Here is a 54596-nt window from a genome sequence, read left to right on the forward strand (position 1 = left end):
TCTAACTTTAATTGAACAACTTTTTTCTTTACTTCTTCGGGATAATGAACTTTCTTACCCATAAGAAAAACACCTCCAAGTGTAAGTAGTATTAGCACTTTGAAGGTGTTCTATTAAGTCTCATTTTATTAGGTCACTCTATTTTATGGCCCTGCGGCTTTTTTACATTTACTGGTGTACCAGGTCATACAGATTATGGTAATTCACTCCACTCTGGGTTTGGTTGGGTCACAGGCGGGATATTCGCCATTTGTGGTTTCTGCAAGTTTGTAAAGGTAGTAGCATTCTTCTCTTGCCATATGATCAGCCATGAGAGGGGAGAATGTGCCGAGTACGACCTCATTCATTTCCATCTCCTCTAATTCTGTTAAAAATGTACGGAAGATTTTCATTTCCAGTTCCACTTCATTGTTAAACCGTTTCAGAGCAGGGAAGGAGTGCTGGTTGGTTCTTAGATATCCTTTCATCTCCACGGCCTTTATGTAGAACTGATCGAAATGTTGCCGGAACGTATCACTTTTATCTTTAAGCCTTTTTTCCACAGCATCCATTTCATCATGGATGGCACCTGCATGCCCTGAAGCATCCATCAACCACAACATATGGTGGTGCAGCTCATGAAATAATGGAGGGACATCCCCTTTTCCTAAGAAACCGAGCACAAGCAAATATTCTTCTACTTCATTGACCATATGATTAAGGAAAGTTGGGCTCAAATGAATCTTTACTTTTCCAAAAAGGGATCGTTCGATCAGGTTGAGTTTAAACTTATGAAACTTCCGTGCTTTTTCTCCTGCTTGCTTTGAAAAACTCACCATGTCCTCGACATTACCTTCGCGCACGTTCTTTAAAAGGTCATCCCATTCTGTAACATAATTCCGCGCTTGATTTAATGTTTCCTCTTCGGAGGCGTACAAAGAATCCCGAATAAAACGGGCATGATCTCCAAGAATCTGCAACCAGAACAGATGCTCAAAATTCGCTTGTTCAGCATAGTCCTTCACGTTCATCACCCTCTTTTTTCTTAGGTCATCCCTTTCATCCTATTCACACTTTGTTTTCTTCATGAAAAGAGTCAGGATCCTATAACCAGAATTTAAGATGGTTTGGTGAAAAATAAAAAAAGGGGCTTCTCAAATGGAAGATCCTCCTATATACTACTGTACTAGTAGTAATAATACAGTTAATACAGATAGAACACACCGATGGAGGTGGCTGGATGTTTGAGTTGGACGTCAGGAGCCGAAAGCCGATTTACGAGCAGCTCGTAGAAAAGCTGAAGCAACTGATTATCAATGACGTTCTGAAGGAAGACGAAAAACTACCTTCTGTGAGGGAGCTTGCCCAACAGTTGACGATCAACCCGAACACGATTCAGAAAGCCTATCGTGAGTTGGAGACGCAAGGGTATATCTACTCGTTGAAAGGGAAGGGGAGCTTCGTGCATCCTTCTGGAAAAGTCGATAACGAAGAGGAGTTGAAAAAAGTGAGAGAAGAGTTGAAGAAGCTGTTTGCGGAAGCGATTTATTTAGGGATGACTTCAGAAGAGATCGCAGCTCTTCTCCGCGAAGTTGAAGGAGGTCAGCAGGATGATTGAAGTGAATACGGTCAGTAAATCTTTCGATCGAACCAAGATTCTCAGAGACGTTTCTTTTCGAGTGAACAAAGGTTCCATCTACGGTCTTCTTGGTTCCAATGGTGCAGGGAAAACAACGTTAATGAGGATTCTTACGGGTATTCTCAAACAGAATAATGGGCAGGTTCATATTTTGGAGAATGACGTCTTTGAGAATGAATCCGTCAAACAAAGGATGGTCTTCATCCCGGACAGTCTTTACTTTCTGCCCCAATACACCACTCGTCATATGGCAGATTATTACCGGTCCATGTATGACAGTTGGAACGAAGAACGATATGAAAAATTAAAGAAAGTCTTTCAACTGGATGAAACAAAGAAGATCAGTCAGTTTTCCAAAGGGATGCAGCGGCAAGTCGCGTTTTGGCTGGCGATGGCATCGATGCCTGATGTACTGATCCTCGATGAACCATTCGACGGTCTCGATGCTGTCATGAGGCAGAAAGTCCGCAGCTTGATCATTCAGGATGTGGCGGAACGGGAGATGACGGTTTTAATATCCTCCCACAACTTGAGGGAAGTCGAAGACATTTGCGATCATGTCGGAATCCTGCATAAAGGGGAAATTCTCCTTGAACGTGATTTGGATGATCTGAAAGCCGATGTCCATAAGATCCAGGTCGCTTTCCGTGATGATTCTTTTCAGCCGGAAACCATGGATCTCGATATTCTTCATAAAGAAAAACGGGGCAGTGTCTGGCTGCTGATTGTCCGGGGAAATGAAACGGACATTTCAGCTGACCTCCAAAAGTACCGGCCTCTTGTTTATGACAGGCTCCCACTTACTCTGGAAGAAATCTTCATTTATGAAATGGGAGGTGTAGGGTATGCGTTCGAAAACATCCTCGTTTAATAAAGAGATCATCAAGCAGGATTTCCGTAATGTTGGATGGATCAGTATCGTTTACTTTTTAGGGTTGTTCTTTATTGTACCGATGCAGTTATTTATGGAATTCGGGAGAGATGAACCTCGTATCACAGATGACCGTGGGTTATTTGGCGGAATCTTTGCTTATGAACTTCAGTCGTTATTTTTAATTGTGATGCCGGCGCTTATGGCGGTGTTTTTATTCCGTTACCTGCATGTCAAAGGAGCTTCAGATTTCGCTCACAGCTTTCCTATGAAGAGAGGGAAACTGTTTCATCACCATGTTCTCTCAGGCATTATTCTATTAATCCTGCCGATTTTACTTAATTATTTGGTTCTCGTTGTTACGGCTGGAGTAACGGATGTCACAGAGTACTATACGATTGGGAATGCGAGTTATTGGTTATGGTTGTTTACCACAATGAGCCTTCTAATTTTCGCAGCGGGCGTTTTTGTTGGGACTTTAACCGGGATGTCCGCTGTGCAAGGAGTTTTGACTTTTATTCTGCTGTTTTTACCTGTGGGGTTATACGTGTTGATCGCTTTTCATTTGACCTCCTATATTAAAGGGTATTCCGGGGACATGGTGTTAGATCGTTCCCTTCAATATTTTTCACCACTGGTAGACTTGTTGGAGTACCGGAGCTATGGTCCGGAAGAGGTCAGTGTCCCTGTTGAAGCTCTTTCCTTATTCATTTATGGAGGCATGGCCGTTCTCTTTTACTTGATTTCCGTATGGCTCTATAAAAAACGTCCTCTGGAAGCGGCGGGCCGTGCGTTAGCGGTACGCGCCCTGAACCCTGTTTTCAAACTCGGGGTCACATTCTGCTTCGCCTTATTCGGAGGCATGTATTTCAGTGTTGCCCAAAATACGTATAGTTGGATGATCACAGGCTATTTCATTGGTGGAACATTTGGCTTTGCCGCAGCTTCCATGCTGCTTGAAAAAACCTGGAGAATATTCAACAAGAAAAACGTAACAGGTTGGCTGGGTTATGGTGTGGCAGCTGGTGTATTGATTGCGGCTATTCCGCTCCTCTGGCAAAATTACGAATCTTATGTCCCTGAGCAGGATGAAGTGGAAAAGGTCTATATCAGTAGTGGATATTGGGAATATCAACAACTTGCTGATCACGATAGGAAAGTTCCTTACATTACTTCTGAAGCGGCTATCCAATCTGCGATAGATCTGCATGAGAAACTAATCGATGTGAGCAACCCTTTAAAGAAAGGGGAAGATTACTTCTTCTTTGTCTATCAAATGAAGGACGGAAGTGAGATCTATCGCCAATATCGTATAGATGGTGAAAAAGTGAGGGATGAGAAGAAAGCTGTTTATGAAACACAAGAATACAAAAGTATTCAATATCCTGTGCTTGCATTGGATGTTTCTGAGATCAATCAATTGTTGATGCACCCTTATTCAGGCCGTAGTGGAAAGGATTTGTACGATCCGGAGAAAATTTCTGCGTTTATGGAAGTGTTAAAACAGGACCTTGAACAACTTTCATATGACGAAATGGTTACACCCAGAGGATTGGATACAGGGGTTACCTTTACCGTGAATGGAACACGTGAGAATCCATATTATGTTCGTCTTTACCCATCCTATGAAAATACGATGGAGTGGTTGAAGGAAGAGGGCATGTACGAACAAGTGATGACCCAGGCCGAAGACGTACAGCGTGCTGAAGTCTACCGCTGGCCTCAAAGTCTAGACGATCGATATAGCAGACCTCGATTTGTGTTTGAACAATTAAGAGGGGATGATGTTGAACCTCTTGAAGTTACAAATCATGCACAAATTGAAACGCTTCTCGAAGGAGAAGCAAATAAAGAAGAGGGAGCTTATCTTATCGCTTTTTATTTCGATAAAAACGATCCTGAACCTTATGAAGTTTTAAGTTTCGATGAAGGAGACGCTCCGGGCTTTATAAAGGAACACTTGGAATAAAGGGAGAGATACAGGAAGATGGACTTTTGTGAGATGTATGAACAGTATTATCATCGTGTTTATTACACAGCTTTAAAAGTGACGAAGAACCCTTGTTCAGCTGAAGATATCCTTCAAGAAACCTTTATAAAAGCCTACGATAAACTCGATGAAGTCCGTGAAGAAGGAAAGGTGGGGGCTTGGCTCTCCACGATCGCCCACCGAAAAGCCATTGACCTTCTGCGCAAAGAGAAGAAGGCGGTCATTATGCCGATCGAGGAGATGCCGATGCCCCAACCTGTCTATGAAAATGCTGTTTCTGATGTTGAACATATATGTGAATGCCGTCATCTGGAAGAAGACATCAAGAAGCGGATCAGCAGGTTATCCCCTAAGCTTCGCGCGGTGTTCCAATTGAGTTACGATAAACAATTGCAGGAAAAGGAAATCGCCCAAACGCTTCAGATCACACAGGCGGCCGTTAAGTCACGTCTTCACCGGGCGAGACTGGCCATGAAAGGGAAGCTTGGCGAAGAGATGGATCATTATTCTACAGCGTAGTATGATAAGCAGAACCCCGAAAACCGGGGTTCTGCTTTTTTTGCCCCGGAATGTTATATTTTTTTGTATGATGAACAAGTAAGAAGGAGGTGGATGGTATGAAGAAGACGTACTTTTGGTATGTGCTTGTTTTACTGTTCGTATTGACGGGATGTACAAGTGGTCAACAGTCATTACCTTTACCTGAGAGGGATGGAGACTTTCATTTTCAGGCCTTTGTGGAGGAAGTTCCGAAAGAAGGAGAGGCGGATCCTGAATATGAACGGATGTATGATCTGGTAGCCAAAATGCAGGCGAATGAAGCAATTGATCTTACACAGGTGGACGTTCAAGTGAAAAAAGAGGCCCCCATCCAAGCACATGGGGAGGAAATTGTTCGTTTCCCGACCTATCTCGTTTTAGATCGAGAAGGAATTGTGTTGAAGACCACGAAATTGGATGAAATAGAAGAGTTTATAGATCATGCTGGCACAAAAGATTAAATAGAAAGGAGGGAGAATGTGACCATTCTATCTTTTCTCGCTATTTTAGGGGTAGGAATCGGAGCAGGTTTCATTAATGTCATTGCGGGTGGGGGATCGCTTTTAACGCTGCCCATGCTCATTTTCTTCGGTCTGCCTTCCGCTGTAGCTAATGGTACGAACCGAATTGCGTTGATGGCACAGAACATTGTCGCTATCGCGTCTTATCGTAAAGACGGCTACTTTGATGCACGGTTCAGTTTTCTACTAGCCGTACCCGCTCTCATCGGCTCAATCGTGGGCGCACAAATTGCTGTGAATATTCCGGATGATCTATTCAATCGTATCCTATCGATTGTGATGGTTATCGTCTTAGTAATCATGATATGGAAACCTCACAAAAACCTGTCCGCAGCAAACGGCGAGAACTCCCGGATGAAGAAGATTGCATTGGTTCTTATCTTTTTCTTTATAGGGATCTATGGAGGATTCATCCAGGCCGGGGTAGGTTTTGTCATTATAGCAGCGCTGACCTTAGTGACGGGGTTATCTTTAGTGAAGATTAATAGCATCAAAGTATTTGTCGTTGCTGTTTATACACTGTCTGCTTTGGTGGTTTTTGTCGTCAATGGTCAAATCCATTGGGGCTATGGAATTACATTGGCCATCGGTACGAGCCTCGGTGCTTTTTTAGGCAGTAAATTTGCGGTCAGACATGGAGACAAATGGATTCAACGGTTCCTGATTCTCGCTGTTATTGCCATGGCGGTCAGGCTCTTCTTCTTTACATAAAAATGCTGGGCTGAATCTTTTCTATAAAATGACAAGGTTGCTAGAGTTTTTTATAGTAAGAGGGATTCCCACTCCAATTAGCGAATAGTTAAGGATCACTGTTAGGGAGTGGGGTAACGTGCTCAGTAAAGTAGGTCAAATTATGTTGTATGTCCATGACCAGGATGAAGCCGTGAAATTTTGGACAGAGAAGTTAGGGTTCGTGGTGGTTTCTGAAGAAAATAACGGGGATGGAATGAGATGGATGGAGGTTGCTCCCAAGGAGGGAGTGGAGACAACCATTGTCCTCCACGATAAAGAAGTAGTTGCAAGGATGTCTCCGGATCTCAACCTTGATCCACCTTCCTTAATGTTTTTCACAAATCATTTTGAGGAGCTGCATCGTGATTTATTAAATAAAAAAGTGACGGTAGGGGAAATAGTTCACATGCCGACGGGCAGGGTGTTCAACTTTGCGGACAATGAAAATCAGTACTTTGCTGTCATGGAGAAGAAGTAATAGAGACTTTCATTGAATAGAGGAATCAAAAAAGACCAGAGAGTTCTCTGGTCTTTTTTGATTATAGAGCAGGCGTTGGTGTTGGTTCTGCATAGCCATTTTCGTAGGTAGAGTCGATCTTTTCGCGAATCTCTTTTATTGATTTACCATCCTGATAATCAATGATGGATTGTGCAGCAATCTCCATGCAAACCCCGCATTTTGTGCCGTGATCATCCCAGATGATACTGCCATCTTCATTGGTTTTGTTGACAAAGCAGTCATAGTTGTCCCGATGTCCTACACTCTCCCCGCATCCGCAGTAGCAAGGGATGTTCTGAAGCAATTCTTTGCTTTGAGCAGCAGCCATATAGATGTCGTGCATTTCCTGTGGTTTTTCATCCATGAATGATGGAAGTGTCGTTACCGAGGCGGTCTCTTCTCTGATGTCGCCGTTCACATGTTCAATATGGGCTTCCTCTTCGGACTCAGAGGAGCACCCGGATAGGGCGGCACCGATCACAAGTATAAGGATAAGGAATAGTGGTTTTTTCATAAAAAAAGCACCCTCTTCGTTTTGATAGTTTCATCATAAAGAGGGTGGCATGAAGTTTCAATGCTTTTCTATAAAGTTCGTTCATCAGTCACATTTATTTTCCGAAAGAAGATAGAAATTTCACGCGGTCCCCCATTGGAGGGACGTTATCATCGACAAGAGCCACCTCTAAGATGGCAGGGCCATCAGCGTTTAGAATCGCTGATAGATTTTCGTCATTGAGGTCTTCCATTGATTCAATGCGTGCATTCGGCACACCGAGGGAAGCGGCCATCTGGGAGATGTTGACTTCTTGCTGTCCAAAGCGCTCATGGGCGCGTTTGTATTGAAGGGTATGTCCGTGATGGACCATACCGAGTCTAGAGTTATTCATTACGATAAATAAAACAGGGATGTCATATTCTTTTGCTGTCAGAAGTTCCATGCCGTGCATGAAGAAACACCCATCCCCCGTAATGCTTACGGTTGGACGTCCCGGGTCTGCCAATTTCGCTCCCAAGGCACTTCCGATTCCGCTTCCCATCGCTCCAAAGTGGACGTTAATATCGAAGGAATCTTCACTTTTCACACCCATGTAGTGGACGACGTAAGCCATGAATTCACCGATGTCGATGGTATAACGAGTATCGGCGGGAAGCTTCTCCTGCAAGGACCATAACACGTTTTGGGAGTTGTACTCTTCGGTTATACCTGGAACTGCTGGATCGATTGCAGGAAGGGGGGCCCGTTTAACACCTAACCCGTTCAAAGCTGTGATCAAAGAAGAAACTGTTACATCAATGTCTCCGTGAAGCGGCTGGTCGACGGGGTATTTTCTATTGAAAACGGTCGCATCATAATCTACTTGAATAAATGTCCGGTTCTTTGTAATATTCGGGTTCCAATTGTTCGTGGCTGTTTCCCCAAGACTTGATCCAAGCACAAGCACGGTTTCTTCTTTTCCATGATTGATCAGGTCGGAAGCCTCTTCATGTCCGGCAAAACCGAAGATTCCTCGCTTCAAAGGGTGATGATCGGGAATGAATCCTTTGGCTTGGGGGCTGGTGACAATCGGCCAGTTTAAGGTCTCCGCCAGCTCAATTACATCATCCACAGCACCGCGGATCCCTTGCCCTACAAATAAGAAGCCACTTTCACTTGATGCAAGCGTTTTGGCTGTTTCCAAGACAATCTCATCTGTCGGAAGCAATGGCGTTCGTTGAGGGAACGTTGGGATGGCTGGTTCCAGAATATCTGTCAATTGAACATCAATCGGCATGGCGATGTGGACCGGGCCGGGGACACCTGTCATAGCGATCTCCACGGCTTTGTGAATCTCGGGAAGCAGGTCTTCTGCACGGTCGACTCTCTGGCTGTATTTTGTAACAGAATGGTAGAGCGGATCGGCATGTAATTCTTGAGAAGCGTTCAGACCGACCGTGTCTACAGGAACGGCTCCTGTCAAAAATAGCACAGGAAGATGTTCACGCATGGCATTCGCTGCCCCTGTCACAAGGTTTGTTCCTCCCGGGCCGCTGCTTCCAATACAAACACCGAGGGAGTTTGAATATTTTGCATAAGCAGCTGCCATGTAAGACGCGGCTCCTTCATGTTTGGTCACGATCGGTGTGATGGAGGGAGTATCATAAAGTTCATCAAAAAAAGCATTCACAGATCCTGCTGGTATTCCGAAAATATAAGATACCTCTCCAGCAACCAAGTAATCTAACACAGCACGAACAGATTTCATAGCTTTATCCCCTTTGTATGAATGATTTCAAAAAATGATCTTCAAATGTTTCCGCTTGCAGCGGATGACTGTAATAAAACCCCTGAATCCAATGACAACCGTGCTCAGCGAGGAAAGCGGCCTGGTCTGCTTTTTCAACGCCTTCTGCGATCACGTTGAGCTGCAGGCTGTCAGCAAGGGTTATGATGGTTTTTGTAATCGCCGCATTGTTCCGATTTGTCGTGACGTCGTTAATAAAGGATTTGTCTATTTTTAAAGTATCGACAGGAAAATCTTTTAAATAGCCAAGAGAAGAATAGCCCGTACCGAAATCATCAATGGAAATCTGGACACCGAGTTCTTTCAGCTGGCTGATTGTTCTTAATGTGTGCTCCGTATTATGGATAATTAAATTCTCCGTTAGTTCAAGTTCAAGGTGTTTAGCTGGGAGACCGGTTTCTTCTAATATCCCAGCCACCGTAAGCACAAGGTTCTGTTGATTGAATTGTTGAGGAGATAAATTAGCGGATACGATCAATTCTGAATATCCATAAGACACCCATTTTTTCATTTGCCGGCACGCTTCTCGGATGACCCATTCTCCAAGGTTTGTAATGAGGCCCGTTTCCTCTGCGAGAGGAATGAAATGGCCGGGGGGGAGGGTGCCACGTTGTGGATGATTCCACCGGATCAGAGATTCCATACCAATGAGCTTTTCTGTACGTACATCGAATTTTGGCTGGTAATACAGCTCAAATTCATCGTTTTTCTGCAAGGCCTTGAACAGGTCATTCTCAAGCTGGATCTGTTCAAGCGTCCGGCTTTCTATTTCTGGTGAGAACAGCTGATATTGATTACCAGCAAGGTCTTTCGCTTTGTACATCGCGACATCCGCATGCTTAATCAGCGTCTCTGCTGTATCCCCGTTTTCTGGGTAAAGACTGATGCCGATACTGGTTTTGATGGAAATCTCATGGTCCCCGATGACAAAAGAATCCTTAAAGGCTTCGAGGATTTTTTTCGCACATTTGACGGCTCCTTCTTCCCGTTCAATCGTCGGCAGGAGAATAATGAACTCATCCCCGCCCTGTCTTGAGACAGTGGCTCCGTTTGGCACGGCTTTTTGGAGGCGTTCTGCCACATTCAAAAGGACCTTGTCTCCAAAACTATGGCCGAAAGTATCATTGATTTTCTTAAAGCGATCCAAGTCGAGGAAGAGAATGGCGATCGGTTTGTCTGTCAGTTCCGCATATTGAAGCGCCTGGTTGAGTCGGTCGTGGAACAACACACGGTTTGGTACATTGGTTACGCTGTCATAATAGGCGTGGTATTTTATTTTTTCTTCCATTTGTTTTCTTGAAGTTACGTCTTTGAAAGTGACGACATAACCGGTGGTGCGATCGTTCTCAAGCTTGGGGGTGATGACATATTCCACGGGAAAAGTATCCCCGGACTTTTTAAAGAAAAAAAGATCTTTATCTGTATGTCCGGTTTTTTGTTCATAATGCTCCAGGAATGTTTTTTGACCATCGAAGATATAGGAATAAGGAGCACCTATGATTTCTTTCTCATCATCATAACCTAACAATTCGGTTGCCGAAGGATTGGCGAAAGTAATCTGCCCATCCAGGTTGATCCCAAAGATTCCCTCCCCCGCAGAATTAAGGATCAAATCTTTCTCGCGACTCATCTGCGTAAGTTCCGATATGGCTTCTTCCAGCTCATCATTCTTTTGGATCAGTTCAGATGTGCGGTCCTGTATAATCATTTCCTGTTTCTCCATATAGAGCAGGTTGAAAAGAACAGGAGCGGTAGTATCCACGATGGATTCAGCCAATTGGCAGGCAGAGTCAGAGTAGACTTGACCGGATTCTTTCAGGTTTACGATGGCAATCGCACCAAGCACTTCCCCGAGTGAAACGAGAGGAATCATATACAATCCTTTGATTCCGAACTTTTCACAGATTTCCTTGTTCGTCCGGTTATCATGAAAAACGTCAGGAACATGAATGGATGTCTTTTTAGCAATCACCTCTTGAAAAACTGGATCTTCTCTATGATTGAATTGAACACTCTGATGGGTTTCCTTCCAGTCTTCTTCTGTCCACTCGCTTTCTTTACTAAGGCTCGCAGGCTTCAGCTTGTGTTCTGCGACAGGGTCAATGAAGTGGGCACCGATATTTGGATTATCCAGAACTTCTCCTAAATAATAGAAGCATTTGTCCAGGGCTTCTTGTAAAGATGAACATAAGGAAAGGTCACGGGTGACATTGAGCAGGAGTTGTTTTTCGCTGATCAATTTCTCTTTACGCGTGAGGTTGTTTGCATTTCTAATAGCCACAGCGGCCATATTGACGTAAGCCTTTACGGATTCGATTTCCGATTCTGTCAAATTCATCGGTGTCCCGTAATCAAACAAAAATACCAGGCCGTAGAGTTCCTTTTCATAAGAAATCGGGGCGACAAGCAGAGAATTGATTTTAAACGCTTGTATAGCCCGTTGATCGGGACGATCATCCTTCGAAGTATCCGGTATGTAAATGGTTTTTCTTGTTTCGATGACCTCTTTAGCGAGGAGATCATACTCCGGATCCACGATGTGCATATCGAGGGTCATTCCATTGATCAAGGCCGGTTTTCCGACATAGCCTTGATAGGTACCATCCTCCCGGGGGAGATAAATGCCGACAGAATCGCACCGCATGATTTCTTCAGATATGGCTGTGACCACGTGTTCTAATACATCGCGTAAATCATGCTCGGTGTTGATGAGCTGGGTGATTTCAGCGAGACGAGAATATCTAGTTTGTTCTTCAGCCATTGAAAAACCTCCATAGTTGTCATATTTTGATAAAGTTCGACTATTATAGTGAACTTCCTGCATCAGTGGAGTAACTTTTATAAAAAAACAAAGAAAAAGACACAAAAGAGGACTTTCGTGCCTTATTTCTTACAATAAATTCAAAACAGCGCCGGCGCCGACACCGATTAAAACGATAGCCCACGCAGGAACTTTGAAGAAGTGTAAAAGAGCGAAAAGGATGGCAGCGAGAGCGAAGTCTGCTCCTTCCATTATGGAACTTTTCAATACTGGGTCATAAAAAGCAGCAAGAAGAATGCCGACAACACTTGCGTTTACTCCTGTAAGAACACCCTGGAAGGCCGGGCGCTTTCTGAGTTCGTTCAAAAATGGCAGAGCCGCCATTAAAAACAGGAAGGAGGGCAGGAAAATACCCGCGGTTGCCACGAGGGCTCCTGCAATACCTTCAATCATTGTCCCGAGATAACTTGAGAACGTGAACAATGGTCCAGGAACCGCTTGTGCCATTCCATAACCAGCAAGGAATTCATTCGCTGTCAGCCATCCGGTTGGTACGACTTCACGTTCAAGCATCGGCAAGACGACATGGCCGCCGCCAAATACGAGGGAACCGACACGGAAGAACGTATCGAAGAGTTGAATCAGCACGCTCTCCGTGTTTCTTGCAAGAATCGGTAAAAAGGCAAGAAGAGCGACCAGTACGCCAAGAGAGGCGACACCGACCTTTTTCGAAAATGTAACAGGGAATGGCTGAATTTTAGATTCCACCATGCTTGAAAACATTTTCCAACCGAATAATCCAGCAGCGAGAATGATCAACAACTGCATCCACGCGGATGGATAGAGGAGTAAGATCAGTGCGGACACTAACGCTATGGCAATCCGCGGACGGTCAGGGGTCAGTTTCTTCCCAAGGCCAATCAAGGCATGCAAAACGACAGCAGCTGCTACGACCTTCAAGCTGTGAATGAAGTTCGCATCGGCGAGGTCGAACGATTGGTATAATAGAGCAAAAAGTACGAGAACAATAATCGATGGTACCGTAAAACCGATCCATGAGATGATGCCGCCGAGCAATCCACCACGGAGCATACCAATCGCGATTCCGACCTGACTGCTTGCAGGGCCGGGAAGGAATTGACATAGGGCGATGATGTCTGCGTATGTTTTATCATCCAACCATTTTTTTCTGTCGATGTACTCATCTTTGAAGTAAGCCAGGTGGGCAACCGGACCACCGAAAGATGTCAAACCAAGCTTTGTTGATGCTTTGAATATTTCCAAAAGAGAACCTTTTGGTTTACTCATTGTCGAGATTCCTCCAATCTTTTCCTAAAATTTCTTCTGCCAGTTCACGGACTTGTTCTCTTCCTTCAGCAAGCACTTGCCTGCCTTTATCCGTAATGACGTAATATTTTCTAATCTTTCCTTCCACTTTTTCTTCGTATTTCTCAAGCAATGCGTCTTTGTGGAGCTGATTCAGGGTAGGGTAGAGGGTTCCCGGGCTGATTTCATAGCCGTGGGAAGCAAGCTCTTCCATAAGAAACGCTCCATAGATGGGTTCAATGCTTGCGTGATAGAGAATATGGATCTTGATGGATCCTAAGAAAAAGTCCCTGAGCATGTTGAACACCCCCTCTATCGAAATCCGATATCAATGTACGATACCACGGAGGATTATGCAATAAAAAACGCGCAAACTTCATAAAGTTTGCGCGAATCTTTACATTCTATTTACTTAATGTGTCTACCATTTGATCAATGCTCATTTCATGGGCGATGACACCGTCAATGGTCCAGTGACTCGGGTCGTTCATTTCGTATACCTGGCCATTCTGTGCAGCTGGGGTGTTCTGCCATACAGAGCTGTTTTCGAGAATTTCAAATCCAGGCTCGCCTTCGTTTCCGATGAGGAATACGTGTTCAGCATCCAACTCGCCCAGTTTTTCAAGAGCTACAGGGTTCCATTGTTCGCCTTCTTCGGGGAGACTTTGGAGGAAATCAGGTTTAGCGATGCCCATTTCATTGTAGAAAATTTCGGCGCCGTAACGGTTTTCATCAAAAACATAGAACTGCTCGCCCATCGTCCAGACGAATGCGACGGATTCATCGCCGATGTTTTCTTTGATCGTTGACGAGGCTTTTTCTGCTTTTTGGTCAAAATCAGACAGCACTTGTTCTGCTTCGTTCTGTTTGTGCAAAATTTCTCCCATCGTTGTCAGCTGTTGTCTCCAATCAGCTCCCGTCTCTTCATCAAAGACATACGTTTTGGCAATGCTGGCATAGTCCTCATAGCTTCCATTCTGCAATGCAGAAGGGGCACTGAAGATAATGAGATCAGGGTTTTGCTCAATGGTTTGTTCAACGGGTAAATCCCAGCCGACTTTAGGTACGCCTTCAAGTTGTGGCTGCAGGTAATTCAGGACGGTTTCACCGATGGACCACTGGGCGACAGGCTTTTCGCCTAGTGCTACGAGTGAATCTTCCAGATAAGGAGCAAGAATGCGCTCGGGCTTTTCTTTTAGAGTAATTTCGCCCATCGCATGTTTAAGCGTACGTTCGCTTGTTTCCTCGCTGTTTTCTTCGCTGGCTGCTGTATCTTCAGACTCCCCTTCTGTAGAGGATGAATCCTCATTTTCACTGCTGCATCCTGTTGCTAACAAAACGAGAAGCAGTAAACCGGTTATGTAAAGGGTTACTTTTTTCGACATTTATTTGTTCCTCCTCGGAAGTTTATGATAAGATAATGATAATCATTATCAACGGATGTGTCAAACAAAGATAGATACATAGGTAGAGAGGGTCGCTGGCAGTGGAAGAACGAACAAGAGAAGCGAACAAAGAGTGGAATGAAAGAACGAGAAAAGTATGGCGTGCGGCCTTTATTTTTACGGGTGGCATGATTCTATTAGCTGTAGTGATGGCTTTATCCATTTCTGTCGGAGTGACGGACATATCCCTGCGTACGGTTTGGGATTCGCTTTTTTCTTTTGCCCCTGAGTCTACGAACCATGCCGTCATACGAGAGTTGCGCATGCCTCGGGCTTTAGCTGGTGCCCTTGTCGGAGCATTTTTAGCGGTGTCAGGTGCGGTCATGCAGGGACTGACGCGAAATCCACTCGCATCGCCGTCTATTATGGGGGTCACCCATGGAGCTGCGTTTGCCTTAATATTGACGATTGTCTTTTTTCCTGCCGTCAGTAATATTGGAATGACCACTGCTGCGTTTATTGGAGCGGGACTCGGAGTGATTCTTGTATTTGCGGTAGGGTCCTTTTCCAGAGGAGGTCTGACACCGGCAAAGTTAGCACTCGCTGGTGTCGCTATCGGCGGGATGCTGAGTTCACTTTCCTCGGCTATTTCTTTACACTTTCAAGTAGCCAAACAAATGAGCTTCTGGTATGCCGGCGGATTAGCCGCAACGGATTGGATGTCTGTCCAAATCCTGCTGGTTGCGGGGGCGGTAGGATTGAGCCTGGCTGCCTTGATTTCAAAATCCGTGACGATTTTGAGTCTCGGGGATGAGGTTTCCAAAGGTCTTGGTCAAAATACATTCTTAGTCAAAGCTCTCGGCGTCATCGTCGTTTTCCTATTAACGGGAGCAGCTGTTTCTGTTGCCGGAACGGTCGGGTTTATCGGGTTGGTTATCCCTCACGTGGCGCGTTTTTTTGTGGGTTCCGATTATCGGCTGATCATCCCTGTATCTGCGGTGCTCGGAAGCTTGCTGCTTGTTCTGTCAGATATCGGAGCGAGACTTGTCAATGCCCCTTACGAAACACCGGTTGGAGCCATTACAGCATGCATTGGTGTCCCATTTTTCCTTTACCTTGCTCGTGGTGAAGGGAGGGGGAGTTTATGAGGAAGACACGTTTATCTTTTGTGATGGCCGTGCTGTTTCTTTTCCTAGGCTTGATGGTTCTCATCAGTTTGAACATGGGCGTTGTTAAAATTGCTCCTCTGGACGTTCTGAAAACATTCATCGGGCAGGGGACCGACCGCCAGGAGCTGGTGCTCTTTAATTTCAGACTTCCATCCATGGTCCTCGCTTTATTCGTGGGCGCAGGACTGGCCGTTTCCGGGGCGATCTTCCAGGGAGTCACGCAGAACGACCTTGCCGACCCGGGTATTCTTGGAATTAATACAGGCGCAGGATTTGCTGTCATTTTATATATTTTCTTTTTCCAAACGTCGATGGCGATGGTTACCGGTTTTGGTATATACATTTTGCCATTGTTTGCCCTCATTGGTGCGTTCCTGGCAGCTTTCCTTGTGTATGCGCTCGCTTGGAAAAAAGGGGTTAACCCTATACGCCTCATTCTCGTCGGAATCGGTGTGAATGCAGGTTTCAGCGCAGTACTCATCATTTTTCAAGTGAAAATGAACCCCCAGGATTTTAATCAGGCGCTCGTATGGTTAGCAGGGGATTTATGGATGGGCAATTGGAATCTCGTTTTTGTCATTGTACCACCCATCCTATTGATGATTGCCTGGACCATCTATAGATCTCGAACGTTGAACGTTATGAATTTAGGGGATTCGATGTCGATGGGACTCGGTATTCCAGTGGAAAAAGCGCGGCGGACGTTTTTACTTCTTGCTGTCGGTCTGGCCGGTTTATCAGTGGCTGCAGGAGGAGGAATCGCCTTCCTTGGTCTTGTGGCTCCGCATATCGCCCGCCGAATCGTCGGCCCCGGGCATCAACGGATGATTCCCGCCGCTGCATTGATCGGAGCGATATTTTTAGTCGTGGCTGATACGATTGGGAAAAATATCATCGCCCCGGCAGAGATTCCTGTAGGGATTGTCGTGTCGATTGTCAGCACCCCATATTTTGTCTATTTGCTTATGAAAACCCAATAGAAAAAGGAGTTCACGTCCATGGAAGAGATGTATGATGTAACAGTAATTGGTGGAGGAACCACAGGATTATATGCTGCTTTTTATAGTGGAATGAGAGATTTGAAGACAAAAGTCATCGAGTACCAGCCTCAAGTCGGGGGCAAGGTTTCCTTTTTCTATCCGGAGAAGAAAATCTATGACGTCGGCGGGTTCCCGGGTATTACAGGGGAAGATCTCGTCACAAATGTCAAGGAACAGGCGGAAATGATTGAACCTGCCTTTGTGACAGGGGTGAAAGTGACATCTATCGGTAAAAAAGAAGATGGAAATCTGCTCCTCAAGACAGATGACGGCCAAACGCATCATACAAAAACCGTGATTGTCGCATCCGGTCTGGGCACGTTTGAAATGCAGCCGCTTGAAGTGAAAGGCAGCGATCTCTATGACGGGAAACAGATTCACTACACCATTCAAAACCTGGAACAGTATCGAGGGCAGAAAGTTGCGGTCGTCTCGCAAAACCGTGTCGGCATTGACTGGTCACTCGCTCTTGAAGGGGTGGCAGAAGAAGTTCATCTATTGAATCGCGGGGATGAATTTAAAGCGGTCTATGAACAGGATGTTGAAAAGGTAGAAGATTCCTCTGTTCACATCCATAAAAATAAAAAGATTGAAGAGCTGCGAGGAGATGAAGCTCTCAAAGAAGCGATCCTTCAAGACGGTTCCGTGCTTGAGGTCGATCATATCCTCGTCTATGAAGGCTTGCAAATCGATAAGAGTTTATATGACGAGTGGGGATTGGAAACGGACAAAGGAAGAATCCCCGTTTCGACAGATATGTGTGCGAGTCTGGAAGGGGTATTTGTCGCTGGTGATGCGGCCGTCTATCCAGCGAAAACGATGCTTATCGCTTCCGGATTCAATGAAGCGATGGCAGCGGTGAACAGTGCCGCCAAGCATTTGGATCCAAAAGCGAAGTCGCAAGTGTATAGTACAGTGATTTATAAGCATAAATAAGAAAACGCCGAACGCAGCTTATGCTGATGTTCGGCGTTTTTTTGTGAAGGAAGAAGGACCAGATGCTAATAAAAGCTGAAAAGTCGCTAATTAAAGGCCAGAAGCTGCTAATAAAAGCTATACATTCGCTAATAAGTTTCCTAAGAGAATACTGATAAAAGCACCCTGCCGCTGCTTAAACTTGAGAACATTCGAGCAGGGCGTTATGCTCCGCTTCCATCCATCGCTCAACCTCCTGTTTGTAGAAATGCCTGGGGTTCGAGTTTTTCTAAAGCTTGATGGAAATCGTTGAGTAGATCTTCCGGGTTCTCAAGCCCCACGGATAAACGAAGCAGACCATCAGTTATGCCACGCTTTTCACGCTCTTCTTTTGGCATGGAGGCGTGAGACATCCGTGCGGGATAGGATAAAATTGATTCGACTGCCCCGAGGCTAACCGCATAAACCGGGATTTCCACATGTTTTGTGAACTGTCTTACTGCTTCTTCATCACGCAGCCTGAAGGACAATACTGCTCCAGACCCTTGTGCCTGGTACGTTTGAGTCGAGCTTCCCGGATGGAAACGGAATCCGGGGTAGTAGACGTGTTCTACGAGTGGGTGAACGCTTAATTTCTCTGCGATCTTTACAGCAGATGCTGAAGATTGCGTCATTCGGCAATGTAAGGTTTTCAAGCCGCGAAGCACGAGCCAACAATCGTGTGCGCCGAGAATGGAGCCGAATGAATTTTGCAAAAAACCGAGCTGCTCTGCGATGTCTTCATCGTGGGTAGCGGCAAGGCCTGCCACCACATCGCTGTGACCAGCGATGAACTTCGTTGCACTATGCAGGACAAGATCTGCACCAAGTTCAAGTGGGCGCTGCAGAGCGGGAGTCATGAACGTGTTATCGACGAATGTCCAACAATCATTCGCTTTTGCTAATTTTGCGACGGCACGAATATCTGTGATTTCAAGCGTGGGATTGGAAGGTGTTTCTATATACAAAAGTTTGGTGTTTGACTGAATGGCCGTTGCTACTTCATGGAGGTCCGTCATATCCACAAATGTATGATCGATTCCAAATCTTACGAGAACATCGCGGATCATACGAAAAGTTCCCCCATACACATCCTGTGTGATGACGACATGGTCACCTTTCGATAAAAGCATGAAGGCCGTAGAAATCGCAGCCATTCCAGAGGCGAAAGCAAAGCCGTGACTTCCACTCTCCAGTCCCGCAATGGTGTCTTCCAGTGCTTTTCGGGTCGGATTGCCGGATCGGCTGTAATCATAGATTCCGGGATTGTCGAAATCCTGCTGATGGAAGGTAGATGCCTGCTGAATCGGGACACTGACCGCTCCGTTGTGCGGATCGAATTTATAATCGCTGTGCAACAATCGGGTTTGCAAAGAATGATCATTCATCGGATCGGTTCCTCCTTTGGTAATTGGGCAAGGGAATAGTGAAGATCTTGAATCAAGTCATCGATATGTTCGACACCGACAGAGAAACGGAGCAGGCGGTTACAAACCCCGTAACTGATCCGGGTTTCTTCTGGAATATCAGCGTGGGTCTGGGTCGCAGGGTAGGTGATAAAGCTCTCTACACCACCGAGACTTTCGGCAAAACTAATCAAGTTTAAGTTTCTTAGAAAGGGGTCGATCCATTCTTCGGATTGAAGTCTGAATGATAACATCCCGCCTTTTCCAGGGTAGAAGATATCTGTGACATTCGGGTGGTCCTCCAGGAAGGCAAGCACGGATTTCGCATTTGCTTCATGCTGGCGCATCCGAAGGGGGAGCGTCTTCATCCCGCGCATCACAAGCCATGAATCGAAAGGAGAGAGGACAGCTCCAGATGTATTCTGATGAAAAGCGAGCTTCTCGCTTACGACTTTTCCTTTACTTACAAGGATTCCGGCCAGTACGTCATTATGACCCGCCAAATATTTCGTAGCACTATGGATGACGACATCGGCCCCTTCTGCTATCGGCTGCTGTAACACCGGTGTATAAAGGGTGTTATCAACAAGCAGGAGAAGATTGTGGGCTTTCGTGACTGTTGAAATCTGCTTGATGTCAGCCGTATGCATCAGCGGATTTGTCGGTGTTTCCACATAAATGGCTTTCGTTCGTTCATTGATGTAGGTATGGATGCGTTCAAGGTTGCTGCTGTCACAATAATGAAAGCGAAGGTCGTAACGCTCTTCCATGTGTTCAAATAAGCGGAACGTCCCTCCATATAAATCTTCGGAAACGATGATTTCATCGCCTTTTTTAAAAAGGGAGAGGGCGGTTTGAATCGCAGCCATCCCGGAGCTGAACGCAAATCCTGCATCCCCACCTTCGATATCAGTGATGGAAGACTCCAGAGTTTGACGGGTAGGATTGCCGGTTCGCGTGTAATCAAAACCTGTCGACTCTCCTAAACCGGGGTGGCGGAAGGGGGTGGAAAAATATACAGGAGGGTTAATCGCCCCCGTAGGTTCATCCCGCTGGTTCCCGGTCTGAACGAATTTCGTATCCGTATGCGGACACATAACAACACATCCTTTATTAGTTAATGGTTCAATATCCAACGCCTTGATAAAATCTAAAAAGGGAAATAAAAAAAGCCTTCTTGAAGAAGAAGACTTTTGTGGGTACGGTTCTTCTTCTTATCTTTCAAGTTGGATAAAACAACTTGTTGGAGTTAGCACCTTCCTGGTAAAACCAGGGGTTGCTGAGGCTTCGTCGGGCCAATCCCTCTGCCTCTCATGATAAGAGATTCAATTGTAATTTTTTCTAATTGCTGAATACTCTACACTACTCAGAAAGTTTTGACAATATGCTGACAAGAAATTTTTCCGAAAACTTTTTTGGGATGAGAAAAAAGCCTCCTTCTAAAAGAGGAGGCTTAGATGGGTGGGTTTTGCACGCCGGATTCGATATAGCTGCGGACGAGCAGCCATTCGTCACCCTGTTTTTCGAATGTATCAAAAAAGAGGTTGGATGTTGGCAGGAGTTCTCCGTTTAACCGGATGGAAATCCAGAAGGCGGCAAGCTGGATGTTTTCATTAAGCATGGTCACGGAATGGTCGGTGTAAATCCAGTACATATCCTGGTCCTTGAAATGTTCGAAGGCTTGATGCCATCCCTCCATCGACTCTTCATACGAGTAATCCACTCTTTCCCCATGACGGATCTCTCTTGCAACGAGGGCTTGTGATGTCACTTTTTTCAAGTAATCTAAATCTTGTTGGCTTGCTCTTCGTTTGTACTCTTCATAAAAGGTTTGAAAATCCATATGTATTCCTCCTCTACCTCAATGGTTCGACAGAGGAGATGGGAATCCTGTCAATTAATGACAGATTCCTAAGTTGTAGAGAACTGTTTTGACTTGTAGAGCAAGCGTACCGATCCAGAGCAGGTGAGTGATGGCATTCATGCCGTACCATGTTGTCTTTCTCTTCATTTGTCCGCGTTTTTTATAAAGGATGGCCACCAAGGGAATAGTCATGACAGTAAAAATAGCCGTCAAGCCGAGGAGTCCTTTGTAGTCGCGAATCCAGATAAAGTCATTGAAGAGGGGGATGATGATCGTTGGAGTGTAAATGACAGATAGGAAGTAAACTCCGATGGACCAGGAGATGACCATGAACAGCAGGTTAATCAGAAGTGGGTATGTTTTCACGCGTACACCCCTCCATTTTATTAATCCGATTTGTTTACTCGGGTTAATGTTATCCTACGTTCAATAGTCGAAATTGTCAATATATTATCCGTGTTCCTTTTGGTGGGCTTTCTTTTTCTTTAGATAATCCTCATCTTCACGGGCCAGCACCCATTTTTCCTCGAAAATTCTTGCGGATTCTGCTTTCTCGTTGTCAATGTCGCGATCATTCACTTCTCCGTTTTTGTCATATTTTTTCCCTCCTTTATAATTCGCGTATCGCCGCGAGCGTGTGTAGCCCATCTGTAGGAACTTCCGGGCCATATCCATGCCGACGAAGTCATCCGCTTCTTTGTAGTCGAGAAACATCTGATAGATTTTATCCGATGATTCCCGGGCGATTTCCGGTGTCTTGAAGCGCCAGTGAGCCAGGATTTCACTTTTATATGGTTCTACGAGCAATACCCCTTGTTCGCCACGTCCGACGCGGTACTTCTCGGGATTTTTGCGGAAGTCGATATTATCAAAATCGAGATCATAATCAAACGCCATCTTCATACTTCCTTTCTGTGTTCTCGACACCGAACATATTAAGTTCAAGGTCCTGTGAGAGCTTTTTTATCAAGGCACCTCCGGCTGTACTGTTCCCTTTTTCATCAATGGCCGGTCCTACCACGCCGATTCCCATACGTCCAGGGGAGGAACCGATGATGCTTCCAGATACTCCACTTTTACAAGGAAAACCTGCTTCCACTGCATAGTGCCCGGATGAATTATACATCCCTGATGTCATCATGATTGCCTTCACTGTGCGTAAGTGGTGGGAGGGGATCAGCTTTTCACCTGTTTCAAGGTCCAGTCCTCCTTTTGCTAAAAACAGACCCACGCGGGCGAAATCGTGACAGCACATCATGACGGAATTCATTCGGAAATAAAGGTCGAGCGCCTCTTCTACATCCGTAACCAACGTACCGGTACTCTCCATGAAGTAAGCGAGGGAGCGGTTCCGTGCACCGTTCGCCTTTTCGGCCTCATATACTTCCTTGCTCATTTCTAGCTGCTCATTATTCGTTACCTGACGCAGGAAATCCATATAGCGATGGAATCGTTTATCAACGGTTTGTCCTTTAATCAACGCAGCAACAGCTATGGCTCCTGCGTTGATCATTGGATTGAAAGGTTTACTTGTATCATAAGACTCAAGCTGGCTGATGGAATTGAAAAAATCACCCATTGGTTCCATGCCTACTGTTTGGAATACACGCTCTTTTCCGAAATCCTGTAAAGCGAGCATAAGGCCGATAATTTTTGAAGTGCTCTGCATCGGAATATATTTGTCATTATTACCGGCTGAAAAGCACTCTCCGTCTGTTGTGATGATGGTCACACCAAGGTAATCCTTGATGGTTTCGTCGTATTGAGGGAGACTCATGTTGACACTCCCGGATGAAGCGAAGGGGCGGCTGTCTTGAATAGCTTCTTCGAGATAATCCTTCGTCAGTTCCTGCATATCTTTGCTCCTTTTCTATAAGAAGTTCTAAGGGATCCATGGAATATGGTAGTTATGTACCTTTTTTAAAAAGCGGATAAACAAAAAACGGCCCCCCACGAGGTGGGTGCCGTTGTGAGTTATTCCTGTTTCAAGTAGCGGCGGTCTTTGAGGAAGAGGCGCCAGAAAAGGTAGAAAGCTGGGATGAGAATTCCGAATCCGACGGCATAGACAATCAGCATCTGATAGAACGTATCAGGGTTTGTGAACCCGTCTGTGATGGTAATATCCGGATAAATCAAGTAAGGCAGGTGTGCGGCCCCATAGGCATAAATTGCGACGGCATATTGTAAGCCAACCATGATGACAGCGGGGCGTGCCAGTCCCCGACGGCCGTCTTTTTTTCTGATGAAGAGAAAGCCATAACCGATGAGAAAGAATAGTAGAGATAAACCGAACGCCACCCAGTGCTCCTGGATGTTATCAACGATCCATGAAGCCTCATCAGGGAATGTGCCGATCGTCAACATGGCAATCGCGATACTGACAGGTCCAAGCCAAAGGGAATGCTTACGGAAGGTATCGTACGCGTTCCAATCTTCTGCTTCTTTAGCGTAGTCCATCAGGAAAATGGCGGAGATGAAAAGCTCGGTCGATAATCCGAACAAGATGTGCATATACAAGGTCGGGTGGGTGAGCAATTCTCCGTACTCCAGGCGGGGGTAGCCACTTTCAAAACTTACAAACCCCCCTAAAGTAATCGGTAGAATACTTACGAGAAGTGCCGGAATGATCAATCCGGTAAAACCGGAAGTCAGCCGGAGCAGGTCTTTGTATCGATCAGCGTGATGCTGAAAAACCATGAACGTCGTGCGGATCGTCAAGAGCAGCACCCCGAGTCCGACCGGGACGAGCAGAACATTACTGAGCAAGGTTGTAGCGAACGGGAAAAAAGTGACGACAGATACCACGAAAATGACGAGAAAGACGTTGGTCACTTCCCATGTGGGAGAAAGAAAACGGTTGGCGATTTGGGAGGCACTTTTTTCTTCATTTTTTCCATAAATCATGCCCCAGAATCCGGCGCCGAAGTCGAGAGACCCGAGGATGGAGTAGACGAAAAGCAAGCTCCACAAAATCGTAATCGCTAATGTTGATGCTTCCATAGGTTGTACGTCCTTTCTGGGATGATGTTTTCTTACGCTTCCCGCGCATCCAAATCTTTACGGACCGGGTTCCGTTTGAAGTAATAGCGCATCACGAATCCAGTGACAAACAGCAAAGTAATATAGAGGGTCATGAAAAGGTAGAAAAGGAAACCGACGCTGTTGGATTTAGTTGCCGCCTCATCTGTACGCAGCACTTCATTGATGGTCCATGGCTGCCGACCGATACAGCTGAAGCACCAGCCCGCTTCAATGGCAAGCATCGCGAGCGGACCACTGACAACGAGCATAGCCAGGATCCAGCTTGGAAACTCTTTTTTCAGGACGTGTTTCCAGAACAAAGCAAGGAACGCAATTAAAATGAGGACCGTACCAATCCCGACCATGACATTGAAGAGGATGTGGACATAAAGCGGCGGCCATAATTCTTCGGGCCATTCATTGAGTCCCATCACTTCTGTATCCAAACGATCACCAGCAAGGAAACTGAGTGCGTAAGGGATTTCGACTGCGTATTTCACTCGTTGATCTTCCAGAGAAGTATAACCACCGACGGATAACGGAGCGTAGCGTTGAGTTTCGAAAAGTCCCTCCGCAGCTGCCAATTTACGTGGATTGTATTCATGAAGCATCTGTGCTGTTTCATGCCCGTTGACTGCTGTTGCAAGAGACATGAGCGCGCCGAAGTAAAGAGCGATGGTCAATGCTTTTTTATGGTAGGCACGCTCAGCTTTCGTGATTTTGCTTCTCATGAGTCGGAGCGCGGCAATAGAAGCAACGAGAAAGGCAACGGTCATATAAGCAGACAAAGTCACGTGGATGGCGGTGACACCGAAACTTGGATTGAAAAAGGCGGCCCACGTATTAACATCTGTGATCTCACCATCTGGTGTAATGTTAAAACCTGCCGGTGTGTTCATCCACGCATGGACATCGGTGATTAAGATGGCCGATGCGGTTGCTCCAAGTGCGACAGATATAATGCTGACAAGTCTCAATGTCGGCGGCAGACGGTCGGCCGCATATAAATAGATCGACATGAACACAGCTTCAATAAGAAATGCGAAAATCTCCATTTGGAACGGGAGCGCGATGACTTGTCCAACGATCTCCATGAAGTCTGGGAATAATAGGGAGATCATGACGCCGACAATGGTTCCTGAAGCAATCGATACAGCCAATAAAATAGCGAAACCTTTCGTCCATCGTTTCGCCATCAACGCATAATCCGGGTCTTTTTTTATAAAGTGGAGGACTTCCGCGATGATGATCATGACGGGAAGTCCAACACCGATCGTTGCATAAATAATGTGAAACCCAAGCGACGTTCCGAACAAAGCCCGGGCCATTACGACGATATCCATTGATCTCCACCTCACATACAAATTCAATACCTCGCTTATTTTTCCAATGTGATGGTGGATTATTCGTCAGGAGGAATGTTTTTCTACGATTACCATATACTCATCGATCGCGAAAGATTTCACATGATCGTTTTCTTCTGTGATGGAAAAGTGGCTCTTTGCTTCTGCGGGTGCTTGTTTAAAAAATTCTTCAACGGCTTTTTGGTCTGTTTCATCGTCTAATGTACGTCGTACCCAGTCTTGGAAAGGCATGATCTTCTTTCTCGTGAGGTATTGTTTGACGTTCAAACGGTGGTTGCGGAAAAGCTTTTCCCAATCACTGATTTTGAGAGCGCGGACGTGGCTGTAATCACGTTTTTTCTCGAATCGATTATAAAACTCATCCAATTGATCATCTTCAGGTGCCACGTTATCAATCATTAAAAATTTACCGTTGTCTTTTAAGACGCGGGCCACCTCCTCAATAAAACGATTGGGGGAAGGGAAGTGATGAGGAGCAATACGGCAAGTGACAAGATCAAAACTGTCGTCAAGAAAAGGGAGTTGCTCCGCATCAGCGACTACGTATTCAATGTTTGATTGAGAATTCAAGTGATAGGCGGTGTTTTGCAGCATGTCTTTTGTGAGGTCTGTGGCGAAAACCGTTCCGCAATGGCTACTCAGGGCTTTGGCGACATGGCCTCCTCCTGTAGCGATATCCAGTGCTTTGTGAGAATCATCGGGTTTCAGCCACTCTACGATAGCATCGAGATCCGATTGTTTTTTATGGGTCGTACTGTCGACATACGCCTGCTTGTTTTTCGAAAATACTTCCTGAACATGACGTTTTACTTCATCTGACATAAGTAATCCCTTCTTTCTATTATTCCGCTTCCGGTTAAATGTTGTTTGTGCTCCGCCCCTTAACCAAGGAAGGTTCTCGAAACCACTACTAAAAAATCATTTGTATGGTTATGAGAAGTAAATAATTTAAACTCTACCCGATTGACGTTTAGCAAATACAAATGCTTGATACACCACACTATATGCCCGTTTAGGGAGAAGAATTGGAACCTTATTTATGAATACAGGTGTTTGAATCATTCACTTCCCTCAATCATTGAAGCTCCCCCTTCTAAAAGTGGTTTCGAGACACTTAAAAGGTAAAGGGGCGGAGGGAAACGGTGAGACTCCTATGGGACGTGTGGGACAGGTGAGACCCCGGAAGGCATAGCCTGAGGAGGCTCACCGCCCGCCCCATGGAAAGCGAACTGTTTCCCGGAGCTCCTACACTCTAACAAACATCTCGAAACTGAGTCTTCCAGAATAGGGAGCTTATCTTCAATATTTAACAGGCGTTATTTTTATTGTAAGCAAAACGGGTGATTTGCGATAATATGGAATTTTTATAGAAAGCGATAAGATAAAGTGAATACGTATAAGGTTTTGAAAAATGGGCGAGGATGAGGGTAAGAAAGCTTTGACATACAAAAGATTACATTGTAGGATATGGAGAAGATACGTATAGTTTCGTTGACGGGAAGAGTAGGCTTTTATTTCTGTCTCAAGAGAGTCGCTGGCTGGTGTGAAGCGATGACAGGTAATAGCTGAAGATCATCTCTGAGAAGTTCTGCTGAAATGATACAGAGTAAGTGGAACCGGTGGGCGGCCGTTATCCGTTTTGTGAACCGAGAGCCGTGCACGTGGTGTGCGGAATATGGGTGGTACCGCGGAATCAAATCCGTCCCTGTTTTTACAGCAGGGGCGGATTTTTTATTTTGTCCCTGACGTCACTAGGAAGTTCGTAATCATTTTTCTATACAAAAAATCAAAGGGTAAGAGGTGGAAGAAATGCGCAGTGTCAATACGAAAGAAGCGGCTTTAGACCGCGAAAATCGTGTCAAAGATTACTGGAATAAAGAAAATGTCTTCCGTCGCTCCATGAACGAGCGCGAAGGTGCAGAAACATTTGTTTTTTATGAAGGACCGCCGACAGCCAACGGCCTTCCTCACGCCGGTCACGTGCTTGGCCGCGTCATCAAGGACTTTGTCGGACGTTACAAAACGATGCAGGGCTATCAAGTACTCCGTAAGGGCGGCTGGGATACCCACGGTCTGCCGGTAGAGCTTGAAGTTGAGAAACAGCTTGGCATCTCCGGAAAACAGCAGATCGAAGAGTACGGTGTCGAGAAGTTCATCGAGAAATGTAAGGAAAGTGTCTTCAACTACGAAAAAGAGTGGCGTGAGTTTACGGAATCCATCGGTTACTGGCTCGATATGGATGATCCGTATGTCACTCTACAGGATCGTTATATTGAAAGTGTCTGGTATATCCTGAGTGACCTTCACAAGCGTAACCTGCTTTCTAAAGGTCACCGTGTTACCCCTTACTGCCCGAGCTGTCAGACGACATTGAGCTCCCACGAAGTGGCACAGGGCTATGAAGATGTGAAAGACCTATCCGCAACCGCGAAGTTCAAAGTGAAGGGTTCTGAAAATGAATTCTTCCTGGGATGGACGACAACGCCATGGACATTGCCAGCCAACGTAACGCTTGCTGTTCACTCGGACCTTGACTATATCAAGGCGAAAAAAGATGGAGAAGTGTACATCGTTGCGGAAGCTCTTGCTGAGAAGAACCTCGGAGAAGAGTACGAAGTCGTTTCCAAGCATAAAGGGAGCGAATTCAAGGATGTTGAATACCAGCCGCCGTTCCCATTCGTTAAGCCTGAACGTGGTCACTTCGTAGTCGAAGCAGACTTCGTAAACGCAGAAAGCGGAACAGGTGTCGTACACATCGCACCCGCTTATGGTGAAGATGACTACAACCTGGTGAAGGAAAACAACTTGTCCTTCTTCAATGTCGTTGATGGCCAAGGTCGTTACACAGAGGATATCCCTCCATTTGAAGGCCGATTCGTCAAAGACTGTGACGTCGACATCGTGAAATACCTGGCAAATGAAGGACTTCTTTTCCATAAAGAAAAATACGAGCACAGCTACCCACATTGCTGGCGTTGTGATTCTCCATTGCTTTATTACGCAATCGAGAGCTGGTTCATCAAGACCACAGAACTGAAAGATCAGTTCATCAAAAACAACCAGGAAGTGACTTGGCATCCGAACCACATCAAAGATGGCCGCTTCGGTAACTTCCTTGAAAACATGGTCGACTGGAACATCGGTCGTAACCGTTTCTGGGGAACACCACTGCCAATCTGGATGTGTGATTCTTGTGACCACCAGTACGCACCTCACAGCAAAGCGGATCTACAAGAAAAAGCGATTGGCGATATTGGTGATGTCGAGCTTCACAAGCCTTATGTCGACCGCGTCCAGGTAACCTGTGAAAAATGTAATGGAACGATGAACCGTGTACCAGAAGTCATCGACGTATGGTTCGACTCTGGTTCTATGCCATTTGCCCAGCAGCACTACCCGTTTGAAAACAAAGATCAGTTCGAGAAGCAGTTCCCTGCAGATGTCATCTGTGAAGGAATCGACCAGACACGTGGATGGTTCTACAGCCTGCTTGCTGTTTCCACATTGTTTACGGGTAAAGCTCCATACAAGCGTGTCCTTTCTACAGGTCACATCCTTGATGAAGAAGGGCGCAAGATGTCCAAGAGTAAAGGGAACGCTCTGAACCCGACAGATCTTGTTACGAAATTCGGTGCTGACGCTTTCCGTTGGGCACTTCTTGCTGACAGTGCACCATGGAACAACAAGCGTTTCTCTGAACGTGTCGTCATCGAAGCGAAATCGAAAGTCATCGACACGCTCGTGAACACGCACGGTTTCTACACGTTGTATGCCAATATCGATGGCTATACGTTCGATAAGAATGAAGAGGGCGAAAAGACACTGCTTGACCGCTGGGTGCTTTCCCGCCTCAACAGTGTGACGGGTGTCGTAGAAGAAGCGTTGAACGACTATGACTTCACAAAAGCTGCGAAAGCTCTTGAGAAGTATGTGGATGAAGTGAGTAACTGGTACATCCGTCGTTCCCGTGACCGTTTCTGGGAAGAGGGCATGACAGAGTCCAAGAAAGCGGCTTACCACACGCTTCACGAAGTGTTGGCTCAGCTGAGTCAGCTGATGGCTCCTTACACACCGTTCCTTGCTGAGGACATCTATCAAAACTTGACGGGTGAAAGTGTGCACTTGGCGGCCTTCCCGAAAGTAGACGATACGGTTGTCAACACACAGCTTGAAAAAGATATGGATGCTGTCCTGCAAGTGGTTGAGCTTGCTCGTGGAGTCCGTAATACAGAGTCCATCAAAACGAAGCAGCCTCTATCTGAACTTGTCGTCATTCCGGTCAACCAGGATCAAGGAAAAGCGCTCGAAGAATACAGCAATATCATCCGTGATGAGATCAACGTGAAGGATGTGGTTGTGAAGCAGTCTTCTGATGATCTTGTCCGTTATGAAGTGAAGCTGAATTTCCGTGCGGCAGGACCTGTTCTAGGGAAAAATGTTGGTGTCGTGAAAGGCTACCTTGAAAAACTTTCAGATGAAGAAGCAGCGAAAATCGTCCAGGACGAGAAAGTCGTTGTGCCGACAGGAGATGGGGAAGTCGAAGTGACGATGGATCTGTTGAACGTTGAACGCGTCGCGGATGCTGGACTTTCTATGGGATCCAACCAGGACTTCCACGTTGTGCTCGATACGAACATCACAGAAGAGCTGCGTCTTGAAGGCCTCGCACGTGAAGTGATCCGTGTCATCCAGGATGAGCGGAAACAGCAGGATCTTCCAATCGATCTTCGCGTCGACATCGCCCTTGATGGAGATGCAGACGTGAAAGAAGCCATCCAGCAAAATGAACAGCTGATCCGTGAAAATGTTCTTGTGAATGATTTGACGGTCGGTGAAAAAGAAGCGATGAAAGAGTACACAGTCGGTGATCACCAGCTGAAACTGGCGCTTCAAAAGTAATAGTTGTAAAAGCTGGAGCATACGGTGCTCCAGCTTTTTTATTTTCAACAAGAGGATTTAGGTCCATAGTATCGAAGTAAACAACGAATACAATCATTCAGGGGGTAGAACCATGTTCAAGAAAATGGCCAGTGATGCATTAGGATTGAGTGACATTGGAAAGATCATAAGAAAAGAAGACTTTGATAAAGCACAGTCCGATGATTTTGTATTGACGGAAGACGGGGAGAAAATCCATTTTTTGATCAAGTCAAAAAGTGATGAATACTGCTTTACGAACCGGGCGCTTATCCACCTCGATGGTGACAAAGCGACAAGCAGCAAACGGAACATCAAACGCTATGACTATTACCAGCATCCGATCCGCCATGTATCTGTGGAGACGGCAGGGACGATCGACCTGGGTTTAGAAATCAAGTTTTACATCGGTGATGAATACATGAGCATCGACATCGCCAAGGATGAAGGAGAAGCGATTGCGGACTTGTATAAATCTCTTGTGTCCATCTCTCAAATTCAGGAGGAAAATCAGCGCCAGGCGGCTTTTGCAAAAGACAGCATTGGAATGGCGCAGGACCTTATCCATGACAACCGGTTCCATGAAAATGACATTTCAAAAGAGTTCGGTGAAGCGGCTACTTTTGCGTATGATTGGTTTATACAAAAGTACAAAGAGAATACCCGTAAAGACTTTGACGATGTGTTTGAGAAATATATTCAGAATTAGAGAAAACCCGGATCATGTTTCATCACATGGTCCGGGTTTTCTTTAATTTGCAGCTTCTCTAAATGATTTTTCGGTACCCACAAAGCTTAGCAGAGTAGAGAGATCTTTCCCTTCTTCAGATTGGCAGTTGCTCACATACACCATTGGCCCGCGACGAGTCACGTATTCACAATCGAATGTGCCGGCAGGAGACGACGGATAGGCACCATAATTGTTGACGAAACGGATGGCCTCTCCATCGTAGGAGAAGGAGTTCTGGTAATGGGAACCGTCTGGACTGAAGATGGAGACGTCAAGATCGTCTTCCGCTCCTTGTTCCACATTTTTAATGAAAGTGGCCATTTCTTTCACATTTTCGACTTCCAGGGCTCCGTTTTTTATTTGATCAAATTGTTCTGATTGATGTTCAACAATCACATGTCCATCTTCTTTCGCATCTTCAACCGTGTAGGGTTCTTCTGTGTCAGCTTCCGAACAAGCAGCTAAAAAGAATAAGCACGACAACCAAAATATTTTCCTCATATAATCCTCCCACTATGTTTTCTGTTCCTTATATTTCCATTATTAAGCAAGTGTGGAAGGATGTACACACCTAATAAAGAAAAGCCGCCTCAGTTCTGAGTGCGGCTTTTGGCTTATTCTTGTTCTTTCAATTCATATAATGGAACCTTTTGAACGATGTTCGGCTGATCCGTCGGGTGAATGCGCGCCATTTCATTACGTTCAATAACCTCTTCGATGTAAATTTCACGGTCTTCGTGCATGACCGGAATCATGTCTTCAGATTTGAAGATTTCTTTTGCGCGTTCTTTGTTCATCTCAACAACCCCTCCTTTTAAACGTAATATTCGCAAGAAAGGGCTGCGGTATTCCCCGTAAAAAACGTTAAGTCACTTTCGGTGGGAGTTAGGGCACTTTGGGTGCGCGTTAAGTCACTTTCGAGAAAGTTAGGGCACTTACCCTCAGCGTTGGGTCACTTTCAATGAGAGTTAGGGCACTTTCGTCCTCCATTCACGCCCGCACCAACATCCGGTCCAATGCTTTTCGTGCCTCAGAGGCAACAGAAGACTCGACTCGTATCAAGTTCTGCGGCTGACCTTCCGCTATCGATTCAAGGGACCAGGCCAGATGTGGAAGGTCGATCCGGTTCATCGTGAGACATGGGCACATCCTCGGGTTCAATGAAATGATGTGCTGCTCCGGATGTTCCTGGATGATGCGATTGACGAGGTTCATTTCGGTTCCGATGGCCCATTCACTTCCAGGTGGAGCGTTTTCAATCGCCTGGATGATGGCGTTAGTAGATCCTGAGAGATCAGAAAGCTCTACAACTTCACGGCTGCACTCCGGGTGGACGATGATTTTCATATTAGGATGATCGGCACGGACCTGTTCAACATTAGAAACTCTGAAATTTTCATGAACAGAGCAGTGTCCTTTCCATAGAATTACTTTGACAGCTTCTAGAGGACCGTCATAGATCAGTTCTTCTACAATCGGATCCCAGACAGCCATTTGATCAAGCGGGATACCGAGGTCGTAAGCTGTGTTTCTTCCTAAATGCTGATCGGGAAGGAAAAGTATCCGTTCTTTCTGGGAAAACGCCCACTTCAACATATCCGCCGCATTTGAAGAGGTGACGGTGGCTCCACCATTTTTTCCTACGAAAGCTTTAATGGCTGCCGTTGAATTCACATAGGTCAGAGGCAGGATGGTATCATCGAAAAGTTCCATGAGACGATCCCATGACTTTTCCGTCTGTTGGATGTTCGCCATATCTGCCATTGAACATCCTGCACGCATATCGGGAAGGTAGACGTGCTGATCCTCACGCGTTAAAATGTCTGCGGTTTCAGCCATGAAATGAACGCCGCAAAAAACGATCGCTTCCGCTTTATGTTGGGACGCGGATAACTGAGCAAGTTTTAAAGAATCTCCACGTGCATCAGCAAATTGAATCACTTCATCTTTTTGGTAATGGTGGCCAGGTAAGAAAAGCTTCTCTCCCATTTCTTTCTTTACCTGGAGGACTCTCTTTTCCAGGTCCTTCGTTTCCATTGTCTTGTACCGCTCAGGCAGCGTATTCTGTTCAATCGTTTCAAAAAGGTTCATCGTATTTCCTCCTTTGTTGTAGCTACACGGGCGCTGATATCAAGGGCTTTGGCGGAATGGGTCAATAACCCGAGGGAAATATAGTCAATCTCAAGACCACGGTAATCAGGTAAGGTTTCGAGCGTGATTCCTCCCGAGGCCTCCGTTGTGATCGAAGCAGGGACCAGGGTGGAGAGGTGTTTGATTTCTGCGGGCGTCCGGTTATCGAACATAATGATATCGGCACCTGCTTCGACAGCCTCCACGACCTGGTTTTCCGTTTCTGTTTCCACTTCAATTTTGACGGTATGACCGACCGCTGCTTTCGCGCGGGCGATAGCTTCTCGAACCGAACCGAAGAATGCAATATGGTTATCCTTCAGCATTACGGCATCATAAAGTCCATAACGATGGTTGGATCCGCCGCCTGTCCGGACGGCATACTTTTCAAGAGAACGTAATCCAGGAGTGGTTTTCCGTGTGTCACAAATTCTAATGTTTCTATCATTTAAAGCTTCTACAGCCTTGTTTGTCAGCGTGGCAATTCCACTCATCCTTTGTATGAGGTTGAGGATGACACGTTCCCCTTTTAAAAGTTCTCCCACAGGACCATCGATGGTAGCAATCGTGTCTCCTGGACGCACCCAATCTCCATCATGAATAGAGAGGTCGACTGAAATGGCAGCGTCCAGCAGCTGGTAGCCATCGATAATGATGTCTGCTCCGCAGAATATCCCTTCTGCTTTGGATGTAAAGGTCAGGCTGCCATGGTGACTTTTCGGAAATAAAAAGTCGGTACTGTAGTCATGCTCCCCGATATCCTCCGTGAAAAAAGCTTCTAACTGTTGTTTACGTCTCCATGGATTCATGGACTTCCCTCATTTCTAATGTTCTTTGTCTGATGATTTGTTTGTTTTGCCATTCCAACTGCTCTTCAGGAAAATCGCTGCGATAATGACTGCCTCGGCTTTCCTCACGCTCTAGAGCTGAAGAGGTGATCAGCCAGCATGTTTGCAGCATGAACATTCTCGTCATTTGCTCGAATGTGAGCATACTTATGTCATAGGTCCTCCAATCGGAAGGGCGAACGAACGATTCCAACCACTGAAGATGGTTACTCAACTTTTGTCCATCCCTCATGATGCCGACGTTTTCCATCATCCGCTCCTGGATTTCAGTTTTAGATGGGAGTTTGAAAGGGAAGGGGGGTCTTTTTTCGGTGGTTTCCTTAGTTTGAAGGAAAGGGTCCGAGTTTTTTTGCAAATGTTTAGCCAGTCTTTTTCCATAGACGAGTCCTTCAAGAAGGGAGTTGCTTGCAAGCCGGTTAGCTCCGTGCACCCCTGTGCAAGCAACTTCTCCAATAGCGTATAAACCTTTGACCGTTGACCTTCCCACCATATCCGTTTTCACGCCACCCATAGAAAAATGACACCCGGGCGCAACTGGAATCTGTCCTCTATGTAGATCCACACCGTATTGGCGGCACAAATTTGTGATATGGGGAAACCTTTTTTGAAACCCTTCCATGCCGCTTATATCCAAATAGACGTCATCCCCGTTTTTCCTTTTTTGATAAATCGTTTGAGAAACCACATGCCTTGGGGCGAGATCTCTCAGAGGATGGACGTTTTCCATGATCGGTGTCCCATTTTTATCAACAAGGACCGCTCCCTCTCCGCGCACCGCTTCCGAAATCAAGCCGACTGGTTTTTCCTGGATGTATAAAAGGGTAGGGTGGAACTGGATAAATTCCATGTCGGCAAGTTCCGCGCCTGCCTGATAGGCGAGTGCCATTCCATCCCCGGTGACAGAAGAAGCGTTGGATGTGGAAGCATACAATTGGCCGCAACCTCCAGTCGCAAGGACGGTGTGGGGCGCGTGGAATTCATGAATGCCGGAAGCATCTTTGCTTTTTACTCCAAAACAGCATCCTTCCTCATTTGTCAAAAACTCAAATACATAATGATTCTCAAAAATTTCTACATGTTGGGGTAGGGATTGGATCAAGTAATCCATAAGGACTTTTCCTGTTTGATCTCCACCCCCGTGGATAATACGGTTCTGGGTGTGGGCGCCTTCTTTTCCAAGGGCCAAGGTGCCTTGTTCTTCATAATCAAAGGCGCATCCATCCGTTTCCAGTTCTCTGATGATTTGCGGAGCTTCTTCCGTCATCATGAGGGTCGCTTGATGATTATTCATCGATTGTCCAGCAATGACTGAATCTATGAAGTGGTAAAAGGGATGATCACTGTCACCGATAGCTGCAGCAATTCCACCTTGCGCTAAACGAGAATTTCCCTGACCGAGCGAGGACTTTGTGATAATAATCACATTTTTGTCCGCAGCAAGTTGTCGGGCGAGTTGTAAGGCCGCTACGCCACTACCGATGATGATGATATCTGCGGTCCGAATCATGAGATTAACCTCCGTAAGTTTACATGTGTATTTACACTTATATTTACACACTGTTAAACTATTGACAAGAGATTTGGATCAAAAAGGAGAGAGAAATGTGGAGGGATACTTTGATTATGCGGCAACATGCCCTATGGATGAGGATGCGATAGAGGCATACGTGCATGCAACTCGTCATTATTTTGCCAACACGAAAAGTTTACATGATTCCGGTACAAAAGCTCATGCATTGTTGGATCAATGCCGAAATACAATAGCGGATCTACTGGGGATTGAACGGGAAGGGGTTTATTTTACAAGCGGTGGCACGGAAAGCAATGAACTTGCGTTGGATGCTCTTTTGAAAGCGGGAAAAGGGAGACATATCATTACCACGGAGGCGGAGCATTCTTCTGTACGAAATCTTATTCAAAGATACGAGGAAGAGGGTTATAAGGTAACGAGGGTGCCGTTGAATGAAGTGGGCATTGTTCAAGTGGAAGATGTAGCAAGGGCTATCCAGAAGGATACGGTCCTCATGGCGATCCAGCATGTGAATGCCGATATTGGAACGGTGCAGCCGATTCGGGAGCTTTCTGATCTTTGTCGAGCGCACGGCATTCTTTTCCATAGTGATTGTGTCCAGTCCTTTGGGAAAATGGCGTTAGAGGAAGTGGCTCCTTATGTCGATAGTCTCTCGGTCAGTTCCCATAAACTATACGGGCCGAAGGGGGTAGGAGCGGTTTATATTCGTCCGTCTCTTTCTTTCCACCCGAAAACTCCAGGTGGTACCCATGAAGGGGGCGTCAGAGCGGGTACTGTTAACACACCAGGCATTGCTGGATTTACGGTAGCGGCTGAAAAAATGGTGAAAGAAAGATCTAGGATCGAGTCGAAAATTCTGCAATTGAAAAAAACATTTCTGGAAGCAGGAGAGTGGAGGCTGGTCGGAGACACAGCAGATAGTTCCGTGCCGATTATTGGTCTGCTCCTGCCTGAAATAGAGGGACAATGGGCCATGCTTGAAGGGAATCGTCGTGATTTTCATTTTTCAACAGGTAGTGCATGCCATGCGGGCAGCCAAGGGCCTCCAGGTACATTACTGGCGATGGGCTGTGATGCTGAAGAGGCCAAGTCTTTCATTCGTCTCTCTTTCAGTCATGAACAGACAAATGAACAGGTAGAGAAACTTGCCCTCTTTTTGAATGAGCTACACAAACCAACCGTGGCTAAGTAAATGGATTTCAGGACCTGCATCTGTTCTTTGCCCCATGGACGAAGGACTTCCTTCTGAATCATAGTTTGTCCTTATCACTCATAGGATGATGGGTGAGGGGAGGAGCCTGAATTGGGGTTGTTTCATGAGTTCAAACAGTTCACCGTCCGTGGAAGTGCCGTTGATATGGGTGTCGGGATGGTTTTAGGTGCCGCTTTCAGTGGATTTATTGATTCACTAGTGACTGATATTTTACTTCCGCCTGTTGGTGTTTTGTATACAAAAATGAATTTTGAAAATATGTTCCTGAGCCTTGATGGATCGGTTTATCCTTCGCTTACGGCTGCTAAAGAAGCGGGGGCTGCTACCATCAATTATGGTCTGTTTGTTACGGCTTCCGTCCGTTTTATCATCATCCTGTTTGCGGTTTTTCTTGTCGTACGCCAAATCAATCGTTGGAAAAAACCTCATCAGCACCCTTTGCATGGGATGACAAAAAAAGAGTGCCCCTATTGCTGTATGCCAATTCCTACTCAGGCAGTCATCTGCCCGAATTGCTCATCTTCACTTGAAGCCCACCCTTCTCCGCGTCAGCAAGTGAAGACGAAATGGCGAATCAAATGAAAAAGGCGAATCCTGAAGAGGATCCGCCTTTTATTTTTCATGTATTATTCTGAACTGTCTTCGCTCTCTGTGTCACTTTGTTCCTGCTCTTCCATTTGTTCATCTTCCATTTCGCCGTCTTCTTCTCCACCACAAGCAGCAAGGGTCAAAACAGATACTAAACCTAACGCCAACATCCATTTCTTCAACATGTAAAAAATCCCCTTTCCAAAGTGAGTTACGTATAAAAGATACCCGTCCTTTGTTAAGGGAAAGTGAATCCAGTGTTATTTTATGGTAATGAAATCAATGGTCATTGTTATCATTGATGGCATGATTGTCTTGACTATTGCCATCTACTTATTGTTTTAAAAAGAAGGTTGAAACTTGAGGAGATCGTCTTCGTATAAAAGGTAGAGGTGATTCTGTGAAGAAAGTTATCGTCTTCATTTTTACGTTGGTTTTAAGCTATAGGCTTGTTTCCTGGGGGACTGGTTTAGTTTTAACTGTTCTTCATGATCCAGATCCATGGATGGTCAATAACGTAGAGGAACCATCAATTTTTGTAAGGATTCTGCCTGCGGTTACTTTAATTCTGCCTTTGCTTATAGCTGTTTTCATAACAAATAAGTTTAGTGAAGCGAGGGGGATAAAGGAATGAAAATCAGTTCATTGCAAGAGAGAAAGGACTTGGTCAGGCTTGCGACTAACGTTTTTTGGGAGCAGTGGGGGAGTGAAAATAACTTCAAGCTGTATGAAGACTGCATTCGTCAATCACTGAAAGATGAGGATGAACTGCCTTTGTTTTATATTCTATTGGATGAAGAAGAAATCATCGGCACGTATGCTCTGCTCAGAAATGATATGAACAGTCGCCAGGATCTTTGCCCATGGTTTGCCTGTCTTTATGTTAAGCCTGATCATCGAGGGAAAAATATCGGGGAACAGCTTCTCCGTCATGCGAGTGAAGAAGCCGGGAGGTTAGGTTACGATACTCTGCATTTAGCTACAGACCTCGAGGGATATTATGAAAAATATGGATGGGGACAAGAAGGGTTAGCTTATGACATAGCTGGAGAATCCATTAAAGTTTATACAAAAGCGACATAAGTATATCCAAATTTTTCTCCTCGTGAATCTATAGGAATCGGGCATCCTACGTTTATGAATACGTAGGAGGAATTGCATTGGAAAACAAAGTAAGCCGTTGGTGTCTAGTCAGTATGGCTTCCATTCCCCTTGTGATGACGCTCGGAAATTCAATGCTGATTCCAGTATTGCCGATTTTCGAGAAAAAGGTTGGCATCACATCTTTTCAATCAAGCACAATCATCACCAGCTATTCTGTAGCGGCAATCATTCTTATCCCTGTCGCCGGGTACTTATCCGATCGTTTCGGCAGAAAATTAATAATTTTGCCGAGTCTTGTCCTGGCTTTTATTGGTGGGCTGATCTCCGGTTTTTCTTCATGGAAGTTAGAAGATCCGTTTCTCTGGATTACGATTGGACGTATCCTGCAGGGGATTGGCGCAGCCGGAGCGACTCCAATTATTCTGCCACTCGTCGGAGATTTATATAAAGACGATGATGAAAAAGCGAGCTCTTGCCTTGGCATCATTGAAACATCGAATACGTTCGGAAAAGTACTCAGTCCGATCCTGGGTTCTATTTTTGCTGTGTTTTTATGGTTTTTGCCGTTCTTTTCGATTTCCTTTTTCAGTTTGATTTCCATTGTTCTCGTTTTCTTTTTTATTAAAGTTCCTAAAGGGAAAAAGGAAAAACCACAGCCGTTCAAGCAATTTCTGAAAAAAACGAAAGAGATCTTCAAACAGGAAGGGAAATGGCTGTACCCGGTTTTCCTATTGGGGGCATACGCCATGCTCATCTTGTTTGCGGTTCTGTTCTTCATGTCCGATATCTTAGAGAAGACTCATAACATCGAAGGGGTGAAAAAAGGATTCGTACTCGCGATTCCGCTTTTCACGTTATGTGTATCCGCCTTTGTGACCGGAAAGAAAATCAAAGGAGACACCACCGTCATGAAATGGGTGCTCGTCATTGCATTGATTATGGTATCGGCAAGTGTGATTTTTGTGGGGTATGTGAATGAGAAGTTGTTTCTGCTTTTAGTTGTGACCAGCATATTAGGTACGGCGATTGGCGGGATGCTCCCCACTCTTGATGCGCTCATAACAGAAGGGATTGAAAAAGAAGAGCGTGGAACGATTACGTCTTTTTACAGCTCCTCAAGATTCATTGGGGTAGCAGCAGGTCCGCCGTTGATGTCGCTGCTTATGAAAGAATATTTGAATATTAGTTATATCGCGAGCGGAGCTTTGGGTGGTCTTCTTTTATTAATTGTTCTCGTATTGATAAAGCCGGAAAAAAGTGGGGATCAAACCAAGACTGCATGAAAAAGTGCCTTTCCAATTGGAAAGGCACTTTTTGTTAACAGTATTGGTTATAGGCATTCGTGAGATTTTCTACAATTTCTTCTACTTCATAATCCTCAATCTCTTCGCGAGGGATGAAGTGGAGCACCTGTCCATCTTTCAAAAGAGCCATGGAAGGGGAGGACGGCTCGTAGCCTTCCAAATAGTCACGCATACGTGAGGTTGCTTCGCGGTCCTGACCGGCGAAGACGGTGACAATGTTATCCGGGCGTTTTTCATTTTTGAGCGATTCGCGTGCGGAAGGACGTGCCAATCCAGCAGCACATCCACAGACAGAGTTAATGACTACAAGGGACGTTCCTTTTGTTTCGCTGATGAACGTGTCCACTTCCTCCGGGGTCGTCAATTCTGTGAAACCGGCGTTCGTCAATTCATCACGCATCGGCTGGGAGATTTCTTTCATATATGCTTCATATGGGTTCATAATTGTAGCCTCCTATTGTTGTTTTTTCTTAGTCGCTTGAGTCATTTGATGCCACACGGATCCTTTAGCTTCTTCGCCGCCTTCAATTCTTTCGATGGCCATATTGATCTGCAGACGAACTTCGAATTCCGGATCATCAGCGGCTTCCTTCAAGGCAGGAAGGGCGGATTCATCGCCAAGCTCATACAAGTACATCGCTGCTCGCCAGCGGACGAGTTTGTTGGAATCGGAAAGAGACTCCATCATTTTCGGCATCGCTTCTTTGAAGCCGAGATCCGAAATGCAATCCCCGGCTGTGCGACGTACGGTGACCGTTTTGTCATTGAGCGCCTTATAGAGATAGGGAAGTGTTTCGAGTTCTTCAATCATTCCAAGATACGCCGTTGCCAGACGTCGGATTGAAGCCTTCTCATCATCCAGCGCTTTATCAAGCAGGCGGTAATCGTCTGCGGTCGGATCCATTCGGTCTAAAGCCGCATAGCGAACTTTCCAATCCTCATGATCCAGTGTTTCCAAGCTGATTTTCGCCTTTTCTTCCTTCGGTTCAACATCAACCGATTCTTGGTCAAACGCTTGTTTAACAAGATATTCCAGTCGTTCGTCGTCATAACTTGCCGAAAGTTCTTCTTTTACCTGTTCCCCAATTTCAGCCACGTCACCATAGCGCGGGTTCTGTTCCGCCCATTTACGCTCCATGATCATGTTCGGAGAAGCGGGAGCTGCTTTCATAGCTGCCTCCATGAAACGTTCAGGAAGCCCTACACGTATTTCTTCTTCGCCTTCCTCAAGCTTCACTTGCATCGGCAGGCCGCGGAACATCTGAACGAATACACGGACTTCCCCGAAATGTTCATCCGGTTCTTCCTGCTTTTGTGAAGGTGCTTCTTCCGTTGACTCCGATCCAAAAACCTTCCTTACTTCAGGAAGAATCGCTTCCCAGGAGACGCGTGCATTTCTTTCTAAAGCGATGAAATCTGTCACGTGGTAAAGGCCTTTGACACCTTCAATCTCAAAAAGGTGCTGGACAAAATCAGGTGCCTTATTTAGTTCATCATCTTTTTTATAATTGTGAGTTTCGCCGTCCGGCAAAGTCTCGTTCAAGTTGATTTTCATTGAATTTGGACTAGGTGTCGGTTCAATGGATACGATTTTCACTGAGTATAACCCCCTAACGGTCTAATCATACTTCCATCCGGTTCCGAGGGATCCCCCTCATTCCATGCTTTCATTTTATCAAAGATTCCCAAGCTCATCCATGCATCCGCCCCCTTCTGCAACTAAAGCTCCCTTTAGTGGAAGACTCAGTTTCGAGATGTTTGTGTGATTCTAGGGGCTCCGGGAAATGGTTCGCTTTCCGCGCAGCCCCCATCCACACAAAGAACATCTCGAAACTGAGTCTTCAACAATCCTGCCATATACTCGAACATTGTAAAATTTTTCATGAATTGTGAAACCAGATTGATTCTGTGACGTACATTAGATGTGTTGAATAAAAGGAGGGGGAAGAATGTCGGAGCCTGTCATGCAGTTGAAGAATGTTAAAAAGACAATTGGCAATAAAACAATTATCAAAGGCTTGGATTTTGAAATCTACGGCGGTGAAGTGTTTGGTTTTCTGGGACCTAACGGAGCCGGTAAAACAACAACTATACGGATGATGGTCGGGTTGATGACGATGACGGACGGGGATGTGATCATCCAGGGGGAAAGTGTGCAGAACAACTTCAAAGGAGCGATCCGTCACGTTGGTGGAATCGTAGAGAATCCGGAAATGTACCCGTTCATGAGTGGGTGGAAAAATCTCGTTCACTATGCCCGTATGATGCCTGGTGTTACAGAGGAGCGGATCAAGGAAGTTGTGAAACTTGTTGGATTGGAAAAGCGGATGAAGGAAAAAGTAGGAAAATATTCCCTTGGGATGCGTCAGCGTCTTGGAATTGCTCAGGCCCTTTTACATAAACCTTCCGTACTCATCCTTGACGAACCTACAAATGGATTGGATCCTTCGGGCATTAGGGAAATCCGTGCGTATATCCGAAGACTGGCAGAAGAAGAAGGGGTTGCAGTCATTGTCTCGAGTCACATTCTTTCAGAAATGGAGATGATGTGTGATCGGATCGGCATCATCAAAAATGGAGAGCTGATTTCCATTCAAACCGTTCAGGATGCTCTCCAGCAAACAGATGAAAAAGAAGTATCCATTGAAGCAACACCTGTAGATCAAACGATGATTGCTCTTCAAGAGATGACAGGCAAGGAAGTGAGCCGAAAGGAAGAACTTCTGACCTTCACCGTAAAAAAAGAAAAAATTCCAACCGTTGTTGCAAATCTCGTGCAAAAAGGAATCCAGATATACAGTGTGAACGTCAACCGCTCTACGCTTGAGGATAAATTCTTGGATTTGATTGGAGAGGGATCCATTGAGTAACTTTTTTCAACTCATTAAAAATGAACAGATGAAGCTCTATCATCAAAAAGCGACGTGGATCATGGCTATTCTTTTGGTGGTTTTAATTGTGGGGATAGGGACTCTTCTCAAAATCGATGATGCGATTACGGGTGGAGAAGGACCGACCGGAGACAATTGGAAACAGGAACTGGAGCAGCAGAATGAGCAATTGATCTCTGCAGGGGAACAACCCCCGGAAATTCAGTACCCGGCTTATACGAATGTGGAGATGAACCAATACCGGATAGAAAATGACTTGAAACCGACACCCTATAATGCGTGGGATTTCGTTCGAGATAACCGGGATCTTGTTGCGTTGGTTAGTCTATTCACAATTATTGTAGCGGCAGGAATTACAGCCAATGAGTTTCGCTGGGGGACAATTAAACTTTTATTGATCCGCCCGATTTCAAGAGCGAAGATTCTTTTAGCAAAATATGTGTCCGTAGTCATCTATGCTTTGGGTATGCTTTTTATCTTATATCTGTTGTCCTTTTTAGTAGGATCTTTATTGTTTGGAATGGGCAGCATTTCTCAGACGTATGTATATACTCAAGCGGGTGAGATTAAAGATGCCGGCATCTTTTCATTTACTGTTTCACAATACTTATTTAGTTTTGTAGAATTAATTATGATGGCTACGTTCGCGTTTATGATCGCTTCTGTTTTCAGGAATACATCCCTTGCGATCGGCTTGGCGATTTTCCTCATGATGGCTGGGAGTTCCATTGTGCTTTTCTTCATGGACAAAGAGTGGGCGAAATATATCCTGTTTGCCAATACGGATTTGAGTCAATATATGGCCGGGACACCATTCGTATCCGGGACTTCCCTTGGGTTTTCCATCGCCGTTTTAGCGGTATATTATGTAGTATTCATGGTTTTATCATGGGGGTTCTTTACGAAACGTGACGTAGCTGGATCATAAAAAAGGAGGAGAAGGAATTGAAACGTACGGTAGAAATCGTTCTTACTATCATAGGAATTGTTCTTTTTGGACTTCCCGTTCTGTTGAGTGGGATATTGTTAAACTCTGCGGATAATCCGCAAATACAACAAGAAATTGAAAACTTCATGAATTCCCCGGAAGTCCAGATGGAAGGGGAAATGAGTTCCACAGATATGACGCAGATGTTTGAAATGATGGGGTCATTCGCGATGTTTGTGTTGATCGCTTCTTTGATTGCGATTGGGTTAGGGATTCTCGCCGCCGTATTCCTTAAAGGGAATAAGAAGCCGAAAGCAGCAGGAATCATTTTGATCATTTCCGCAATTATCTTTACGTTTGCTACGGTCTTTATGGGATTGTTCGGAGGTGTAGCCTATTTGATCGCTGGAATTGTTGCGCTCGTCCGGAAACCGAAAAAGACAGCAACAGACGAAGCAATCAGTTATTAGATAGGAAAAAGCGTGGCTCTATAGCCGCGCTTTTTGTTTGTCATCCATTAAAAATGTAGACCCGTCATATAGGAGGAGAGAAAAACCGTTGTAACGAAAAGTTCATAAAATAGAGAGCTTGAAAATGTAGGAATTCGTCGATTTTTGTTGAATGAATAAGGAGAGAAGAAACGAATGTATTGAAGGAGCTTAATGAATGGAACCATTCCACTTTTTCCAAAGACGTATGTTGGTGAATTATATATGGGGATCGGCGGTAGCTGTTTGCGGTGTTGGAAGCTTGTTTATTTTCTACACGCTTCAGCTTGAAATGAAAGAAATGATGTATTTAATCCTTGTCATGCTGGTGTCTGTCGGGGTCATGTTAACGGCCGAGATTATGATGTACAAGCGCCATGTCCGCCCTATTCAGCAACTGTTCGCAAAAGGTTCACCTGCCCCCGAGCAGGTGAAGAGTGCGTTGCTTAGGGCGCATCAATTTCCTCAGTTGACGGTGAAACGGATTCTAGGCCCACACTTACTAGGGCTTTCGATTCCTGCTTCCCTTTTAGCCTGGGGGGCAATCGAACGTGGACTTGTAGACCTTCCGCTTTATTACATAGGTTACGCATGGATGGGGGCAGTCTTAATTGCTGTCATGCATGCTTTGATAGAATTCTTTATGACAGACCGGGCAGTACAATTGTTGCTGCCTTCGATTTATGAAAGAGGCGCCCTTATGGATTATAAAAGGGAAACATCCATCAGTATTAAGACCAAGTTGTTTTTGAGTTCCATGTTTACTGCAGTTTTCCCTGTCGTTCTTTTCTTACTGGCATCTCAAGTCCGCCTGTCTGAAGGGGACGGGGTGAATGGGTATTGGAACTGGGCTTCTATCATCGCTCTTGTGGTTATGGGGATCGGGGCGCTCGCTGCCCTCTTGCTCTATAGAAGCATCCAGGAGCCGATGGAGCATTTGAGCGAACGCTTTCTAGATGTGCGGCGAGGTGAGATGAATTCGATGGATAACTTGTATATCGATGAATTTGCCGAGTTGGTCTCAGGATTCAATCACATGGTTACCGGTATAAAAGAAAGAGACGAAGAAAACGAACGCCTGCTCGAGAGCTTTTTCACCGTATTTGCTGCAACGCTCGACGCACGTGATCCTTATACTGCCGGTCATTCGAAGCGGGTAGCTGAATACTCGGACTTGATCGCGCGGAGGGCTGGTTTTGATGAGAGACAATTGGACTTGTTGAAAAAGTCAGCGCTGCTTCATGATATCGGGAAAATCGGAATTCGTGATGATGTGTTGCTGAAGGAAGGGCGTTTGAGCGAGGGGGAATTCGCGAAAATTAAGGAGCACCCGGTCATCGGCGCTCAAATTCTCTTGCAAGTTCAGCTGCCGGAATCCCTCACTCCTGTTTTGGCAGGAGTGCGTCATCATCATGAGCGGTATGATGGGAAGGGATATCCGGATGGACTTGCAGGGGATGAGATTCCCTTATTTGGCCGTCTGATGGCCGTAGCGGATGCGTTTGACGCGATGACATCTGACAGGCCTTATCGGCAGGGAATGCCGGTCTCACAAGCGTTAGCGATCATAGAAGAAGGAAAAGGGACACAATGGGATCCGTATTTTGCTGAATTGCTTTTAGTTGAAATGAGACAGGATTTACGTAAAAAAGCGCTCGGCTGAGGATGAGCGCTTTTTTTATCTTATTATTCAAAGATATTATGGAGTTAGTCCAGGTAGCGATTCATTGCATCGACATCCGCACTCTGGCGATCATAGACGCTTCCTTCCTGGGGGCGCAGACCGCTGCCACCGCAAACTTTACAAGTATAGCGCCACTCTTCATCATCCATCAGCAGACCTTCTCCATCGCAAGCGAGGCAGAATTCATCTCTAGCCATCGTCATTCCTCTTTTCCTTGTTTTTCTTACCATTTCTCAAACGCTTCAGGTTATACAGACAGGGGAGATTATTTTTTAAGGGAATCGGGAATGTGAGAATCATTGGAGGGATGACTGTGGCAAACGAGGAAGAACAACAGAAAGCAGACGTAAAAGAAAACAATGATTCAAATCAGCAAATAGATCGGCCAGGTCGGCAATTTTATATTCCGTCCCAAATCGTAGATGAATTTGGTGAAAAGGGAAGGGATCACTTAAACAAGCCTTTCCCTGCTCAGTTTCTACTCGCGCTGACGGCAGGGTCTTTTATGACGTTCGGAGCCGTCTTTTCCATACTTCTTGCCGTCGGGGTTGAAACGAAAGGAATCTATCACCTTTTATCCGGTCTGGGATTCGCGGCAGGATATTCGATGGTCTTCATGTCAGGGGCCGTCCTTTTTACGGAAATCAATGTTCTTTTACCCTCCTACTTGTTTAACAAAGCAGGTTTGATGAAAACGAATATTTATAAATTCTGGATGTCTACTTATATCGGGAACATCATTGGAGCCTTTCTTGTGGCTGTACTGATCCAATCGTCCGGCTCATTCGCCAGTACCTTCTATCCTGAACTGGAGATGTATTTGGATCATAAAATGAAGTTTATGGACCATGGAGTCAAAGGATGGTTTCAAGTTCTGATTTCCGGTGTGCTTGCCAACTGGCTTATCGGAATGGCGGCATTCCTGACGACCTCTGCTCGGGATTTAACAGGTAAAATCCTTGGAACAACGTTACCTGTCGTCCTTTTTGTAGCGGGTAATTTTCAGCACAGTGCTGCGAATATGGGGTATTTCAGTATGGGGTTCTTGGCTTCTGATAAATACACATGGTATGAATATATCTTCTTCAACCTTGTACCTGCCAGTATCGGAAATCTGATTGGAGGAGCCATATTGGTATCTCTTTTGTTCTCTTATGCTTACAAAGAGGACATTCAAACCTCCCTGGGAAGAAATAAGAATAAGAAGGGGGCTAAACGATGAAACAAATTATAGCTATGGGTGGAGGGGGCTTCTCAATGGAGCCAGAAAACCCGCTGTTGGATGATTATGTGTTGAATCAAGTGGAAAAAGAAAGACCGAAAATCTGTTTTGTCCCTACGGCAAGCGGGGATGCGGATAGTTACATCGAACGTTTCTATGAAGCGTTCAAAGAGAAGGCTGAAGCAACTCATTTGTCCTTGTTCAAGCCACCCACGAGAGATTTACGGAAATTCGTACTCGACCAGGACATCATTTACGTTGGTGGAGGATCGACGAAGAACTTACTCGTCCTTTGGCGTGAATGGGGGTTAGATGAAATCATGAAAGAAGCGTGGGAACAGGGAGTCGTCCTTGCGGGTATCAGTGCAGGGGCCATTTGCTGGTTTGATGAAGGAGTGACAGATTCCTACGGTGACCAGCTGGAACCACTTGAATGCCTTGGATTTCTCCCAGGCAGCTGCTGCCCTCATTATGATGGGGAGGACGAGCGGAAACCGGCCTACACATCCTTTATTAAAGATGGATCGATTCGTCCGGGCTATGCGCTGGATGATGGAGCGGCCGTCCATTTCGTGAACACAGAACCTGTGCAAAACGTGAGCTCACGCCCAGGGGCAAAAGGTTATTATGTAAGAGTGGAAGGTCAGGAAGTGGAAGAGAATGAACTGGAAATGAAATACTTAGGCTGACGAAACACCCCCATGCTGAATGATCAGCAAGGGGGTGTTTTTTTGTGATTATAAATGGAAGAAAAAGGTGTACCAGGTCATCCATATTATGGATGACCTGGTACAGTTATATTAGCCGCTACTCAAACAATAGGATTTCCGGATCTTTTTTATAGGTGTGGACTAACATGGCGTGCAATTGACCGCGATGGTGGTACATATGGGCGACTGTTTGGATCAGCCATTCAAAACGTGTATTCGTCACTCCCCACCAGGACGTGGTTTCTGTGTGTAGATGCTCTTCGGTGTAGTTTTCGAATTGTGTTTTAAGTTGAGCGAAGTTTTCAAATAGACGTTCTAAGATGTCATCTTTTGTTTTCATTGATACCGTTTCATAGAAGTGCTCCATCTCTGCTTTTGAAGCCCCTTCTGCGATGTGCCCATCAGCCGCAGGGATTGCTGCAATATGTTCGAGCAATTCCCCAATGGAGTACTTTCCCTCTGTGGGTCTTAGGGTCAAATCTTTTTCGGATAACTGACCGACCATTTCGGAAATGGATGCTATAACGATTTCTAATTGATGAAAAGCGCTCTGACAGTACATATTCATAGGAACACAACCTTATTAAAATTGTTATTCCTCCTCTTATTCTCCGACCTTCGACTAAATCCCTTTTCGAAGCGGAAAACTACATGAAACGACGAAAATCGCCCTAAGTGTTTTTTGCTTTCTGCATAGAAAGACCTACATATGATTTTTTAAAAAAGAAGTTGACTCTGACGTTACGTCATAGCTTATCGTTAAATGTGAGGTGATCACCAGATGTTTAAAGTGAAAGAAATGGCGGAGATGACAGGGGTCAGTGTGCGCACACTGCACCATTATGATCACATCGATTTGTTATCACCGAGCCATGTAAGTGAAAAAGGCTACCGTTTATATAGTGAAAAAGAGTTGGCGCGTCTTCAGCAGATTCTATTCTTTAAAGAGATGGATTTCTCTTTGAAAAGGATTAAGGAGATTCTTGAGGATCCTTATTTTGATGAAGCTGTTGCATTGCAGCGCCACCGTGAAATTTTAAGAGAAAAGAAAAAACGGTTGGAGCGGTTAATCCAGTCGGTGGATCAGACACTCCAATCGTTGGAAGGAGAAGATCATATGGGAAATGAAGACCGTTTCCGTCCGTTTGATAAGAGTGAGATTGAAGCCCATCAGAAAAAATATGAGAAAGAAGTGGAGGAGCGTTGGGGAGACACGGACGCATACCAGCAATCCAAACAGAAAGCATCTCAATATACAAAGGAAGATTGGGAGAAGATTCAGCAAGAAGGAGATGAAATTGACCGCGAGCTTGTAAAGTTAATGGATCGTGACCCTTCTGATCCTGATGTTCAGCATTTGATTGATAGAAAACGTCAGCACATCACTGATTACTTTTACAAGTGCAGTTTGGATATTTTCAGAGGGTTGGGTGATATGTACGTCAACGATCCCCGCTTTACCAAAAACATCGACAAATGGAAAGAAGGTTATGCCGAATTCCTAAGTAAAGCCATGCACGCTTACTGCGACCAGAAGAAAGAGATATAACCGCTAAAGGGGTGGGAATAATTGCAGGACCAGGTCATACAATTATTCCCAACAAATCAAGAACCGATAGACGCAGCTAAAATGATAGCGCCTATCGGTTTTATTTCTGAGTTTTTTTCAATCGATCGGTTCCTTTTTCTTCCGTACCAGGTCATACATATTTTTACATATTAACGGGGTTGGCAAATGAGCCCGTTGTGTACTTTGATGTAACCGTGTCTGAGGATGTCAAATCCTGCTTCATACATATAGAGTCCCATTTGTTCGACAGTCATGAGTTCCCGGTAGGTATGGTTCATCACATCGGCCATGACATGATAGTAAAGACGGGAGCGGAACTGGTTGCGGGGAGTGGTCATAATCGCATAGCCGCCTTCTTTTAGAAAGCGCCGGTGCCAGTCAGCGACTTCCGGCTTGTATTCGTCAGGAAAGTGTTCCAGCAGACCTACGGAAAGGACGATATCGAATTCTTTACCGAAATCAAGGTTGCGTATATCGTTAACGACATATTCGATGTTCAGGTCATCTTTATATATGACTTTCCACTGTCCTGTTTTAGGATTTTCCCCTAAGAAAGGATAATGCTCAGGGAATTCGCCAAACCGTGTGGTCTTGCAAAACTCATCATAATCGACCATGACTATTTCTGCTCCTGGATACATGGCCCCAAGCTGCATGGCTTCGTAACCTTCCGCCGCTCCTAGGAAGAGAATACGAGGGCGCTCGACATGCAATCCTTCAAAAAGAGCCCTTTTGCCACGAGGGTCCCAAATTCCATCCTGAATTCTATGGACATAATTCCATAACTGCAGTTGAACAAGATCACCAATCGCTTGTTTTATTTGTACAGGCTTAAATGAAGTGAGGCTTCGCAAGAAATGTTTTTTGCTTTGGTTTTTTTCCTGAGGTACATCTTTTATGAACCACTCATGAAAAGATTTGTTGAAATAGGTCCATGAAGTGTGCGGATCCATCACTTGATCATTCTTTTTCTCCCATTCCGTCCGTTCTTTGGAGTAATTTGTGACTTCAAAAGGTTTACCTACATCCTTCCATGACAATAGAGACCAATCAGATACCGTGTTTACGCGTAAGAACTTATTGTACTCTTTCTCTGAATAACGTCTAAGATCAACACGGTATTGCGGGTGGGAAAACGTTTCGTCCATATGCTTTTCGCTATAAGGTTTAGTTATCCTTGAATGTTTGACCGCCGCTTCTCCTAACATGGACCAATCACCTCTCCGTAACATTTAGTACAACTATAACCGCTAATGTAAACGTTTACAATACCAACCATTCTGCAACAGCCCAATAATTGTATGACCAGGTCTTACAGTATCTGGTGTACCAGGTCATACAAATATTCCCTAATATAGAACGTGAGTTTAGATTCGGCTTGTACGTATAAACGCAATGAGACACATCTGGCTTTAATGTAGGTACATTTATCCATTACAACCGGATTATTACACTGAAGTAAAGATGATGTAATGTTTGAAAAGTTATTGTTGTGTTCCTGTTATTGGCATATGAGCTGTGCGTGTTACAGTAGGAATTGTGATTTTGAGACAGCGCTTAGCCGAGGGCTGAGCGAGAGCTGTTTACCAAGGAGGAAATTTAACATGATGAAAAAAACAATTGTTTCTTTGGCGGCGGTCGCATCGGTTTCGGCAGTAACAGCAACAGCAGTGAGTGCAGATGAAATTAAAGTAGAAAAAGGAGATACTCTTTGGGGCATTGCTCAAAACAATGGAGTATCTGTGAATGATATAAAAGAAGAGAACGGTTTGAACTCTAATCTGATTTTCCCTAATCAAGTACTTTCTATTAACGAAGGACAAAACGCAGAAGCTCAATCCCAAACTTCCAGCAGCGTTCACACGGTTCAATCCGGAGACACTCTTTACAGCATTGGACAAGCAAATAACGTAAGCGTGCAAGAGCTGCAAGCTTGGAACAATCTTAACTCCAGTCTTATCTATCCGGGAGAAAAACTAACTCTTGATGGAGCAGCAGTTGCAGAGCAGTCCACATCTGACCAAGGCTCAAGCAATGAAACAGCAGAAGCAGAGCAGACATCCAGCCAACCAGCAGATGATGGTGTGGTTAAAACATTGAACATGGAAGCTACCGCATATACTGCATTCTGTGAAGGTTGCTCCGGAACAACCTCAACTGGAATTGACTTGAGAGCAAATCCAGATCAAAAAGTTATTGCCGTAGATCCGAACGTGATTCCACTAGGTTCTGAAGTTTATGTAGAAGGTTATGGTAAAGCAATCGCCGGCGATATCGGCGGTGCAATCCAAGGTAACCGTATCGATGTATTCATGGCAGATCGTTCTGATGCCCTTGACTTTGGACGTAAAAGTGTAGAAGTAAAAGTATATGAATAATATAGATGGAGACGATCCTGTTAAGGGTCGTCTCTTTTTGTTTTTCCGCTGGTATGCGTTTTAAAACGCCCTCTATAAAAATGGACATTTATTTAAAATTTTCTCTTTCATACGGGCTACCCGACGTTGTAAAATATAAAAAATAACATTTTTCCACATAAATAGGTTTGAAAATCAACCCTCGCGGATATTGTTCAGCAATGATGATTCCTTAAATAAGCGATCCAGTTAGAAAAAAACGTATAAAACATAAATTTTTCTTGCGTTTACGAAGTTTTACTAATAATATCAAGGGGAATCGAATTATATACTAAGAAAAGAAGGGAGGACACCACGATGACTCTGCTATACTCAAAAGCCCGTGAGCTGTTCGATCAGGATTATAAAAACAGCCCGGAAGCACAAGTTCAATCAAAGGGTAAAGGCGTAAAGCGTACACGGAGTGGAAAGGTTCTATTCTCTTTCCGTAAGCAGACCAACAAGCGGAAATAGCATTAGAAGTCGTGGAGGTAGCTATGAGAAGTAACAAAAAAAGAATCAACATGGTCGACTATTTTAAACGAGTTGTCCCGTGGATCAGCGTTTCAATGACAAGATATGTCATGAAGCGCTGATTTTTTATATTCAGGATGGTTTACATATATGAAGGTTGGGTTATCGTATTCGCTAAGGAGGCGAAAGTATGAATATTTTCTCAAGCGAAGCTTTAAAAGGGGAACACATTCTTGTTACTGGTGCGACAGGTGGGATTGGGTATGAAACGGCTAAGGAAGTCGTTCGTTCCGGAGGTCATGTGACCATTACTGGACGGAACGAGGAGAAGCTTGCCACGTTAAAAAAAGAATGTGCTACGATAAATGATGAAATGAAAGTTTATATAAGTACCGCTGATTTGAACAATGAAGCAGATCGGATAAAAGTAGTACGGGAAGCGAGAGAGGCGGTCGGTACGGTAACAGGGCTTGTTAATTCGGCTGGCGTCATTGGTGGAGGACCGCTTGAAGATCTAAAAGAGGAAGACTTACGTAAGGTGATGGAGCTTAACTATTTCTCTACTGTCCTTTTTACACAGGAAGTCTATAAAGGTATGAAAGCAAACGGACGTGGAAGTATTGTCAATTTGTCTTCCCTTTCAGGTTTGCGAGGTACGCATTCCGGCACTGCTTACAGTGCTTCAAAATTTGCCATTACAGGGTTCACGCAGTCTTTCGCTCATGAAGCTATAGAACATGGAGTTCGCGTCAACGCCGTATGTCCTGGCTATGTAGATACAGCGATGGGGCAGGAAGCCATCCGTTCAAAAGGGGAACGGGAAGGAAGAAGTTATGAAGAACAAAGGAAAGCGGCTGAACACGGGATTCCTTCTGGAAAGTTGAGTGAACCGGCTGAAGTGGCCCGGTCCATTGTCTATTTGTTATCGGAGGCATCGACAAATATTGTCGGCGAATCTTTGAAAATATCCGGAGGAAGCGTTATGCGATAAGAAAATAAGGAGGTGGGCCCTTTGCCAGGAGAACGATACTCAAGACAACAGCTCTTCCAACCAATAGGAGAAAAAGGGCAGCGCCGTCTGAAAGAATCGCACGTGCTCATGATCGGGGCTGGTGCGCTGGGGACAAGCAGTTCAGAGCAGCTTGTAAGAGCAGGGATAGGAAAATTAACCGTTATTGACCGGGATTATGTGGAATTCAGTAACCTGCAGAGACAGCAGTTATTCACAGAAAAAGATGCAGAAAGCCGTATGCCTAAAGCGGTGGCTGCTAAAGAACGATTGGAAAAAGTGAATAGTGAGGTCCGTATTCATGCAGTAGTAGATGATGTTCAAGTAGAAGAACTTGAAAGCTATTCACAAGGTATCAATTTGATTATCGATGGAACGGATAATTTCGAAACACGTATGCTCATTAACGATTTCACACAAAAACACAAAATCCCCTGGATTTATGGGGGGTGCGTAGGAAGCCACGGGATGACCTATACCATCATCCCCGGTATGAACCCTTGTTTGTCATGTTTGATGAGAAGCATCCCGCTCGGTGCGGCTACATGTGATACGGTTGGAGTGATTAGCCCGGCGGTTCAAATGGTCGCTGCCCATCAGGTGGCAGAAGCTTTGAAAGTGCTGGTAGGGGATTTTCTTTCCATACGTAAAGAACTGGTTACCTTCGATCTTTGGAATAACGACTATACTTCTATTAAAACCGCCCGTGTCAGAACGGAAGGCTGTCCCTCTTGTGGAGAGGAACCAACCTATCCTTATCTATTAGGAAACCACACAACGAAGGTTGCTGTTCTATGCGGGAGAGACACCGTGCAGATACGTCCGGGTAACAAGGGGCAAAGAGATCTGGAGGAGTTGAAAAAGCGACTGCCCGACGGAGAGACTCAGGAGAATCCTTTTTTGTTATCCTATAAAAATTCACAATACCGCATGGTTTTTTTCCGGGATGGCCGTGTATTGATTCACGGTACAAAAGATATTAAGGAAGCAAAAGCGTTGTATCATAAAATCGTTGGTGGTTGATATGGTTTGTCCAGGAAAAGAAAAGGGAATATATAAATCAACAACTAATAAGGAGAGTGCAACATGGGACGACTACTAAAACGAGTGTTCAAATATGGACCTGTGGTATATCCGATCATTAAAAAAATTATGAGGAAACGAAAAGGACGTTATTAAAAGCGAGCAGGGACCTGCTCGCTTTTATTTTTTTCTTCTATATAATAAGGAAGAAAAAAATAAAGTATATTCTATTGATCTAGAAAACTAAAAAAACATTAAAAAACCTATTGCGTCATCCAAAATGCCATGGTATATTATTACTTGTCGCGTTAAGAGAGCGGCAAGCCGCAACGGCTTAACAAAATAAATCATGAAAAAGTTGTTGACGAAAACAACTACACATGATATATTAATTAAGTCGCTGTTTTGAAGCGGCAAACAAAACATTTGATCTTTGAAAACTGAACGAACCAACCAGTACGTCAAAACATTTCTTCTTTATAGAAGAGATTTG

The 54596-nt window shown here is 45.1% G+C and carries 55 protein-coding genes, 1 riboswitch and 1 other annotated feature; of the genes, 28 read left to right on the forward strand and 27 right to left on the reverse strand.

The window, feature by feature from the left end; translation table 11 throughout:
* Positions 1–203: 203 nt before the first annotated feature.
* On the reverse strand, positions 204–1004 hold the full coding sequence (locus VKA52_RS02080) for a DUF2935 domain-containing protein (RefSeq protein ID WP_326314044.1): 801 nt from the start codon (positions 1002–1004) through the stop codon (positions 204–206).
* A 215-nt stretch (positions 1005–1219) separates the two neighbouring features.
* Here VKA52_RS02080 and VKA52_RS02085 point away from each other — a divergent pair, with 215 nt between their 5' ends.
* The 7 genes from VKA52_RS02085 (at position 1220) to VKA52_RS02115 (ending at position 6750) form a co-directional block, all read left to right on the forward strand.
* Positions 1220–1597: a GntR family transcriptional regulator gene (locus VKA52_RS02085; protein ID WP_160916129.1), complete on the forward strand. Its 378-nt coding sequence runs from the start codon at positions 1220–1222 to the stop codon at positions 1595–1597.
* Complete coding sequence (locus VKA52_RS02090) at positions 1590–2489, forward strand: ABC transporter ATP-binding protein (protein WP_326314001.1); 900 nt, start codon at positions 1590–1592, stop codon at positions 2487–2489. The genes VKA52_RS02085 and VKA52_RS02090 overlap by 8 nt, the downstream gene beginning before the upstream one ends.
* A complete protein-coding gene (locus tag VKA52_RS02095) occupies positions 2464–4458 on the forward strand; it encodes a DUF6449 domain-containing protein (RefSeq protein WP_326314002.1) in 1995 nt (664 codons plus the stop codon). The genes VKA52_RS02090 and VKA52_RS02095 overlap by 26 nt, the downstream gene beginning before the upstream one ends.
* Before the next feature lie 33 nt (positions 4459–4491).
* Complete coding sequence (locus VKA52_RS02100) at positions 4492–4998, forward strand: RNA polymerase sigma factor (protein ID WP_326314003.1); 507 nt, start codon at positions 4492–4494, stop codon at positions 4996–4998.
* A gap of 98 nt (positions 4999–5096) precedes the next feature.
* Positions 5097–5480, forward strand: coding sequence for a hypothetical protein (locus VKA52_RS02105; RefSeq protein WP_326314004.1), 384 nt, complete (start codon positions 5097–5099; stop codon positions 5478–5480).
* Positions 5481–5498: 18 nt separating this feature from the next.
* Complete coding sequence (locus VKA52_RS02110) at positions 5499–6251, forward strand: sulfite exporter TauE/SafE family protein (RefSeq protein WP_326314005.1); 753 nt, start codon at positions 5499–5501, stop codon at positions 6249–6251.
* 118 nt (positions 6252–6369) lie between these two features.
* The gene (locus VKA52_RS02115; RefSeq protein WP_326314006.1) at positions 6370–6750 is read left to right on the forward strand and encodes a VOC family protein; all 381 of its coding nucleotides are present in this window, start codon (positions 6370–6372) and stop codon (positions 6748–6750) included.
* Positions 6751–6811: 61 nt separating this feature from the next.
* Here VKA52_RS02115 and VKA52_RS02120 read toward each other — a convergent pair whose 3' ends face one another.
* The 6 genes from VKA52_RS02120 to VKA52_RS02145 all read right to left on the reverse strand — a co-directional run bounded on the left by VKA52_RS02120 (position 6812) and on the right by VKA52_RS02145 (position 14525).
* Complete coding sequence (locus tag VKA52_RS02120; protein WP_326314007.1) at positions 6812–7285, reverse strand: PCYCGC motif-containing (lipo)protein; 474 nt, start codon at positions 7283–7285, stop codon at positions 6812–6814.
* Positions 7286–7379: 94 nt separating this feature from the next.
* On the reverse strand, positions 7380–9014 hold the full coding sequence (locus tag VKA52_RS02125) for a thiamine pyrophosphate-binding protein (RefSeq protein WP_326314008.1): 1635 nt from the start codon (positions 9012–9014) through the stop codon (positions 7380–7382).
* Positions 9015–9018: 4 nt separating this feature from the next.
* Positions 9019–11814 (reverse strand): EAL domain-containing protein, encoded by a 2796-nt coding sequence (locus VKA52_RS02130; protein ID WP_160916145.1) that lies wholly within the window; start codon positions 11812–11814, stop codon positions 9019–9021.
* A 129-nt stretch (positions 11815–11943) separates the two neighbouring features.
* Complete coding sequence (gene chrA, locus VKA52_RS02135) at positions 11944–13122, reverse strand: chromate efflux transporter (protein WP_326314009.1); 1179 nt, start codon at positions 13120–13122, stop codon at positions 11944–11946.
* A complete protein-coding gene (locus tag VKA52_RS02140) occupies positions 13115–13438 on the reverse strand; it encodes a PadR family transcriptional regulator (protein WP_326314010.1) in 324 nt (107 codons plus the stop codon). Before VKA52_RS02140 ends, chrA begins: the two co-directional genes overlap by 8 nt.
* A gap of 106 nt (positions 13439–13544) precedes the next feature.
* On the reverse strand, positions 13545–14525 hold the full coding sequence (locus VKA52_RS02145; RefSeq protein WP_326314011.1) for an ABC transporter substrate-binding protein: 981 nt from the start codon (positions 14523–14525) through the stop codon (positions 13545–13547).
* A 188-nt stretch (positions 14526–14713) separates the two neighbouring features.
* On the opposite strand from VKA52_RS02145, the gene VKA52_RS02150 reads away from it, so the two are divergent.
* Genes VKA52_RS02150 through VKA52_RS02160 form a run of 3 tightly spaced genes read left to right on the forward strand, consistent with a single transcriptional unit; the run spans position 14714 to position 17670 of the window.
* Positions 14714–15673: a FecCD family ABC transporter permease gene (locus VKA52_RS02150; RefSeq protein WP_326314045.1), complete on the forward strand. Its 960-nt coding sequence runs from the start codon at positions 14714–14716 to the stop codon at positions 15671–15673.
* Positions 15670–16674: a FecCD family ABC transporter permease gene (locus VKA52_RS02155; protein WP_326314013.1), complete on the forward strand. Its 1005-nt coding sequence runs from the start codon at positions 15670–15672 to the stop codon at positions 16672–16674. The genes VKA52_RS02150 and VKA52_RS02155 overlap by 4 nt, the downstream gene beginning before the upstream one ends.
* Before the next feature lie 18 nt (positions 16675–16692).
* A complete protein-coding gene (locus VKA52_RS02160; RefSeq protein WP_326314014.1) occupies positions 16693–17670 on the forward strand; it encodes an NAD(P)/FAD-dependent oxidoreductase in 978 nt (325 codons plus the stop codon).
* A gap of 227 nt (positions 17671–17897) precedes the next feature.
* Here VKA52_RS02160 and metC read toward each other — a convergent pair whose 3' ends face one another.
* From metC to VKA52_RS02205, 9 genes are all read right to left on the reverse strand, one after another.
* Complete coding sequence (gene metC / locus VKA52_RS02165; protein WP_326314015.1) at positions 17898–19076, reverse strand: cystathionine beta-lyase; 1179 nt, start codon at positions 19074–19076, stop codon at positions 17898–17900.
* Positions 19073–20191 carry a methionine biosynthesis PLP-dependent protein gene (locus tag VKA52_RS02170; RefSeq protein ID WP_326314016.1) on the reverse strand — a complete coding sequence of 373 codons (1119 nt, stop codon included), beginning with the start codon at positions 20189–20191 and terminating at the stop codon, positions 19073–19075. Before VKA52_RS02170 ends, metC begins: the two co-directional genes overlap by 4 nt.
* A gap of 114 nt (positions 20192–20305) precedes the next feature.
* A riboswitch (SAM riboswitch) is annotated at positions 20306–20417 on the reverse strand.
* 130 nt (positions 20418–20547) lie between these two features.
* Positions 20548–20937, reverse strand: coding sequence for a flavoprotein (locus VKA52_RS02175; protein WP_326314017.1), 390 nt, complete (start codon positions 20935–20937; stop codon positions 20548–20550).
* Between the two features lie 54 nt (positions 20938–20991).
* On the reverse strand, positions 20992–21324 hold the full coding sequence (locus VKA52_RS02180; RefSeq protein ID WP_160916162.1) for a hypothetical protein: 333 nt from the start codon (positions 21322–21324) through the stop codon (positions 20992–20994).
* An 84-nt stretch (positions 21325–21408) separates the two neighbouring features.
* Positions 21409–21855 carry a DUF4385 domain-containing protein gene (locus VKA52_RS02185; RefSeq protein ID WP_160916164.1) on the reverse strand — a complete coding sequence of 149 codons (447 nt, stop codon included), beginning with the start codon at positions 21853–21855 and terminating at the stop codon, positions 21409–21411.
* A complete protein-coding gene (glsA, locus tag VKA52_RS02190; protein ID WP_326314018.1) occupies positions 21845–22813 on the reverse strand; it encodes a glutaminase A in 969 nt (322 codons plus the stop codon). The genes VKA52_RS02185 and glsA overlap by 11 nt, the downstream gene beginning before the upstream one ends.
* Before the next feature lie 119 nt (positions 22814–22932).
* Positions 22933–23958, reverse strand: a complete 1026-nt coding sequence (locus VKA52_RS02195) for a cytochrome d ubiquinol oxidase subunit II (protein ID WP_326314020.1) — start codon at positions 23956–23958, stop codon at positions 22933–22935.
* Positions 23959–23990: 32 nt separating this feature from the next.
* Positions 23991–25322 carry a cytochrome ubiquinol oxidase subunit I gene (locus VKA52_RS02200; protein ID WP_326314021.1) on the reverse strand — a complete coding sequence of 444 codons (1332 nt, stop codon included), beginning with the start codon at positions 25320–25322 and terminating at the stop codon, positions 23991–23993.
* Between the two features lie 66 nt (positions 25323–25388).
* Positions 25389–26165, reverse strand: a complete 777-nt coding sequence (locus tag VKA52_RS02205; protein WP_326314022.1) for a class I SAM-dependent methyltransferase — start codon at positions 26163–26165, stop codon at positions 25389–25391.
* 660 nt (positions 26166–26825) lie between these two features.
* Positions 26826–27053 (forward strand) — a binding site (T-box leader).
* 99 nt (positions 27054–27152) lie between these two features.
* Here VKA52_RS02205 and ileS point away from each other — a divergent pair.
* Both ileS and VKA52_RS02215 read left to right on the forward strand, forming a co-directional pair.
* On the forward strand, positions 27153–30242 hold the full coding sequence (ileS, locus tag VKA52_RS02210) for an isoleucine--tRNA ligase (protein WP_326314023.1): 3090 nt from the start codon (positions 27153–27155) through the stop codon (positions 30240–30242).
* Between the two features lie 112 nt (positions 30243–30354).
* Positions 30355–30969, forward strand: a complete 615-nt coding sequence (locus VKA52_RS02215; RefSeq protein ID WP_326314024.1) for a PH domain-containing protein — start codon at positions 30355–30357, stop codon at positions 30967–30969.
* Positions 30970–31011: 42 nt separating this feature from the next.
* Here the strand turns inward: VKA52_RS02215 and VKA52_RS02220 are convergent, their stop codons facing one another.
* The 5 genes from VKA52_RS02220 to nadB form a co-directional block, all read right to left on the reverse strand.
* Positions 31012–31491, reverse strand: coding sequence for a hypothetical protein (locus VKA52_RS02220; protein ID WP_326314025.1), 480 nt, complete (start codon positions 31489–31491; stop codon positions 31012–31014).
* 113 nt (positions 31492–31604) lie between these two features.
* Complete coding sequence (locus tag VKA52_RS02225) at positions 31605–31787, reverse strand: H-type small acid-soluble spore protein (protein ID WP_115824538.1); 183 nt, start codon at positions 31785–31787, stop codon at positions 31605–31607.
* 193 nt (positions 31788–31980) lie between these two features.
* Entirely contained in the window at positions 31981–33081 is a 1101-nt protein-coding gene (gene nadA, locus VKA52_RS02230) for a quinolinate synthase NadA (protein ID WP_326314027.1), read from the reverse strand.
* Entirely contained in the window at positions 33078–33929 is an 852-nt protein-coding gene (gene nadC, locus VKA52_RS02235) for a carboxylating nicotinate-nucleotide diphosphorylase (protein ID WP_326314028.1), read from the reverse strand. The genes nadA and nadC overlap by 4 nt, the downstream gene beginning before the upstream one ends.
* Entirely contained in the window at positions 33910–35475 is a 1566-nt protein-coding gene (gene nadB, locus VKA52_RS02240; protein ID WP_326314029.1) for an L-aspartate oxidase, read from the reverse strand. Before nadB ends, nadC begins: the two co-directional genes overlap by 20 nt.
* Before the next feature lie 97 nt (positions 35476–35572).
* Here nadB and VKA52_RS02245 point away from each other — a divergent pair, with 97 nt between their 5' ends.
* Together VKA52_RS02245 and mscL are read left to right on the forward strand one after the other, a co-directional pair.
* Positions 35573–36691 (forward strand): IscS subfamily cysteine desulfurase, encoded by a 1119-nt coding sequence (locus VKA52_RS02245; protein WP_326314030.1) that lies wholly within the window; start codon positions 35573–35575, stop codon positions 36689–36691.
* Between the two features lie 111 nt (positions 36692–36802).
* Positions 36803–37294, forward strand: a complete 492-nt coding sequence (mscL, locus tag VKA52_RS02250; RefSeq protein ID WP_160916186.1) for a large conductance mechanosensitive channel protein MscL — start codon at positions 36803–36805, stop codon at positions 37292–37294.
* A 44-nt stretch (positions 37295–37338) separates the two neighbouring features.
* Here mscL and VKA52_RS02255 read toward each other — a convergent pair whose 3' ends face one another.
* Positions 37339–37485 (reverse strand): hypothetical protein, encoded by a 147-nt coding sequence (locus tag VKA52_RS02255; RefSeq protein ID WP_202412554.1) that lies wholly within the window; start codon positions 37483–37485, stop codon positions 37339–37341.
* Between the two features lie 215 nt (positions 37486–37700).
* On the opposite strand from VKA52_RS02255, the gene VKA52_RS02260 reads away from it, so the two are divergent.
* The 3 genes from VKA52_RS02260 to VKA52_RS02270 all read left to right on the forward strand — a co-directional run bounded on the left by VKA52_RS02260 (position 37701) and on the right by VKA52_RS02270 (position 39687).
* Entirely contained in the window at positions 37701–37934 is a 234-nt protein-coding gene (locus VKA52_RS02260) for a hypothetical protein (RefSeq protein ID WP_326314031.1), read from the forward strand.
* Positions 37931–38383 carry a GNAT family N-acetyltransferase gene (locus VKA52_RS02265; RefSeq protein WP_326314032.1) on the forward strand — a complete coding sequence of 151 codons (453 nt, stop codon included), beginning with the start codon at positions 37931–37933 and terminating at the stop codon, positions 38381–38383. The genes VKA52_RS02260 and VKA52_RS02265 overlap by 4 nt, the downstream gene beginning before the upstream one ends.
* A 113-nt stretch (positions 38384–38496) precedes the next feature.
* Positions 38497–39687, forward strand: a complete 1191-nt coding sequence (locus VKA52_RS02270; protein WP_326314046.1) for an MFS transporter — start codon at positions 38497–38499, stop codon at positions 39685–39687.
* 34 nt (positions 39688–39721) lie between these two features.
* On the opposite strand, the gene VKA52_RS02275 is transcribed toward VKA52_RS02270, so the two are convergent.
* Positions 39722–40150, reverse strand: coding sequence for a BrxA/BrxB family bacilliredoxin (locus tag VKA52_RS02275; protein ID WP_160916192.1), 429 nt, complete (start codon positions 40148–40150; stop codon positions 39722–39724).
* Between the two features lie 12 nt (positions 40151–40162).
* Positions 40163–41305 carry a conserved virulence factor C family protein gene (locus tag VKA52_RS02280; protein WP_326314033.1) on the reverse strand — a complete coding sequence of 381 codons (1143 nt, stop codon included), beginning with the start codon at positions 41303–41305 and terminating at the stop codon, positions 40163–40165.
* A 352-nt stretch (positions 41306–41657) separates the two neighbouring features.
* Here VKA52_RS02280 and VKA52_RS02285 point away from each other — a divergent pair, with 352 nt between their 5' ends.
* From VKA52_RS02285 to VKA52_RS02300, 4 genes are all read left to right on the forward strand, one after another.
* Positions 41658–42578, forward strand: coding sequence for an ABC transporter ATP-binding protein (locus tag VKA52_RS02285; RefSeq protein ID WP_326314034.1), 921 nt, complete (start codon positions 41658–41660; stop codon positions 42576–42578).
* On the forward strand, positions 42571–43527 hold the full coding sequence (locus VKA52_RS02290; RefSeq protein WP_326314035.1) for an ABC transporter permease: 957 nt from the start codon (positions 42571–42573) through the stop codon (positions 43525–43527). The genes VKA52_RS02285 and VKA52_RS02290 overlap by 8 nt, the downstream gene beginning before the upstream one ends.
* Positions 43528–43544: 17 nt before the next feature.
* Positions 43545–43997, forward strand: coding sequence for a DUF4064 domain-containing protein (locus VKA52_RS02295; protein ID WP_160917045.1), 453 nt, complete (start codon positions 43545–43547; stop codon positions 43995–43997).
* A 196-nt stretch (positions 43998–44193) separates the two neighbouring features.
* The gene (locus VKA52_RS02300; protein WP_326314036.1) at positions 44194–45678 is read left to right on the forward strand and encodes an HD domain-containing phosphohydrolase; all 1485 of its coding nucleotides are present in this window, start codon (positions 44194–44196) and stop codon (positions 45676–45678) included.
* Positions 45679–45722: 44 nt separating this feature from the next.
* Here the strand turns inward: VKA52_RS02300 and VKA52_RS02305 are convergent, their stop codons facing one another.
* A complete protein-coding gene (locus VKA52_RS02305) occupies positions 45723–45929 on the reverse strand; it encodes a hypothetical protein (RefSeq protein ID WP_326314037.1) in 207 nt (68 codons plus the stop codon).
* Positions 45930–45988: 59 nt separating this feature from the next.
* Here VKA52_RS02305 and VKA52_RS02310 point away from each other — a divergent pair, with 59 nt between their 5' ends.
* Positions 45989–46921 (forward strand): formate/nitrite transporter family protein, encoded by a 933-nt coding sequence (locus VKA52_RS02310; RefSeq protein ID WP_326314038.1) that lies wholly within the window; start codon positions 45989–45991, stop codon positions 46919–46921.
* Positions 46918–47610: a peptidase E gene (locus VKA52_RS02315; RefSeq protein ID WP_160917042.1), complete on the forward strand. Its 693-nt coding sequence runs from the start codon at positions 46918–46920 to the stop codon at positions 47608–47610. The genes VKA52_RS02310 and VKA52_RS02315 overlap by 4 nt, the downstream gene beginning before the upstream one ends.
* A gap of 118 nt (positions 47611–47728) precedes the next feature.
* Here the strand turns inward: VKA52_RS02315 and VKA52_RS02320 are convergent, their stop codons facing one another.
* Entirely contained in the window at positions 47729–48199 is a 471-nt protein-coding gene (locus tag VKA52_RS02320) for a DinB family protein (RefSeq protein WP_160917018.1), read from the reverse strand.
* Positions 48200–48412: 213 nt separating this feature from the next.
* On the opposite strand from VKA52_RS02320, the gene VKA52_RS02325 reads away from it, so the two are divergent.
* Entirely contained in the window at positions 48413–49180 is a 768-nt protein-coding gene (locus VKA52_RS02325; RefSeq protein WP_326314039.1) for a MerR family transcriptional regulator, read from the forward strand.
* A gap of 170 nt (positions 49181–49350) precedes the next feature.
* Here the strand turns inward: VKA52_RS02325 and VKA52_RS02330 are convergent, their stop codons facing one another.
* Complete coding sequence (locus VKA52_RS02330) at positions 49351–50409, reverse strand: class I SAM-dependent methyltransferase (RefSeq protein ID WP_326314040.1); 1059 nt, start codon at positions 50407–50409, stop codon at positions 49351–49353.
* 399 nt (positions 50410–50808) lie between these two features.
* Here VKA52_RS02330 and VKA52_RS02335 point away from each other — a divergent pair, with 399 nt between their 5' ends.
* The 4 genes from VKA52_RS02335 to VKA52_RS02350 all read left to right on the forward strand — a co-directional run bounded on the left by VKA52_RS02335 (position 50809) and on the right by VKA52_RS02350 (position 54103).
* The gene (locus tag VKA52_RS02335; protein ID WP_442788815.1) at positions 50809–51579 is read left to right on the forward strand and encodes a LysM peptidoglycan-binding domain-containing protein; all 771 of its coding nucleotides are present in this window, start codon (positions 50809–50811) and stop codon (positions 51577–51579) included.
* A 336-nt stretch (positions 51580–51915) separates the two neighbouring features.
* Positions 51916–52071: a hypothetical protein gene (locus VKA52_RS02340; RefSeq protein ID WP_167356080.1), complete on the forward strand. Its 156-nt coding sequence runs from the start codon at positions 51916–51918 to the stop codon at positions 52069–52071.
* A 190-nt stretch (positions 52072–52261) separates the two neighbouring features.
* Positions 52262–53062, forward strand: coding sequence for an SDR family NAD(P)-dependent oxidoreductase (locus tag VKA52_RS02345; protein ID WP_326314042.1), 801 nt, complete (start codon positions 52262–52264; stop codon positions 53060–53062).
* Between the two features lie 21 nt (positions 53063–53083).
* On the forward strand, positions 53084–54103 hold the full coding sequence (locus tag VKA52_RS02350) for a MoeB/ThiF family adenylyltransferase (protein ID WP_326314043.1): 1020 nt from the start codon (positions 53084–53086) through the stop codon (positions 54101–54103).
* The last annotated feature ends 493 nt before the right edge of the window (positions 54104–54596 follow it).

The sequence above is a fragment of the Halobacillus sp. HZG1 genome, assembly GCF_035818575.1.
GTDB classification, from domain to species: Bacteria; Bacillota; Bacilli; order Bacillales; family Halobacillaceae; genus Halobacillus; species Halobacillus litoralis.

Bases quoted from the DNA above. Each gene is read 5' to 3' on its own strand.
- VKA52_RS02085 (WP_160916129.1), top strand. From the start codon at position 1,220: ATGTTTGAGTTGGACGTCAGGAGCCGAAAGCCGATTTACGAGCAGCTC.
- VKA52_RS02090 (WP_326314001.1), top strand. From the start codon at position 1,590: ATGATTGAAGTGAATACGGTCAGTAAATCTTTCGATCGAACCAAGATT.
- VKA52_RS02095 (WP_326314002.1), top strand. From the start codon at position 2,464: ATGCGTTCGAAAACATCCTCGTTTAATAAAGAGATCATCAAGCAGGAT.
- VKA52_RS02100 (WP_326314003.1), top strand. From the start codon at position 4,492: ATGTATGAACAGTATTATCATCGTGTTTATTACACAGCTTTAAAAGTG.
- VKA52_RS02105 (WP_326314004.1), top strand. From the start codon at position 5,097: ATGAAGAAGACGTACTTTTGGTATGTGCTTGTTTTACTGTTCGTATTG.
- VKA52_RS02120 (WP_326314007.1), bottom strand. From the start codon at position 7,285: ATGAAAAAACCACTATTCCTTATCCTTATACTTGTGATCGGTGCCGCC.
- VKA52_RS02125 (WP_326314008.1), bottom strand. From the start codon at position 9,014: ATGAAATCTGTTCGTGCTGTGTTAGATTACTTGGTTGCTGGAGAGGTA.
- VKA52_RS02130 (WP_160916145.1), bottom strand. From the start codon at position 11,814: ATGGCTGAAGAACAAACTAGATATTCTCGTCTCGCTGAAATCACCCAG.
- chrA (WP_326314009.1), bottom strand. From the start codon at position 13,122: ATGAGTAAACCAAAAGGTTCTCTTTTGGAAATATTCAAAGCATCAACA.
- VKA52_RS02140 (WP_326314010.1), bottom strand. From the start codon at position 13,438: ATGCTCAGGGACTTTTTCTTAGGATCCATCAAGATCCATATTCTCTAT.
- VKA52_RS02145 (WP_326314011.1), bottom strand. From the start codon at position 14,525: ATGTCGAAAAAAGTAACCCTTTACATAACCGGTTTACTGCTTCTCGTT.
- VKA52_RS02150 (WP_326314045.1), top strand. From the start codon at position 14,714: ATGATTCTATTAGCTGTAGTGATGGCTTTATCCATTTCTGTCGGAGTG.
- VKA52_RS02155 (WP_326314013.1), top strand. From the start codon at position 15,670: ATGAGGAAGACACGTTTATCTTTTGTGATGGCCGTGCTGTTTCTTTTC.
- VKA52_RS02160 (WP_326314014.1), top strand. From the start codon at position 16,693: ATGGAAGAGATGTATGATGTAACAGTAATTGGTGGAGGAACCACAGGA.
- metC (WP_326314015.1), bottom strand. From the start codon at position 19,076: ATGAATGATCATTCTTTGCAAACCCGATTGTTGCACAGCGATTATAAA.
- VKA52_RS02170 (WP_326314016.1), bottom strand. From the start codon at position 20,191: ATGTGTCCGCATACGGATACGAAATTCGTTCAGACCGGGAACCAGCGG.
- VKA52_RS02175 (WP_326314017.1), bottom strand. From the start codon at position 20,937: ATGGATTTTCAAACCTTTTATGAAGAGTACAAACGAAGAGCAAGCCAA.
- VKA52_RS02185 (WP_160916164.1), bottom strand. From the start codon at position 21,855: ATGGCGTTTGATTATGATCTCGATTTTGATAATATCGACTTCCGCAAA.
- glsA (WP_326314018.1), bottom strand. From the start codon at position 22,813: ATGCAGGAACTGACGAAGGATTATCTCGAAGAAGCTATTCAAGACAGC.
- VKA52_RS02195 (WP_326314020.1), bottom strand. From the start codon at position 23,958: ATGGAAGCATCAACATTAGCGATTACGATTTTGTGGAGCTTGCTTTTC.
- VKA52_RS02200 (WP_326314021.1), bottom strand. From the start codon at position 25,322: ATGGATATCGTCGTAATGGCCCGGGCTTTGTTCGGAACGTCGCTTGGG.
- VKA52_RS02205 (WP_326314022.1), bottom strand. From the start codon at position 26,165: ATGTCAGATGAAGTAAAACGTCATGTTCAGGAAGTATTTTCGAAAAAC.
- ileS (WP_326314023.1), top strand. From the start codon at position 27,153: ATGCGCAGTGTCAATACGAAAGAAGCGGCTTTAGACCGCGAAAATCGT.
- VKA52_RS02215 (WP_326314024.1), top strand. From the start codon at position 30,355: ATGTTCAAGAAAATGGCCAGTGATGCATTAGGATTGAGTGACATTGGA.
- VKA52_RS02220 (WP_326314025.1), bottom strand. From the start codon at position 31,491: ATGAGGAAAATATTTTGGTTGTCGTGCTTATTCTTTTTAGCTGCTTGT.
- VKA52_RS02225 (WP_115824538.1), bottom strand. From the start codon at position 31,787: ATGAACAAAGAACGCGCAAAAGAAATCTTCAAATCTGAAGACATGATT.
- nadA (WP_326314027.1), bottom strand. From the start codon at position 33,081: ATGAACCTTTTTGAAACGATTGAACAGAATACGCTGCCTGAGCGGTAC.
- nadC (WP_326314028.1), bottom strand. From the start codon at position 33,929: ATGAATCCATGGAGACGTAAACAACAGTTAGAAGCTTTTTTCACGGAG.
- nadB (WP_326314029.1), bottom strand. From the start codon at position 35,475: ATGATTCGGACCGCAGATATCATCATCATCGGTAGTGGCGTAGCGGCC.
- VKA52_RS02255 (WP_202412554.1), bottom strand. From the start codon at position 37,485: ATGTTGAAGAAATGGATGTTGGCGTTAGGTTTAGTATCTGTTTTGACC.
- VKA52_RS02265 (WP_326314032.1), top strand. From the start codon at position 37,931: ATGAAAATCAGTTCATTGCAAGAGAGAAAGGACTTGGTCAGGCTTGCG.
- VKA52_RS02270 (WP_326314046.1), top strand. From the start codon at position 38,497: ATGGCTTCCATTCCCCTTGTGATGACGCTCGGAAATTCAATGCTGATT.
- VKA52_RS02275 (WP_160916192.1), bottom strand. From the start codon at position 40,150: ATGAACCCATATGAAGCATATATGAAAGAAATCTCCCAGCCGATGCGT.
- VKA52_RS02285 (WP_326314034.1), top strand. From the start codon at position 41,658: ATGTCGGAGCCTGTCATGCAGTTGAAGAATGTTAAAAAGACAATTGGC.
- VKA52_RS02300 (WP_326314036.1), top strand. From the start codon at position 44,194: ATGGAACCATTCCACTTTTTCCAAAGACGTATGTTGGTGAATTATATA.
- VKA52_RS02305 (WP_326314037.1), bottom strand. From the start codon at position 45,929: ATGGTAAGAAAAACAAGGAAAAGAGGAATGACGATGGCTAGAGATGAA.
- VKA52_RS02315 (WP_160917042.1), top strand. From the start codon at position 46,918: ATGAAACAAATTATAGCTATGGGTGGAGGGGGCTTCTCAATGGAGCCA.
- VKA52_RS02320 (WP_160917018.1), bottom strand. From the start codon at position 48,199: ATGAATATGTACTGTCAGAGCGCTTTTCATCAATTAGAAATCGTTATA.
- VKA52_RS02325 (WP_326314039.1), top strand. From the start codon at position 48,413: ATGTTTAAAGTGAAAGAAATGGCGGAGATGACAGGGGTCAGTGTGCGC.
- VKA52_RS02330 (WP_326314040.1), bottom strand. From the start codon at position 50,409: ATGTTAGGAGAAGCGGCGGTCAAACATTCAAGGATAACTAAACCTTAT.
- VKA52_RS02335 (WP_442788815.1), top strand. From the start codon at position 50,809: ATGAAAAAAACAATTGTTTCTTTGGCGGCGGTCGCATCGGTTTCGGCA.
- VKA52_RS02340 (WP_167356080.1), top strand. From the start codon at position 51,916: ATGACTCTGCTATACTCAAAAGCCCGTGAGCTGTTCGATCAGGATTAT.
- VKA52_RS02345 (WP_326314042.1), top strand. From the start codon at position 52,262: ATGAATATTTTCTCAAGCGAAGCTTTAAAAGGGGAACACATTCTTGTT.